The sequence below is a fragment of the Shewanella sp. M-Br genome, assembly GCF_036245925.1.
Classification (GTDB): domain Bacteria; phylum Pseudomonadota; class Gammaproteobacteria; order Enterobacterales; family Shewanellaceae; genus Shewanella; species Shewanella oncorhynchi.
In genome coordinates, this window is the sequence record NZ_BJBV01000033.1 from 1 (window position 1) to 43,528 (window position 43,528).

Annotated in this window: 39 protein-coding genes; 26 read left to right on the forward strand and 13 right to left on the reverse strand. The window is 45.5% G+C overall.

Annotation, left to right across the window (positions count from 1 at the left end; all coding sequences use genetic code 11):
* Together AAA952_RS20820 and AAA952_RS20825 are read left to right on the forward strand one after the other, a co-directional pair.
* Positions 1-366: MutH/Sau3AI family endonuclease (locus AAA952_RS20820; protein ID WP_338259337.1), on the forward strand; the 366-nt coding region annotated here is incomplete at its 5' end.
* 122 nt (positions 367-488) lie between these two features.
* Entirely contained in the window at positions 489-1,556 is a 1,068-nt protein-coding gene (locus AAA952_RS20825) for an adenylate/guanylate cyclase domain-containing protein (RefSeq protein ID WP_105249866.1), read from the forward strand.
* A 55-nt stretch (positions 1,557-1,611) separates the two neighbouring features.
* Here the strand turns inward: AAA952_RS20825 and oxyR are convergent, their stop codons facing one another.
* The 3 genes from oxyR to AAA952_RS20840 all read right to left on the reverse strand — a co-directional run bounded on the left by oxyR (position 1,612) and on the right by AAA952_RS20840 (position 4,304).
* A complete protein-coding gene (oxyR, locus tag AAA952_RS20830) occupies positions 1,612-2,523 on the reverse strand; it encodes a hydrogen peroxide-inducible genes transcriptional activator OxyR (protein WP_028760839.1) in 912 nt (303 codons plus the stop codon).
* A gap of 281 nt (positions 2,524-2,804) precedes the next feature.
* Entirely contained in the window at positions 2,805-3,170 is a 366-nt protein-coding gene (locus AAA952_RS20835) for an Hpt domain-containing protein (protein WP_028760840.1), read from the reverse strand.
* Positions 3,171-3,374: 204 nt separating this feature from the next.
* Entirely contained in the window at positions 3,375-4,304 is a 930-nt protein-coding gene (locus AAA952_RS20840) for a TIGR01212 family radical SAM protein (RefSeq protein WP_219252997.1), read from the reverse strand.
* A gap of 588 nt (positions 4,305-4,892) precedes the next feature.
* Here AAA952_RS20840 and gltB point away from each other — a divergent pair.
* The 8 genes from gltB (at position 4,893) to AAA952_RS20880 (ending at position 14,929) form a co-directional block, all read left to right on the forward strand.
* Positions 4,893-9,341 carry a glutamate synthase large subunit gene (gltB, locus tag AAA952_RS20845; RefSeq protein WP_338259342.1) on the forward strand — a complete coding sequence of 1,483 codons (4,449 nt, stop codon included), beginning with the start codon at positions 4,893-4,895 and terminating at the stop codon, positions 9,339-9,341.
* A 6-nt stretch (positions 9,342-9,347) separates the two neighbouring features.
* Positions 9,348-10,754, forward strand: coding sequence for an FAD-dependent oxidoreductase (locus AAA952_RS20850; protein ID WP_338259343.1), 1,407 nt, complete (start codon positions 9,348-9,350; stop codon positions 10,752-10,754).
* A gap of 347 nt (positions 10,755-11,101) precedes the next feature.
* Positions 11,102-11,812 (forward strand): 5'-methylthioadenosine/adenosylhomocysteine nucleosidase, encoded by a 711-nt coding sequence (locus tag AAA952_RS20855; RefSeq protein ID WP_173246143.1) that lies wholly within the window; start codon positions 11,102-11,104, stop codon positions 11,810-11,812.
* 22 nt (positions 11,813-11,834) lie between these two features.
* Positions 11,835-12,824, forward strand: a complete 990-nt coding sequence (locus AAA952_RS20860) for a cobalamin biosynthesis protein CobD/CbiB (protein ID WP_338259344.1) — start codon at positions 11,835-11,837, stop codon at positions 12,822-12,824.
* 56 nt (positions 12,825-12,880) lie between these two features.
* Entirely contained in the window at positions 12,881-13,258 is a 378-nt protein-coding gene (locus tag AAA952_RS20865; RefSeq protein WP_012088590.1) for a DUF2721 domain-containing protein, read from the forward strand.
* The gene (locus tag AAA952_RS20870) at positions 13,255-13,881 is read left to right on the forward strand and encodes a trimeric intracellular cation channel family protein (protein WP_338259347.1); all 627 of its coding nucleotides are present in this window, start codon (positions 13,255-13,257) and stop codon (positions 13,879-13,881) included. The genes AAA952_RS20865 and AAA952_RS20870 overlap by 4 nt, the downstream gene beginning before the upstream one ends.
* A 1-nt stretch (position 13,882) precedes the next feature.
* Positions 13,883-14,374 carry a nuclear transport factor 2 family protein gene (locus AAA952_RS20875; protein ID WP_028760847.1) on the forward strand — a complete coding sequence of 164 codons (492 nt, stop codon included), beginning with the start codon at positions 13,883-13,885 and terminating at the stop codon, positions 14,372-14,374.
* 126 nt (positions 14,375-14,500) lie between these two features.
* Positions 14,501-14,929, forward strand: a complete 429-nt coding sequence (locus AAA952_RS20880) for a hypothetical protein (RefSeq protein WP_113940677.1) — start codon at positions 14,501-14,503, stop codon at positions 14,927-14,929.
* Positions 14,930-15,028: 99 nt separating this feature from the next.
* Here the strand turns inward: AAA952_RS20880 and tyrS are convergent, their stop codons facing one another.
* Entirely contained in the window at positions 15,029-16,222 is a 1,194-nt protein-coding gene (tyrS, locus tag AAA952_RS20885) for a tyrosine--tRNA ligase (protein WP_219250080.1), read from the reverse strand.
* A 126-nt stretch (positions 16,223-16,348) separates the two neighbouring features.
* On the opposite strand from tyrS, the gene AAA952_RS20890 reads away from it, so the two are divergent.
* The 5 genes from AAA952_RS20890 (at position 16,349) to AAA952_RS20910 (ending at position 21,036) form a co-directional block, all read left to right on the forward strand.
* Positions 16,349-17,755, forward strand: a complete 1,407-nt coding sequence (locus AAA952_RS20890; RefSeq protein ID WP_338259352.1) for a peptidoglycan DD-metalloendopeptidase family protein — start codon at positions 16,349-16,351, stop codon at positions 17,753-17,755.
* A gap of 20 nt (positions 17,756-17,775) precedes the next feature.
* A complete protein-coding gene (locus AAA952_RS20895; RefSeq protein WP_263236505.1) occupies positions 17,776-18,885 on the forward strand; it encodes an anhydro-N-acetylmuramic acid kinase in 1,110 nt (369 codons plus the stop codon).
* 435 nt (positions 18,886-19,320) lie between these two features.
* Positions 19,321-20,016: an aquaporin Z gene (aqpZ, locus tag AAA952_RS20900; protein WP_338259356.1), complete on the forward strand. Its 696-nt coding sequence runs from the start codon at positions 19,321-19,323 to the stop codon at positions 20,014-20,016.
* 164 nt (positions 20,017-20,180) lie between these two features.
* A complete protein-coding gene (locus AAA952_RS20905; protein ID WP_028760853.1) occupies positions 20,181-20,561 on the forward strand; it encodes a DUF2750 domain-containing protein in 381 nt (126 codons plus the stop codon).
* 25 nt (positions 20,562-20,586) lie between these two features.
* Positions 20,587-21,036 carry a hypothetical protein gene (locus tag AAA952_RS20910; protein ID WP_168823456.1) on the forward strand — a complete coding sequence of 150 codons (450 nt, stop codon included), beginning with the start codon at positions 20,587-20,589 and terminating at the stop codon, positions 21,034-21,036.
* 115 nt (positions 21,037-21,151) lie between these two features.
* On the opposite strand, the gene erpA is transcribed toward AAA952_RS20910, so the two are convergent.
* Both erpA and AAA952_RS20920 read right to left on the reverse strand, forming a co-directional pair.
* On the reverse strand, positions 21,152-21,502 hold the full coding sequence (gene erpA, locus AAA952_RS20915; RefSeq protein WP_006080742.1) for an iron-sulfur cluster insertion protein ErpA: 351 nt from the start codon (positions 21,500-21,502) through the stop codon (positions 21,152-21,154).
* Complete coding sequence (locus tag AAA952_RS20920) at positions 21,495-22,298, reverse strand: DUF6776 family protein (RefSeq protein ID WP_105249880.1); 804 nt, start codon at positions 22,296-22,298, stop codon at positions 21,495-21,497. The genes erpA and AAA952_RS20920 overlap by 8 nt, the downstream gene beginning before the upstream one ends.
* 74 nt (positions 22,299-22,372) lie before the next feature.
* Here AAA952_RS20920 and AAA952_RS20925 point away from each other — a divergent pair, with 74 nt between their 5' ends.
* From AAA952_RS20925 to nhaD, 4 genes are all read left to right on the forward strand, one after another.
* Positions 22,373-24,097 carry a chloride channel protein gene (locus AAA952_RS20925; protein ID WP_338259361.1) on the forward strand — a complete coding sequence of 575 codons (1,725 nt, stop codon included), beginning with the start codon at positions 22,373-22,375 and terminating at the stop codon, positions 24,095-24,097.
* Positions 24,098-24,328: 231 nt separating this feature from the next.
* Entirely contained in the window at positions 24,329-25,348 is a 1,020-nt protein-coding gene (locus AAA952_RS20930; RefSeq protein ID WP_113940696.1) for an aspartate carbamoyltransferase, read from the forward strand.
* Between the two features lie 26 nt (positions 25,349-25,374).
* Positions 25,375-26,667, forward strand: coding sequence for a glutamate-1-semialdehyde 2,1-aminomutase (gene hemL / locus AAA952_RS20935; protein WP_338259364.1), 1,293 nt, complete (start codon positions 25,375-25,377; stop codon positions 26,665-26,667).
* A 798-nt stretch (positions 26,668-27,465) separates the two neighbouring features.
* Complete coding sequence (nhaD, locus tag AAA952_RS20940; RefSeq protein ID WP_028760859.1) at positions 27,466-28,713, forward strand: sodium:proton antiporter NhaD; 1,248 nt, start codon at positions 27,466-27,468, stop codon at positions 28,711-28,713.
* A 107-nt stretch (positions 28,714-28,820) separates the two neighbouring features.
* Here the strand turns inward: nhaD and AAA952_RS20945 are convergent, their stop codons facing one another.
* Together AAA952_RS20945 and AAA952_RS20950 are read right to left on the reverse strand one after the other, a co-directional pair.
* Positions 28,821-29,906: a general secretion pathway protein GspB gene (locus AAA952_RS20945; RefSeq protein ID WP_338259365.1), complete on the reverse strand. Its 1,086-nt coding sequence runs from the start codon at positions 29,904-29,906 to the stop codon at positions 28,821-28,823.
* Complete coding sequence (locus AAA952_RS20950; RefSeq protein WP_338259367.1) at positions 29,906-31,579, reverse strand: ExeA family protein; 1,674 nt, start codon at positions 31,577-31,579, stop codon at positions 29,906-29,908. The genes AAA952_RS20945 and AAA952_RS20950 overlap by 1 nt, the downstream gene beginning before the upstream one ends.
* Positions 31,580-31,757: 178 nt before the next feature.
* On the opposite strand from AAA952_RS20950, the gene AAA952_RS20955 reads away from it, so the two are divergent.
* On the forward strand, positions 31,758-33,008 hold the full coding sequence (locus AAA952_RS20955) for a multifunctional CCA addition/repair protein (RefSeq protein WP_338259369.1): 1,251 nt from the start codon (positions 31,758-31,760) through the stop codon (positions 33,006-33,008).
* A 233-nt stretch (positions 33,009-33,241) separates the two neighbouring features.
* On the forward strand, positions 33,242-33,508 hold the full coding sequence (locus AAA952_RS20960) for an Lpp/OprI family alanine-zipper lipoprotein (protein WP_006080732.1): 267 nt from the start codon (positions 33,242-33,244) through the stop codon (positions 33,506-33,508).
* A gap of 623 nt (positions 33,509-34,131) precedes the next feature.
* Here AAA952_RS20960 and AAA952_RS20965 read toward each other — a convergent pair.
* The 4 genes from AAA952_RS20965 to folB form a co-directional block, all read right to left on the reverse strand.
* The gene (locus tag AAA952_RS20965) at positions 34,132-34,974 is read right to left on the reverse strand and encodes a putative RNA methyltransferase (protein ID WP_338259372.1); all 843 of its coding nucleotides are present in this window, start codon (positions 34,972-34,974) and stop codon (positions 34,132-34,134) included.
* 118 nt (positions 34,975-35,092) lie between these two features.
* On the reverse strand, positions 35,093-35,893 hold the full coding sequence (locus AAA952_RS20970) for an undecaprenyl-diphosphate phosphatase (RefSeq protein WP_113940688.1): 801 nt from the start codon (positions 35,891-35,893) through the stop codon (positions 35,093-35,095).
* An 18-nt stretch (positions 35,894-35,911) separates the two neighbouring features.
* Positions 35,912-36,415, reverse strand: coding sequence for a 2-amino-4-hydroxy-6-hydroxymethyldihydropteridine diphosphokinase (gene folK, locus AAA952_RS20975; protein WP_113940689.1), 504 nt, complete (start codon positions 36,413-36,415; stop codon positions 35,912-35,914).
* Between the two features lie 68 nt (positions 36,416-36,483).
* The gene (folB, locus tag AAA952_RS20980) at positions 36,484-36,834 is read right to left on the reverse strand and encodes a dihydroneopterin aldolase (protein ID WP_131523061.1); all 351 of its coding nucleotides are present in this window, start codon (positions 36,832-36,834) and stop codon (positions 36,484-36,486) included.
* 268 nt (positions 36,835-37,102) lie between these two features.
* On the opposite strand from folB, the gene plsY reads away from it, so the two are divergent.
* Complete coding sequence (plsY, locus tag AAA952_RS20985) at positions 37,103-37,714, forward strand: glycerol-3-phosphate 1-O-acyltransferase PlsY (RefSeq protein WP_338259375.1); 612 nt, start codon at positions 37,103-37,105, stop codon at positions 37,712-37,714.
* 83 nt (positions 37,715-37,797) lie between these two features.
* Here the strand turns inward: plsY and tsaD are convergent, their stop codons facing one another.
* Positions 37,798-38,814, reverse strand: coding sequence for a tRNA (adenosine(37)-N6)-threonylcarbamoyltransferase complex transferase subunit TsaD (gene tsaD, locus AAA952_RS20990; protein ID WP_131523062.1), 1,017 nt, complete (start codon positions 38,812-38,814; stop codon positions 37,798-37,800).
* 215 nt (positions 38,815-39,029) lie between these two features.
* On the opposite strand from tsaD, the gene rpsU reads away from it, so the two are divergent.
* The 4 genes from rpsU (at position 39,030) to rpoD (ending at position 43,477) form a co-directional block, all read left to right on the forward strand.
* Complete coding sequence (rpsU, locus tag AAA952_RS20995) at positions 39,030-39,245, forward strand: 30S ribosomal protein S21 (RefSeq protein WP_006080725.1); 216 nt, start codon at positions 39,030-39,032, stop codon at positions 39,243-39,245.
* A 6-nt stretch (positions 39,246-39,251) separates the two neighbouring features.
* On the forward strand, positions 39,252-39,695 hold the full coding sequence (locus tag AAA952_RS21000) for a GatB/YqeY domain-containing protein (RefSeq protein WP_028760869.1): 444 nt from the start codon (positions 39,252-39,254) through the stop codon (positions 39,693-39,695).
* 83 nt (positions 39,696-39,778) lie between these two features.
* Entirely contained in the window at positions 39,779-41,503 is a 1,725-nt protein-coding gene (gene dnaG / locus AAA952_RS21005) for a DNA primase (protein ID WP_338259380.1), read from the forward strand.
* A gap of 135 nt (positions 41,504-41,638) precedes the next feature.
* Positions 41,639-43,477, forward strand: coding sequence for an RNA polymerase sigma factor RpoD (gene rpoD, locus AAA952_RS21010; RefSeq protein WP_131523063.1), 1,839 nt, complete (start codon positions 41,639-41,641; stop codon positions 43,475-43,477).
* The last annotated feature ends 51 nt before the right edge of the window (positions 43,478-43,528 follow it).

Below are 43,528 nucleotides of genomic sequence, written 5' to 3' on the forward strand. Positions count from 1 at the left end.
AGTCTCAAAATTAAGTGTCCGATGGGATTAGACCAGAACATACTTTGGGTACCCGTTGAAGGAGAGAGGCATATTCCTGTGGGTGAGCGCCGTATAGGTACATCAATATTGTGGGAACCAGATCCGCACGAGTTGCAATTACTGCAACAGGATTGGGAAGAGATCATGGAGCTTATCGCTCTCGGAAAAGTAGAGAGGCTTACAGCGCGCCACGGCGAAGTGCTGCAATTGCGACCTAAGGCCGCGAATAGTAAGGCGTTAACACAAAGCATTGCCGAAGATGGTAGCCTCAAAATGACCAACCCTAGGGGCTTTTATTTAAAGACCAGTTTCACCGCTATGATACTTAATAAGGTATTTGGTTAATTTTTAGTAACGATATGGACTTGGATTGATCCAGATCACAAATTTCACTGGCACTAAGGTGACTCTTTTCTATAAACTACGGCATCCTGAAATCACAGCCGTATTCGGATACCAATCAAGCAGTGAGAGCACGTAGACAAGCGAAAAAACTCCTTTTTGCGATTTTAGCTTGGGCGATTGCCATGGCTGCATTCGTGTTTTTTCGATATGCCCAATCACCAGAGCTGCCCCAATGGGCGGTAAGTTCGGCTGATCTCGCAACACTTGCTATCTACATGGGGATAATTTTTGGCAGCTTACATTGGATGTCGAACGTCATTGCCGATTTCAGTGCAATCAATCGCCTCCCCTATGTGTTTTCAGTCATCTTTAAAGGCTTGTTTTTATTACTGGGTGCTACGACGTTAGCTTACATGACTCAGTTTTTAAATATGTGGGCCATCGAAAATCACATGTCAACCCTCAGACAAATGCTGACGGCGCACATTCTCTATAGTCCTTCATTCCAAGCATTGATCGTATATTTGGTCGTTGTACGAGTCAGCTTAGCTTTTGTCGAGCAAATGGCATTATTAGTCGGGCCGCGTATTTTACTCAACATAGGCCTTGGTAAATACCACAAGCCAAGATATGAGCAGCGCTTATTCCTCTATTTAGATATGGTCGCCTCAACCACACATGCCGAATCACTTGGCGATTACCGCTTTAGTCGATTGATCCAAGACAGCTTTAGTTTACTTTCAGATACTGTGTCCAATAACGAAGCTGAAATCTACCGCTATATGGGAGATGCAGTGCTGCTTCACTGGCCATTAGAAGAAGGGATAGTTCACGACCGCTGCATGAATATTTATTTTGAATTTAGCCAACAACTGAACTGGCAACGCCGCTACTTTGAAGAGCATTATGGCTTTGTGCCGAAATTTAAAGCGGCGGCCCATTGTGGACAAGTCGTCGCTGCAGTTGTTGGTGTACAGAAACAAGAAATTAGTTTCTTTAGTGACGTGCTCAATACCTTAGCAAGACTGCAAGATCAATGTAATCCACTAGGACAGCGCATGTTGATTTCGGGCGCACTCGCGGGACGTTTAGATAACCCCAACACTCAGTATCACCTATCAAATCTAGGCCCAGTCAAACTCAAAGGGAAACAACACTCAATTGAAGTGTTTGGCGTTTCCCCGCTTTGATTTGTAATCGACTTTAAGCTTTAGCTTGAATTAATGCTTTGCAGTTACAGTCAGTTTATTCCTCGTCCTTAGCTAATAATTTTTGGATCATTAACCCTAAAGTGCGAAAAGTTAAGATCCGACTGGTGGTTTGACGCCAGACCAGGCCGATATCACGGTAAGGTGCCTCACCCGGTGGCGTCATCACCACTAAATCTGTGTCATTCAAAATACCCGCGTCAATGGCCATTTGCGGAAGAAACGTGGTGCCCAGTTTACTGTTCACCATCTGCACTAAAGTATGCAAACTGGTGGCGGCAAACGGATTGACTTTCGCACTATCACCTAGCTGACATGCAGTAATAGCATGGCCTGTGATGCAATGCTCACTTTGCAGAAGAAAAATACTCTCGTCCGGCAGAGTTTGATAATCAATAGGTTGATGTATGCCACCCGCTAAATCTTTGTGGGCCACCATTTTGAAAGGATCTATGCCCACTTTCATGCTGTGGTAACCGCTTGTATCAACGGGTAGCGCTAGGATCAATAAGTCCAGCTCTCCTTTACCCAAAGCATCTAGCAAACGCTCAGTGGTATCTTCCTTCAATAATAAACTCATCGCCGGATAAGATTGCTGACACTGGCGGATCACACGACTCAATAGAAAAGGCGCTATGGTTGGAATACAGCCTAAGCGAATATCCCCCGTCATCGGCTCACCTTGATTTTTCACTAATTCCACCAAATCATCCACATCAGTGAGAATTTTACGGGCGCGCTGCACCACTTCTTCACCAATGGCGGTAAACATAAATGACTTATGGTCTCGCTCAATCAACTGATGCCCTAACTGCTCTTCTAGGTTTTGGATCCCACTTGAGAGCGTTGATTGACTGACGAAACACACCTTAGCGGCGCGGTTAAAATTCTGCTCTTGATGGAGATTCACCAAATAGAATAAGTTTTTTAAGCTAGGTAAACTTTTCATTTTCTCGATTGCCATGAAGGTTATGAATTAAGAAATTAAATCTACTTTAGCATAAGTGATGAGCAATAACGCGGCATAAGATATCAGGATTGTGACCCGAATCGATATTCAATCGGTTCGCCGTAAAACTTAAGTGGGAGTAACAAAATAAGATGGGAAAGCGCTAACAAGAAAATGTCGAAAACAATAAACTTAATCGTAAAACCAATGCAAGATTCACTCAATTGAGCGCAACAATAGACATTATTGCTGCGCCTTATCTTACCTTAGCAAGTAATATTTTAAGCTTTGGCTTGGAGGAATAACTTTAACTGTTGTAAATCTGCACTCGCGTGTTCAACGATGTCAGCAACCCAAGAGCCATGTTCAGCATCCCATCTTGCTTCTTCGCCATGCTGTAATAACTGGGCGATCTGCTGAATACGTTTTAACCCCACAGAACCTGCAGCACCTTTAAATTTATGTGCTTCTGAACATAAGGTATCTTTGTCTGCTGCGTCGTTAGCCTTCACTAGATTTCCAACATATTCAGGCATTAACTGCTCAAATAACACTACACTCTTGAGTAAGGTACCGGCACCAATGGCGCTGCAGTACTGTTCGAGAGTATTGAGATCTAGGATTGCTTCTAATTCAACTGTGGCCATAAGGCCTCCCTTAAGTGGTTCAATGCTTAAAACGAATTTATCACATGATACCCACTAAAATTGTCAGTGCAACTTATAGCGATATTCATGGTCTAATTCAGATTAAAATTAACAAAAAACAAACTAATAGTCGTAAATAAACGCTTACGACATAATAGCGACGACATAACATTTAGGGAGTAAATTTATCCCACTAACTTGCCTCTATCGTTGCGCTAATGCGTGCCCTTGTCCACCATAAAGCTGCAAATTATCCACAATCGCCACCAATCCATCCCAACGATAAGCACACCAATCGGGTGCTAATAGCATAGGTTTTTTCGCATAAGCGGTGACACGGTGAAAAATCACTTCCGCGGGAGTATGGCGGATCATCTCACCGACACTGTGGGCATAATCCTCAATACTCAATAAAGGTAAGCGCCCACTTCGCCACGACTTAGCCATAGTGCTACCTTCGACGATATGCAAAGGATGTAACTTCAAACCGTCAACACCCTGCTGCAATACAGCAGCTAAAGTCGCCATATAATCGCTATGGGTTTCATCGGGTAAGCCAAGAATAAGATGAGTGCACACCTTAAGACCGCGAGCTCTCGCCCTAGACACAGTGTCACAATAACAGGCGAAATCATGGCCACGGTTAATTCTACGCAGTGTTTCATCTTTGGCTGTTTGCAACCCGAGTTCTAACCACACATCGACACCATTTGCCTGATAACGCGCCAGTAAATCCAGTACATTATTCGGCACACAATCGGGGCGAGTTCCAACACATAAACCGACTATCTCGCCATCTTTAACCGCTTCATCGTACTTAGCCATTAACACTTGATATTCATCGTAAGTGCTAGTGTAGGCTTGAAAATAAGCAATAAATTTATCGGCTTGTGCCTGAGGCTTCGCCTCACGATAGCGGCTCTTACCCTGTTCAAGTTGCTCAGTAATACTCAATACATCGGCGGTTTGATGGCTAAATGACGCCACATTACAGAAAGTACAACCTCCACGCCCCAAAGTGCCGTCACGGTTAGGGCAAGTAAACTTGGCATCTATAGTGAGTTTTCGCAGTCGGGTGCCATATCGCGCCTTGCAAACAGCACCAAAGGTGTTCACATATGCATCAAGCCCCATCAGAGCACCCACCAAATTTCATATCGCTTCATTGAGAATAACCAAGATAAAATCATAAATAGAAAAGAAAATACGTGAACAAATAGAAGAAAAAGCTTAGTGTAAACAAGGTAGCGAGAGGTTTCTTGGCGCTACATCAAATTCCCGCCTGACTCATACCGTTATTATCATAAATGTGCGCATCCTCAAATTAGCCAGCTTACCGCTGAGATCTTGCTCACATCAGAAATGAATAACAATTCAACAATTTTAATTTTTTATCTATTTACTGTGTTTGCAATAAAAATCACTATTTCTAAATCAAAAACAATCCCACCAGCATGTTACACCTTGGTAAATTTTGAGTTTGATAGTTTTTAAAATTCTTTTTATTCATAATGTTATACAACACATTTTACTGTTGACGTTAACGTAAGGTAATTGTGATTTGTGTATGAAACATGAATTAATACCCATGTTTTATGCAAATTTTTGGTTTGACCTTTATTGAATCTCAGGCTAATTTGGGTGGTTCGGGTGCATATCTATAGAAAGTCTTTACATTTTCTCCCCGAGTAGTAATCAGTTGAGGTCTAGGGAGGTTTTTGTATGAGCTTATATCATCCCAGTTTTGAGCGGGACAATTGTGGTTTTGGGTTGATAGCACAGATGGATGGCGAAGCCAGCCACCGTATAGTGCGCACGGCAATCCATGGTCTAGATCGCATGAAGCACCGCGGGGGCATTGCCTCCGACGGTCGCACTGGCGACGGCTGTGGTTTATTAATGCAATTACCCGTGCAATTTTTTGAAGCGATTGCCGCGGAAAATGATTGGCATTTGAGCCGTAAATTTGCCGTAGGTATGCTGTTTTTAAGTCAAGATGATGAACTGGCTGACCAAGCCAAGTTTATTCTTGAGCGCGAACTCGAGCGTGAAACCTTAAGTATTGCAGGCTGGCGCAAGGTGCCTGTCAATCCCGATGTGTTAGGTGAAATTGGCAAGGCTAGCCTGCCACAAATCTATCAAGTGCTGATCAACGCCCCCATTGGCTGGCGTGAAAAAGACTTGGAACGTCGCCTTTATATGGCGCGTCGCCGCCTAGAGCAGCAGATCACCGACGACAAAGACTTCTATGTCGCAAGTTTGTCAGGCCAAGTTATCGTCTATAAAGGTCTGATGATGCCTGTGGACTTGCCCGCGTTTTATCCCGATCTCGCGGACATTCGCTTAAAAAGCTCTATATGCCTATTCCATCAACGTTTCTCAACAAATACTTCTCCTAAATGGCCATTAGCTCAGCCGTTTAGATATTTAGCCCATAACGGCGAAATCAATACGATTACGGGTAACCGTCAATGGGCTCGTGCCCGTGCCTATAAGTTTAATTCGCCGCTACTGCCAGATTTGCAGCAGGCCGCTCCCTTTGTGAATGAAACAGGCTCAGACTCTTCATCTTTAGATAACATGCTGGAAATGCTGTTATCTGGTGGCATGGACTTATACCGTGCCATGCGTCTATTGATCCCGCCTGCTTGGCAAAGTAATCCGGAAATGGATGACGAATTAAAAGCCTTCTACGACTTTAACTCTATGCACATGGAACCTTGGGATGGTCCGGCAGGTATTGTGATGACCAACGGTCGCCATGCCGCCTGCGCGGTTGACCGTAATGGTCTGCGTCCATCGCGTTATGTGATCACAAAAGATCGTATTTTGACCTTAGCTTCCGAAGTCGGAATTTGGGATTACGCCGCCGATGAAGTGATTGAAAAAGGCCGTGTTGGGCCTGGTGAATTGCTGGTATTAGATACCTTAAACGGTCGCCTGTACCAATCTTTTGAAATTGATAACGATCTTAAGCGCCGCCACCCCTATAAAGAGTGGATGGCGAAAAACAGCCGTACTTTAACGCCAGCGGAAGATTTAGCCTCTGAGCAGCACGGTGCCAGCGAGTTAAGTCCTGAACTATTGCTGCAATACCAAAAACAATTTGGCTATACCCGTGAGGAATTAGAACAAGTTATTTGGGTATTGGCGAAGCAAGGTGAAGAAGCCACAGGTTCTATGGGCGACGACACACCTATGGCAGTATTGTCGAAAAAGTCACGTTCACTGTATGACTATTTTAGGCAGAAATTTGCTCAAGTAACGAATCCACCTATTGACCCCTTACGTGAAAAGCACGTCATGTCATTGACCACTTGTATTGGTCGTGAACAGAACCTCTTCAATGAAACCACTGGGCATGCTTACCGGGTGATGTTCAATTCACCTATTTTATTATTCAGTGATTTTAACCAGTTACTGGGATTAGATAGCACTTACTATCGCGCCAATATTGTCGATTTAAATTACGAACCACAGGAAGGCTTAGAAAGCGCCATTCGCCGCATCACCGCCGAAGCCGAGCGTTTAGCCCGCAGCGGCACGACTTTGTTGATCCTTTCGGATAGAGCCATAGGTAAAACAGCGCAAGTGATCCCCGCAGCCATGGCGGTCGGTTCTGTGCAACAAATGCTGGTGAATAAGAGCCTGCGCTGCGACACCAACATTATTGTTGAAACCGCATCGGCGCGAGATCCGCATCACTTTGCTGTATTGCTTGGCTTTGGTGCCACGGCGATTTATCCGTATTTAGTGTATGAGTCAATTTCCGAACTGGCAAAACGCCATGACTTAACCGATACCACGGCATTGATGTTGAACTTCCGCTACGGCATCGAAAAAGGCTTGCGTAAGATCATGTCCAAAATGGGCATCAGCACTGTCGGCTCTTATCGTTGCAGCCAACAATTTGAAGCCATAGGCATTGCCAGCGAAGTGATCGAACTGTGTTTTAAAGGCGTAATTAGCCGCATCGAGGGTGCAGGCTTTGCAGACATCGCCCAAGACCAAGCTATTCTGCACAAAGCGGCCTACCGTGCCCATGTGCCATTACCGCAAGGTGGCCTGCTGAAATACGTTGAGGGTGGTGAGTATCACTGCTTCAACCCTGATGTGGTCAACACCTTGCAAGCGTCATTGATTGACAAAGATTTTGCGAGCTATAAAAAATTCGCCGAACTCGTCGACAATCGTCCCGTGGCCACACTGCGTGACTTAATCGGTATTAAGGGCGCGCAAACATCGATTAATGTCGCCGATGTAGAAGCGGCATCAAATCTATATTCACGTTTTGACAGCGCCGCCATGAGCATCGGCGCCTTGAGCCCTGAAGCCCATGAAGCGCTGGCTATCGCGATGAACCGCTTAGGTGGCCGCTCGAACTCAGGTGAAGGTGGTGAGGATGCACGCCGCTTTAATACTGAACGCAACTCTGCTATTAAACAGATTGCCTCGGCACGCTTTGGCGTCACGGCGCATTATTTAGTTAATGCCGATGTGTTGCAGATTAAAGTCGCCCAAGGGGCAAAACCCGGTGAAGGTGGTCAGTTACCCGGCCATAAAGTCAGCGTTGAAATCGCCGGACTGCGTCATGCACGTCCTGGTGTGACCTTGATTTCACCGCCACCGCACCACGATATTTACTCTATCGAAGATTTAGCCCAGCTGATTTTCGACTTGAAGCAAATCAACACTAAAGCACTGATTTCAGTGAAACTCGTGTCAGAACCCGGTGTAGGGACCATCGCCACTGGTGTGGCCAAAGCCTATGCGGACATGATCACGATTTCAGGGTATGACGGCGGCACAGGTGCTAGCCCAATTACCTCAGTGAAATATGCGGGCAGTCCATGGGAGCTAGGGTTAGCCGAGGTGCATCAATCGCTAGTAGAAAATGGTCTACGCCATAAAATTCGCCTGCAAGTCGATGGCGGCTTAAAAACCGGTACCGATGTGATTAAAGCCGCGTTATTGGGCGCCGAAAGCTTTGGTTTTGGTACTGTGCCTATGATCGCCCTAGGTTGTAAATACCTGCGTATTTGCCACTTGAACAACTGTGCGACTGGCGTAGCAACGCAAGATAAAAACCTGCGCGACAACCATTACCATGGTCTGCCAGAGCGAGTGATGACTTACTTTGAGTTTGTTGCACAGGAAGTTCGTGAATGGATGGCGACCTTAGGGGTGAGCAAGTTTGAAGACCTCGTCGGTCGCAGCGAATGGTTATATGCCCTCGAAGGCCAAACCGCGAAGCAACAAGGCTTAGATCTGTCACCGATTTTGTATCAACCCAAAGTGCCAGCAACCTCGTCACGCACTTGGCAAGAAACCAATCCACCGGCGGATTTAGGGCTGCTTAACCAGCATTTATTAAACGAATGCCAAAGCGCCGTCGATAAGGGCGAGAGTTTCGATGCTGCTTACAGCATCAACAACACCGACCGTTCCGTTGGCGCGACGTTGTCAGGCTATATCGCGAGCACACTCGGCGTCAAAGGCACCAAAGCGCCGGTCAAACTGAGCTTTAACGGCAGTGCCGGCCAAAGCTTTGGCGTGTGGAACAGCCCAGGCCTTGAGTTAAAACTCTGCGGCGATGCCAACGACTATGTGGGTAAAGGCATGTCTGGCGGCCAGATTGTCATATACCCGCCTATTGGCAGCCCGTTCCAAAGTGAGCGCAGCGCCATTGTCGGTAACACGTGTCTTTACGGCGCGACGGGCGGCAAGTTCTTCGCCGCAGGTCAAGCGGGCGAGCGTTTTGCAGTCCGTAACTCTGGGGCGATTGCTGTGGTTGAAGGGCTTGGCGATAACGGCTGCGAATACATGACCAGCGGCATTGTGGTTGTCCTTGGTAAAACAGGGGTGAACTTCGGCGCTGGGATGACAGGCGGTTTTGCCTATGTATTCGATCAATTCGGCCGCTTCAATCGCCGTGTGAACACTGAGCTTGTCGATACTCAAAAACTCGAATCACCTATTCATCAACAACATTTGAAAGGTCTGATTGAAGCCCACGTGGCCGAAACGGGCAGCGAACATGCCAAGATGATCTTAAGTGATTTTGGTAACTGGTTAGATTGCTTCGTATTAGTAAAACCTAAAAATATTGCCGTGGCCGATCTACTCAAGTTAGAGAAATCGAGCCCAGAATTAGTTGTAAAAGCGGGGTAATGGCGCATGAGTAACGATTTTCAATTTATTGAAGTGGGTCGTAAAGACCCCACCAAACACCCTGCGGCTAAACGTGCGACTCAGTTTATTGAGATTTATCAGCCTTTTGCTCAACCAGAAGTGGCACAGCAAGCGGATCGCTGTTTAGATTGCGGCAATCCTTATTGTGAGTGGAAATGTCCGCTACACAATTATATTCCTAACTGGCTCAAGCTAGCGGAGCAAGGTCGCATCATGGAAGCGGCGGATTTAGTGCATGAGACCAACACTCTGCCCGAAATCTGCGGCCGTGTTTGTCCACAGGACAGACTCTGCGAAGGCGCTTGTACCCTTAACGACGACTTTGGTGCTGTCACTATCGGTAACGTTGAAAAATACATTACCGACACAGCCATCGCCCAAGGCTGGCGCCCCGATATGAGCAAGGTCACGCCGCGCGCTGAACGAGTGGCGATTGTCGGTGCGGGTCCTGCGGGGTTGGGCTGCGCGGATATTCTGTCTCGCAACGGTGTTAAAGCCGTGGTCTTTGATAAATATCCACAAATTGGTGGTCTACTCACCTACGGTATTCCGTCTTTTAAACTCGACAAAGCCGTTATGGCGACCCGTCGCAGTGTATTAGAAGGCATGGGCATTGAGTTCAAACTCGGTGTCACTGTCGGTAAGGACATCCCATTTACTAAACTGCTCGAAGAATACGATGCAGTCTTCCTCGGCATGGGCACCTATACCGCGATGAAAGCAGGCCTTGAGGGTGAAGATGCCCAAGGCGTATACCAAGCCCTGCCCTATTTGATTGGTAACACCCATCATTTAATGGGCACTCAGAATGCTGAAACGCCCTACCTGAACCTTGAAGGTAAACGTGTGGTGGTATTAGGCGGTGGTGATACTGCGATGGATTGTGTGCGCACAGCCGTCAGACAAGGTGCCAGCAGCGTAGTCTGTGCTTACCGCCGGGACGAGGCCAACATGCCAGGCTCACGTCGTGAAGTGCAAAATGCGCGGGAGGAAGGAGTTAACTTCTTGTTTAACCGTCAACCTGTGGCGATTAAAACCCAAGATGGCAAAGTGATCGGCATTGAATGCGTTGAAACCGCCATGGGCAAGGCCGATGCAAGCGGTCGTCAACGCGCCGAAGCGATTGCGGGGAGCGAACAGTTGCTCGAAGCTGATGCGATTATTATTGCCTTTGGTTTCCAACCTAGCCCAGCACCTTGGTTTGCCGAGCATGGTATCGAGCTCGATCAATGGGGCCGAGTTAAAGCGAGTAAGTTAGACGAAAATCCATTCCAAACCACCAACCCGAAAGTGTTTGCCGGTGGTGATATGGTGCGCGGTTCTGACTTAGTCGTGACAGCCATTGCCGAAGGTCGCGATGCCGCCCAAGGTATTCTTAATTACTTAGACTAAGTGCTATAGATTAAGCGCCAATGTGTTTGTTTTATCGCTAAAAAACTGTTTTACCGCTGTCATTTAACAAGCACTGCAATGGCTGGACTTAGGCAAACAAGTCCAGCCTTTTTTTTGTGATTTGTCGCCATCGGTTGATGGAAAAATAGATAAGTAAAATAGACAGATGAAATAGATAGATAAAAGTGCACCTCTTAGGGGTGCACTTTTCCGTTAACCCTCCCGCGTTTTACCCCGCGATTATCAAGCAATCCCAATCTCGCCATAACGACTGCATAAAACTGTGTGGTATATTAGCCAGCATTCCCATGTCCCACTCTTTAAGTGTTGAATCAAAAAGGTCTCCCATGAAAATTGGAATTATTGGCGCAATGGAGCCAGAAGTCGCTCACCTGATCGCCGCCATGACAAATGCGACATCGCAAACCATTGCTGGTATTGAATTTATTGCTGGTACACTCGCAGGTAAAGACGTAGTCGTGACTCGCTCAGGCATAGGTAAAGTCGCCGCAAGTATTGCGACCACACTACTCATCGAAAAATATGCGCCGGATGCGGTGATCAATACTGGTTCTGCCGGTGGTTTTGTGGATTCACTGGCCATTGGCGATATCGTGATTTCTTCTGAAGTGCGTCACCATGATGTGGATGTCACGGCCTTTGGGTATGAAATTGGCCAAATGGCGCAGCAACCAGCTGCGTTTATTCCTGCCGCACATTTAGTTGAAGCCGCCAACAAAGCGATTGCTCAACTGGGTGAAGTCAAAGCGATTGAAGGTTTGATTTGTACTGGCGATAGCTTTATTTGCGATCCTGTTCGCACCCAAGCCATGCTCAAAAACTTTCCTACTATGGCTGCCTGTGAGATGGAAGGCGCGGCAATCGCTCAAGTTTGTCATCAGTTTGGAGTGCCATTTGTGGTGATCCGCTCTTTATCGGATAACGCCAACAATGACTCGCCAGTGGATTTCGACTCTTATATTGTCAAAGCGGGTTATCACTCGGCTCTGATGGTGATGTTGCTGCTTGAGCAACTGAATCCTAGCGCAATAAAATAATCACTTAAGTGGAAAGTACCGAATGCACACCTCTTTTTATCAACAACTTGTCGAGATAGATGGCGCTTTGTTTGAAGGCTTTTTGGTACTTTTTTTTGCTTTGTTATTGGCGCGGTTAGCGCCATTACCACGGGAAATGCAGCCGCTTATTTGGTTTGGCCATTTAGCTAAGCAACTCGCCGCCAAGGTAAATCGCCCAGAACGCTCTCCAAGCCAACAAGCCACAGCAGGCTTTTTAGCTATGATGCTGTTACTGTTTCCGTTTTGGGCCATTATCACCTTTTTGCTCGAACTGGCCGCCTTTCCATGGTTTTTCGAATTTTTGGTGCTTTATCTGTGTTTAACCGATGCAGGGTTTAGCCAAGTTGCCGATGAAATCGCTAAGGCCTTAAAACGTGGAGATAATGCCAGCGCAAAAAAGCTTTTACAGCCTTGGGTGGTGCGCGATACCGATAGTTTGTCGGAAATCGGCCTAGCCAAAGCCACCATAGAAAAACTCGCCACTGCACCTATTTACGGCACAGCATCGACCATTTTCTTTTTCGCTATTGCTGGAGCACCGCTAGTGCTAGCTGTGCGAATGCTCAAACAACTCGAATTGAGCTGGCCGCCCATTCAACCAAAGTATCAACATTTCTGCAGTACTGTGAATGGTGTATCCATTATCTTGCTGGCGATTCCGGCTTGGTTGTGGAGCCTGTCGCTCGCCATTCAAGGCGGGCCTAAGGCGTTTGCAAAACTTTTTAGAGCCCCTAAAAATCATCACGCTATTCGAGGTTATGTTCTCAGTGTGAATCTCGTGGCCAGTATTTTGAGAATCGAGCTCGGTGGACCACAGAAGTTTGCTGGCGTGCGTATCAATGTGGATAAATTATGCTACGGTCCGCAGCCAATCAGTGATGACATCACGCCTGCAATTAAGCTGACCTCACGTGCCTGTGCTATCTGGTTTAGCTTTATCATTATACTGCCCTTGTTATGGGCAAGTTTACGTTGGTTACAAAGCCTGTGATATGATGCCGCATTATCTCAACGTGAAGTTAAAGGCTGACCATCTTGCTCGAAAACATGCATGTTTCATTAACAACGCCTGCGTTGTTATTTCCTGCTATCTCATTGTTACTATTAGCTTATACCAATCGTTTTTTTGCCTTAGCCGCATTAATCCGAAATTTAAGTAATGGTGAAAAACCCGTACATAAAGATCAAATTAAGAACCTGAGCCAGCGTATTACCATCATTCGTCGAATGCAGGAAGCAGGCGTGTCAAGCTTTGCCCTATGCGTACTGTGTATGATTTTTATCTATATCGGCTTTAATAAAACCGGCTCAGTGATTTTTGGCGCTAGCCTACTGCTCTTGCTCTATTCACTGATTTTATCTGTGATTGAAATCCGCATCTCTGTTGACGCATTAAATATCCATATCAAAGAGATGAGTAAATGAGCCAGTGGATCTACTTTTTTGATTTATGGGGTACCGCTGTATTTGCATTATCCGGCGCACTTGCCGCTGGACGCCATAGAATGGACCCCTTTGGCGTTATCGTGCTCGCCTCGGTTACCGCTGTCGGTGGTGGCAGTATTCGTGATGCCTTAATTGGTGCAACGCCAGTGTTCTGGATCCGCGACCCGAATTACATCATAGTGATCCTCGCGACCGTGTTCGTCTGTTTGCTATTAGTCCGTCGCCCTCGTAAGGTACCCGAGTATATTTTACCCGTCGCAGATGCCTTTGGATTGGCCCTCTTTACCGTGATAGGTGCTGAAAAGGCCCTCAATATGGGCTTGAGTGGGATGATTGCCGTCGTAATGGGCTTGATCACAGGCGTGGGAGGAGGCATTATTCGAGACTTACTGTGTAGACAAGTTCCTATGGTCTTACGCACAGAAGTCTATGCCACAGCTTCGATCATAGGTGGTATAGGCTATACCGTGAGCTTAGCCTACGGTATGGGCGAAAAAATGGCGCTGTTTCTGGCGATGGCCAGTGCCCTGTTAATCCGCTTAAGTGCCATCAAGTGGCATCTTTCATTACCGGCCTTTGATCTCAAGACCAAGAGGGAATAGTTTGCGAATATTGTGTTTTATTTTGTGCCTCATTTTTGTTCCAGCCCTCAATCCTGCAGCGGCGCAAGCCAACTCAGGTGAAATGCCACAAGAACAGCAGTTAGCCGTAAAATATATGAATGCGCTGACTGAACACGACTATAAGACACTGCGAAAATTCTATAACCGCGAAAGCGTCTTCTTCGACAAAACCGCCAACCGCAAATACACCGGCGGCCGCTTCATCATCGACTTCCTTGAGCGCGCCCACGAGGGCGTGCTCGAGTACAACTTCAACATAGAACATATGTATAACGCAGGCTCTTTAGTGGTGATGATAGGTAACTACCATTTCAAGGGTCCAGGTGAACAATTTGGCAAACCGGGGAAAATCATCGATGTTGCGATACCTGGTGTAACAAGCCTTAAGATCGACATGCTCAATCGCAGAGTAACGGAACATGTCGACCTAATCGATTACCAGACCATGTCAGACCAATTAGCGATGCAGTAGTCACAAAATTTATCCGTCTTTGAAACTTGATCCCTAAAAACGAGTCGAAACTAACAATGAGTCAATACCACTGCGTATTTCACCTTTGAAAAATTGACTGAGCCGTTTCGTTTCAATGAGGTTTGTATGAAGTTTTTTGGATTGATAGCCCTACTCGCCCTTAATGGCTTAATACTGGCCCCCAAAGCACAGGCCTTACAGCCCATTATCGTTTCCTACGCCGTTCAGCCAGTAAGCCATTTTAATCAACAACTACGTACCGCTCAGGCGCAACATCAGCCTTGGTCGGAAGATCCCAATAAAATCAGCAGCCAATATGCAGGCAACAAATTTACCTTAGTGCGAACTCAAACCAATAAAGACGGCATTTTAACCTATCAAGTGAGCGAGCTTTCCAAGCAGCATCCACAGATGCTGTTGATTATCTCACTGAAACAAAACGCTAAACTTTGGCAGGTAAGTTCGGCCCAATTGGCATGGAAATGCAGTGGTGGGCAACACTTTGGCACCGACAGATGTAATATCGCCGAGCATGAGGCCAGCACAGCGCCTTAACCTTGTATTATCAAAAGATTCAAAAACAAAGAGCGCCCTAAGGCGCTCTTTTTGTTCGTTTAAACTTACTGTAGCGTAAACCTAACTAAACCAACGTCACTATACCAAAGTCACTTTGGCAAACTTACGTTTACCGACTTGGAATACAGCAACAGTACCCGCTAACAAAGTCACACGGCTATCTTCTAGTTTTTCGCCGTCCATCTTTACCGCGCCTTGCTTGATCATCCGCATCGCTTCTGAAGTCGATGACACTAAGTCCGCGTCTTTCAACAGATTGGCAATCGCAATACCTTCACCCGCAGCTAACTCAATTTCTTCGATATCATCGGGGATCATGCCCTTAGAACGATCGACAAAGGCTTGATGCGCACTTTCGGCAGACGCTGCATCGTGGAAACGTGTGATAATTTCCTTAGCTAAGGCGATTTTAATGTCACGTGGGTTAGACCCATTCGCCACATCTTGCTTAAACTGTTCAATTTCAGCCAGTGGGCGGAATGACAGCAGTTCAAAGTAGCGCCACATCAAGTCATCCGAAATTGACATCAGCTTGCCAAACATTTCGTTGGCAGGTTCGCTCACGCCAATATAGTTATGCGCCGATTTAGACATTTTCTTCACGCCGTCTAAACCTTCAAGCAGCGGCATCATGATCACAGCTTGTGGCTTTTGGCCTTCGGCTTTTTGCAGTTCACGGCCCATTAACAGGTTGAACTTTTGATCTGTACCACCCAGCTCAACATCGGCCTGTAGCGCAACTGAGTCATAGCCCTGAAGTAAAGGATACATAAACTCATGAATCGCAATCGACTGACCCGAGGCATAACGCTTCTTAAAGTCATCGCGCTCCATCATACGAGCCACAGTTTGCTTAGACGCGAGACGGATCATACCTGCGGCGCCCAATGGCTCTAACCAGCTTGAGTTGAATTCGATACGAGTCTTAGCAGGATCGAGGATCTTATAAACCTGTTCTTTATAGGTTTCTGCGTTTGCTAAAACTTGTTCACGGGTGAGCGGCGGACGTGTGCTATTTTTACCACTTGGGTCCCCCACCATACCAGTAAAGTCACCAATCAAAAAAATGACTTCATGACCTAACTCTTGGAATAATCTTAATTTATTTAAGATTACTGTATGTCCAAGATGGATATCCGGAGCGGTAGGGTCAGCGCCTAACTTAATACGGAGTGGACGTCCTTCTTTGAGTTTTTCCAGCAGATCCGCTTCGAGTAAAATCTCATCGGTACCACGTCTAATTTCTGCTAATACTTGGTCTAAATCAGCCATCTCGGCAGGGACTCCTAAGGCCATGATCATAAAATGAAGAGACTTATGTTACTTGTTAGCCACCACAATTGAAAGTGTGTACACTAACGGGATTATTTAAGTCTCTGGTTATTGGTATCGGCGTCAATGGGAAAGGTTATAACGTTATTTAAATTGTTGCCTAAAAAGCATCAAATTCTCCTTAGCATTCTTTCAGTTATCACAATGATAACCATGCTTCTACCTTCTGAAGAAGCGCAAGCTTCAAGACAAACCACTAGCATTGATGACCAAGCTCAAATCAACACCCGTTATGATGTGCCCTTAGCTTTTCGCTCGCCTGAACGCCCTGAGTTGCCAGAAGGTCAAACAGATAATGCTCCGACAACAGCTGAACCATTATCTTCACCCGATGCGCTTGCTGCTGATGGAGCTAATAATCAAGCCGCAGGATCCCACGAAAGCGCTCTCCACAGAGATGTCGAACATTTTAACGTCAAAAATGGTGATACTTTAGCCGCGGTATTTGATCGCGCAGGCTTAACCAGCAAAGACGTTTATGAAATAACCCAGTTGCCTTTAGCCAAGCAAAACTTACTTAAGATAATGCCGGGCGAAGAAATTGTGATTTCAAAGGATGCAAACAGTAATTTGACTGAAGTACGTTATCGGGTCGATGCTATTTCCACGCTAGTCATCACTAAAAGCCAAGAGCAATACAACGAAAAAATCTCCGAAAAGGATGTGGAAATCCGCAACCATTTCACCAGTGCCAAAATTAAGAGCAATTTCTGGAATGCCGCCGTGGATGCGGGCATGTCTGCCAACCAGATATTACAATTATCGACCGTATTCGGCTGGGATATCGACTTTGCCTTAGACTTACGCGAAGGCGACAGCTTCGCCATTATTTACGAGCAAGAATATGCCGATGGTGAATTTTTGCGTAATGGCAATATCTTAGCTGCAGAATTTGTTAACCAAGATGAACGCTATACTGCCATTCGCTATACCGACGGTAACTACTATTCCGAAAATGGAACTAGTATGCGTAAAGCCTTCCTGCGCTCACCGGTCGATTTTAAGTATGTCAGCTCCAACTTTAACCCAAGACGTTTGCACCCAGTGACAGGCCAAGTCAAAGCCCATCGGGGTGTAGACTATGTCGCAGCCATTGGCACGCCCATTAAAGCTGCGGGTAGTGGACGCGTTATTGAGTCTGGTTATAATCAATTCAACGGTAACTATGTGTTTATTAAACATAACGATACCTATACCACCAAATATCTACACCTCACAAAACGTAATGTCAGCAAAGGCGCCAACGTTAAGCAAGGACAAATTATTGGTACTTTAGGTAAAACAGGCCGTGTCACAGGGGCTCATTTACATTACGAATTTATCGTCAATGGCGTACACCGCAACCCGAGAACGATTACGCTACCGAAATCCGAATCAATTGCGAGAAAAGAAAAAAATCAATTCGATGCACTTAGCAAGCAATTGATGACTACACTTTCGCAAAACAAGCAAACGCAATTGGCAATGCAATAACGACGGATGGATTCCTCCCAATGAAAAACGCTTATTATATTGGACTTATGTCAGGCACCAGCATGGACGGTGTCGATGCAGTATTGGTCGACTTTTCTGGCGCGCAGCCGCAGCTTATCGCCAGTCATACCGAAGCTATTCCGAGCCATTTACTCAAAGGTCTACAGCGCCTGTGCTTACCCAGCTCAGATGAAATTAACCGCCTCGGCCGTTTAGATCGAAATGTGGGTCAGCTGTTTGCCTTAGCAGTCAATAATCTGATGGCTAAATGTGCTATTGCGAAAGAAGATATCATCGCCATTGGTAGCCATGGTCAAACTGTGCGCCATATGCCAAACCTCGAAGTGGGTTTTACCTTACAAATTGGCGATCCTAATACTATTGCGACCGAAACAGGCATAGATGTCATTGCCGATTTTCGTCGCAAAGATATTGCCCTTGGTGGACAAGGTGCGCCCTTAGTACCCGCATTCCACCAGCAAACCTTTGCCCAAGTCGGTAAAAAACGTGTCATCCTCAATATTGGTGGTATTGCCAATATCACCTATCTGCCGGGCAATAGTGAAGAAGTCTTAGGCTTTGATACAGGGCCAGGCAACACCTTAATTGATGCCTGGATGCAACAGGTTAAAAGTGAACCCTTCGATAAAAATGGCGAATGGGCTGCATCCGGGAAAACTGATCAAAGCTTATTAACTCAGTTGCTTTCGCATCCGTATTTTTCCCTTGCTTACCCTAAAAGCACTGGTCGCGAACTGTTTAACCAAGCTTGGTTAGAGCAGCAATTATCGCCCTTTAATCATTTAGATGAAGAAGATATTCAATCAACTTTATTGGATTTAACCTGCCACAGCATAGCCCAAGACATTATAAAACTATCCAATGAAGGAGAATTATTCGTCTGTGGCGGCGGTGCATTTAATGGTCAACTGATGCAGCGTCTTGCAGCCTTATTACCAGGTTATAAGCTGGATACTACCTCGGCCCTTGGCGTCGATCCTAAGTGGGCAGAAGGCATCGCCTTTGCCTGGCTCGCCATGCGCAATCACTTAGGTTTACCCGCTAATCTCCCTGCAGTAACAGGCGCCTCCCGCGAAGCCGTACTCGGCGGACGATTTAGCGCTAAGTAATTGGCCTTCGCAAAATACTCAAGCGATAACCTAAACAAGAGCTTCTACATGAAGCTCTTGTTGTCTTTAAAAGAAAAACTAATCTTTCCCCCCTCTTCCTGCCTAAATTTATCAAGAAAATCAGCAGCTATTTTAAAGCCATCTATTCTTAATTACTGAAGCATTTAGTGACAGAAGCATTTGTAAAAAAGTTTCGTCACTGAAGCTTAATCAAGTCTCACTATAGTAAAAACGGATACAGCATATTGCTCTAAACAGCTCAAACACTTAGGAATAGCCTCATAGGCGTCCAATAAGAAACTGGTTTTAAGGGAACTCATGTCTACAGCGCGATTTTGCTCACTCAGACAAGATCCGTTAAATAGGCAGGTAAATTAGGAATAAAGACGCACTGATTAACAAGCAAGCGTCTTTAAAAGAATAGGAAATCAAACAATGAACATGTCACAAAAAATGGCGGCAGAATTTCTCGGCACCTTGTGGTTAGTCCTTGGAGGCTGTGGTAGTGCAGTACTTGCCGCCGCATTTCCAGAAGTGGGCATAGGCTTACTCGGCGTCGCTTTAGCTTTTGGATTAACCGTATTAACCATGGCCTTTGCGATTGGCCATATTTCAGGTTGTCATCTCAACCCTGCAGTGTCATTCGGCCTTTGGGCTGGGGGACGTTTTCCGGCAGCTGAATTATTGCCCTATATCATAGCCCAAGTCGCGGGTGGAATTGTTGGCGCAGGCATCTTGTATCTCATCGCTTCAGGACAAGAGGGATTTTCACTCGCTGGCGGATTTGCCTCTAACGGTTTTGGTGAGCACTCACCAGGTGGCTATAGCATGCTGTCGGTGATGATTTGTGAAATCGTTATGACACTGTTCTTCTTGATTATTATTTTAGGCGCCACCGATGAGCGAGCGCCTAAGGGATTTGCCCCAATTGCCATAGGGTTAGGTTTAACCTTAATTCACCTTATTAGTATTCCTGTGTCCAATACTTCGGTGAACCCAGCGCGTAGCACAGGCCCTGCACTGTTTGTCGGTGACTGGGCGGTATCACAACTCTGGTTGTTCTGGGTAGCACCGATTGTCGGCGCCATTTTGGCGGGCTTTATCTATCGCTACTTCCGTGCGGAAGAATAAAAGCCGAAGATCTAACACAACAGCGCTCTCTTGGCGCTGTTGTTCTTTTTCTAATCCCGCTCTAATGTTACCATTTAGCCAACTGGCGAATTTTGCTGTGCCCTAGGTTTTTACATTAGAGACACAACAGGCTTCGCCCTATCCAAGCAAAAGAGATATTTTTCATGAGCAAGACTGTTAAAAACCTCGCTGAGACAGCAGCAATGACGCCAGAAGCCCGTTACGATTACCTCGTTGAACAAGTTAAAGAACACAAAATACTTTGGACATTACAAGACCAAGACGGTTGCGTGATGTTAACCACTGAAGAAGAAGATTGCATCCCAATGTGGCCAACCGAAGAAGCCGCTGATTCTTGGGCTGTGGATGAATGGAGTGATTGCCAAACGTTAGCGATTCCACTCGACGAATTTCACGAAAGATGGGTGCCAGGCATGGAAGATGACGACCTCTTTGTCGCCGTATTCCCTGTATTAGATGATTTAGGTGTGGTAATCCCGCCTTATGAGTTAGATCAAAGATTAGCGCCTAAGCAAAGCCACTAATCACTATCGCTAAACGAGAATGCCTATGAGCGAGCAAAAATCGGCGATACCGACACCAGAGGCAAGTACAGCCCTGAGTCAGCACTTTCCGAAACGACTCATTGCCCTATTGCTAGTGTATGTTGTTGCGTCAGTGAGTGGCTTAATCGCTAAACAAGGGGTGTTATTTTGTCTGCTAACCCTCCTGATGGTGATTGCCATTATCGGTCGGCAAAAAGCAGGGCTTATCATGCTGCGCGGCTACACAGTCGTGCAGCTTGGATTGATTAGCATGCTGCCAGTGATCATGTACGATCCGGGCAACTTAGTGGTAGGTCCAACGACAGTGTACTTAGGTGAATGGCAGGGAAAACTGCCTGACTATGTGATTTTTATCGCTTTGATCGTCTTGTCATTACTGCAAGTTTGGATAGCCTTTGATAAAAAGGTAAAGGCATGGTTTAAACCTAAGCTTAACCTGAACATCATGAGCTAAGCTCTTGTAGAAAATAAATTTAGCCCAACAAAAAGCCGTCATTGCGACGGCTTTTTTGATCTCACTCCACGCCTAAAAAGATGCAAAGTTAGTCATCATTAAACAGAAAAAATTTTTACACAGAGAAACTGGCACCACAGCCACAAGTTGTGGTTGCGTTAGGGTTTTTCACGAAGAAGCGAGAACCTTCCAGCCCTGAAGTGTAATCCACTTCACCACCGACTAAATATTGTAGGCTCATAGGATCAACAACCAAGAGAACGCCTTGTTTTTCTATCGTAAAATCGCCGTCATTGACCTTTTCATCAAAGGTAAAGCCGTACTGAAATCCAGAACAACCACCACCAGTCACATAGACTCGTAGCTTAAGTGCAGGATTTTGCTCTTCTTCCAGCAAACCTTTCACCTTGGCGGCTGCCGCATCGGTAAATTGGATTGGCATTGCTGTATCAGCTTGATCAGTCATTACTACCTCTTACATCAGTTTTCTGGGGCAAATTATCCTTTACCTGACTGTTTTGTTCAAGTATTACCCGTGGTTCTTTTTCACCCTGTAATAACTCAGGGGCACTATAGACATGTTCGGTCTGCGAATTCTTAGTCCAGCGGCTCGAAGGCACCAGCACTTTGACTTTCACTTGTTGTAAATTAAAGCCAGCAGGAACAGTGACCTTGGTATCTATGACTTGAAAATAGCGAAAATCAAATTCCAACTTAGAACCCGTGAGTTTGTTCACACTCAAGCTAACAGATTTGCCATCTTGCACACCAATGAGCGTCAATTCTGTTCGGCCTTGAATAGCTTGCTTACGCTTTTGCAACTGAGTCAACACCAACTTGAGATGATATTCATCGGCCAAAGCGCCCGGCGTCATTTCAAGTCCGTGAATAGCGACACCTTCAGCATTATCATCTGGTGTCATAATACTGCGGTAAAACGCCAGCTCATGTTCCAATTCTTTTTGCTTTTTCATTTGCTGGCCAAACATTTCTTGCATTTGGGTATTAGCCTCTCGCTCAACGGACAGCTCTAAATTTCGGGTCGCAAGTAGTTGGGTCTGTGCCTCTAACTCAGCGGTCAAGCGTTGAGTCTTGCTGCTGATATGCTTAACAACAGGCTCATCGCTGCTTAATAGCAGAAAACTTATCCAAGCCCCAAAAAGAATAGAAACTAACACTAAAAGCGATAAATACACTGAAGATGGACGATACTTGAGATCCATCACTTGCAGCCGATCTAGCCAACGATGATAATTTGGCATTAGGTAACAGCCCCTTATATAAAATACAATCAACTCAAGAACGAGTTCGATACAATACAACTCAGGCCAATGTAGTGCAATTAACGATAAATAAAGTCGCTATCCAACATGCCATAGTCACAGCCAAAAAGTATTTAACCAATGAGCTACGTGACCATTTATCTCAAGCCCGCATCAGTGCACAGCTGTGCATACTGGCACTGTTATTTGCTATTTTTGCATCCTGTGTGATCTTACTGTTTCGACTCTTGCTCGTTTGGGCTAATCATTACACCCAAATACAGGCGCTGGATTTTACGGGGAACGTCGCCGACTGGCGAGCCCTGTTACCCCTTTTAGGCGCAATATTAATTTGGATAGTGGCGAAGCTGGGCTCCAAACGCTACAAACGTATGGGAATAGCCTATGTGTTACATAGAGTTAAACTGCATTATGGTAAAATCCCCCTACAATCCGCCGCTGGGCAATTTTTTCAAGCACTCTTTGCCCTTGGCACAAATTTCTCAGTCGGCCGTGAAGGTCCAGCCATTCATCTGGGTGCTGTCAGCGCCAGTTTTCTTGCTGAAAAATTCAATCTTCCCGATAATAGCGTACGCATCATGTGTGCCAGTGGCATTGCAGCAGGGATTGCCGCCACTTTTAACGCGCCCTTGGCGGCGGTGATTTTTGTACTCGAAGTGATAGTACATGAATACAAAATCCATTACTTTTTCCCGATTATGCTATCAGCAATTTGTGGCGCAGTTTCAAGCCAACTGGTGTTTGGTAATGTGCACGAATTTGACCGTATTCAAGTGATCCATATTCCCTTAGACCATTACCCTATTCTCGCCATCGGCGGCGTGGTATTAGGCTGCGCCGCGGCGCTGTTTAATTACTCACTCTTAAAAGTCACCGCGACGGGGCAAAACTGGCCACTGATTTACCGACTATTATTGGCGGGTAGTGTCACCACCCTAATCGGTCTCGTGTTGCCGCAAGCCCTTGGCACGGGCGATCTCGCCATTAGTGAAGCTATTAGCCAACATCCAAGCCTGTTGCTGTTAATCGCCCTGTTATTTGCCAAAACCATCGCCACTATTGCGGCGATTGGCTTAGGTATTCCCGGCGGTTTAATTGGTCCACTTTATGGTATCGGCGCGCTGCTCGGGGCGATTTTGGCGCTGATCAGCGCTATCTTATTCCCGTCCATCGCCCCTTATGTAGGGCTTTACACTGTGATCGGCATGACAGCCATGATGGGCGTGTGTTTAAGCGCGCCGCTGGCCGCCTTAGTCGCCCTGTTAGAAATGACTAATGACGCCAGCATTATTTTACCGGCAATGTTTGTAACAATTCCGGCTTTTTTAATTGCTTATCAGGGTTTTAAGACTGACTCCATTTTCTTTAAGCAATTAGAAATTATGGGACTAGGTTATAAGGTCGCCCCCGTGAATTTAGCACTGCAGAAAAAAGGCGTACGAGCCTTAATGGATAAACGCTTTGTTATCGTCAATAACAACGATGAATTGTTACTCGAAGTGCTAAAACGCGCCGAAGGTCGCCCTGTGCTAGTCCGCAATGCCGATGGCATTATCGAAATGCTTAGTCTTGAAATGCAATCCTATGATAACAGTACCACGCTATCACGCCATCCCATGCAAGGGCTAAGCGACAGCACCACCCTCAATGAAGTCTATTCACTATTGTCGCCCAAACGCTGCGGTGAGGTGTTTATCTATCAAGATACACCAGACAATGTGGTTGGGGTGATCAGTTGGTCGAACCTACAACAGGAGATTCGTTCAGGCCAAGCCTAATATCGCTTCAAAATCTAGCCGCTATTCAATACCTAATTTTGATTCAAACGTGAGGCGGCAGATTAAAAGCTTTGGGCTTCATCGCAAAAATCTAACACAGTGGCAATGTGGCTATTTCGTTGCCCCAGTGCTTCTGCTACAATCGCGCCTCAGCCACCCTACATAACATCAGGGCAGATAAGCGCGATACCGCTGCTTAAAATGCCCCCTAGCAAATTGGAAAACAGGCTGATGAATCAGTTCGAAGGATCTCATATCCTCTCCGTAAACCAGTTAGATCTTGACTCAATCCAAACTATTTTTAATGTCGCTAGCCGCATGATGCCCTATGCACTTCGAGAGAAGCGCAATAATGTGCTCGATGGCGCCATTTTAGGTAACCTGTTTTTCGAACCTAGTACCCGTACCCGCGTGAGTTTTGGTTGTGCCTTTAACTTGCTCGGCGGCCATGTACGTGAAACCACAGGCATGGCTTCATCGTCTTTATCTAAAGGTGAATCCCTGTACGATACGGCGCGGGTGTTATCCACCTATTCTGATGTCATTGCCATGCGCCATCCAGACTCTTACTCGGTCAAAGAGTTTGCTGAAGGCAGCCGCGTCCCAGTGATCAACGGCGGCGATGGTTCGAACGAACATCCGACCCAAGCTCTACTCGATTTATACACTATCCAAAAAGAACTCAAGTGTGCTGGCCGCGGTATCGATGGCATGCACATCGCTATGGTCGGCGACTTAAAATTTGGCCGTACTGTGCATTCACTGTCGCGCTTACTCTGCATGTATAAGAACATCAGTTTCACACTGATTTCACCTGCTGAATTAGCGATGCCTGATTATGTGATCTCCGACATTGAAAATGCTGGCCATAGCATCAAAATAACCGACCAGCTTGAAGGCCATTTAGATAAAGCAGATATTCTGTATCTCACCCGCATTCAAGAAGAACGCTTCCCTTCACAGGAAGAAGCAAATAAGTATCGCGGCAAGTTCCGCTTAAATCGCAGTATTTACACTCAGCATTGCAAATCTAACACTGTCATTATGCATCCGCTTCCAAGGGATTCACGTGCACAAGCCAATGAGTTAGATAATGATTTAAATAGCCATCCCAATCTCGCTATCTTCAGACAGGCAGATAATGGGCTGTTAATTCGCATGGCTTTGTTTGCATTGACACTCGGCGTTGATAATCAACTCGAAAAATATGAGTGTCCGGTTAATTGGTATTCACGTAAAGCCGATCGCTAATTGGCTACAGACTTTAAGGACTAAACATGACCCGTTCCGAAGCGCTATTTGAACAGGCTAAAAAAACCATCCCCGGCGGCGTTAACTCTCCGGTTCGTGCATTTAATGGTGTAGGCGGTTCGCCCCTGTTTATTGAAAAAGCTAACGGCGCTTATATTTACGATGCCGATGGCAAAGCTTATATCGACTATGTCGGTTCTTGGGGCCCGATGATCCTCGGCCACAACCATCCTAAAATCCGTGCAGCTGTATTAGCAGCGGTAGAAAATGGCTTATCTTTTGGTGCGCCAACTGAGCTTGAAGTGCAAATGGCCGAAAAAGTCATCTCTATGGTGCCTTCTATCGAGCAAGTACGCATGGTGAGTTCAGGTACAGAAGCCACTATGAGTGCTATCCGTTTAGCACGCGGTTTTACCAATCGTGACAAGATCTTAAAATTTGAAGGCTGCTACCACGGCCACGCAGATTGCCTGTTAGTGAAAGCCGGTTCTGGCGCGTTAACGTTAGGTCAACCTAGCTCACCCGGTATTCCTGAAGATTTTGCCAAGCACACCTTAACCGCTGTGTATAACGATTTAGATTCTGTAAGAACCCTGTTCGAGCAGTATCCAACTGACATTTCTTGCATCATCATCGAGCCCGTTGCTGGCAACATGAACTGCATTCCACCTGTCCCAGGTTTCCTTCAAGGCCTGCGTGATATGTGTGATGAGTTTGGCGCGCTGTTGATCATCGATGAAGTGATGACAGGTTTTCGCGTATCACTAAGTGGCGCTCAAGGTTACTACGGCGTCACACCAGACTTAACCACACTTGGTAAAGTGATTGGTGGCGGCATGCCAGTGGGGGCTTTCGGTGGCCGTAAAGATGTGATGCAATTTATCGCCCCTACGGGTCCGGTTTACCAAGCGGGTACGTTATCGGGTAACCCCATTGCAATGTCAGCGGGTCTGGCACAAATGGAGGCCCTGTGTGAAGAAGGTCTGTACGAAGCGCTGAGCGCGAAAACCAAACGTATTGCAGAAGGCTTTAAAGCGGCTGCGGATAAGCACGGTATTCCAATGGCGATCAACTATGTTGGTGGTATGTTCGGTTTCTTCTTCACGGAACAACCCGAGATCACTCGTTTCGACCAAGTGACCCAATGCAATATCGAACAGTTCCGTATTTTCTACCACGGCATGCTAGATGAAGGTGTTTACTTGGCGCCAAGTGCCTATGAAGCTGGCTTCCTGTCAATGGCTCATGGCGAAGAAGAGATGCGCTTAACCTTAGAAGCGGCAGATCGCGTATTGGCAAGCATGAAAGCGGCAAGCTAAGCCTAAGCTTTAGTATTTAAGCCGTTTAAACATAACAAAGGGACGCCAATGCGTCCCTTTGCTTTTATTCGATTTAGTTAGCTTTGTGTCGCTTTAATAACGATCAGACTTTTTAGAACCTAAAGCCGATTTAAATATTATCCCAGCCGCCATGAATTGTAAGGTCAAGTGGATATGCTCAATAACGTGCTAAGGCCAACCCATCACGCCCAGCGCAATAAGTCGCTTACCACAATACGTTAACCAAACGAGTGAGCCTAAAAGCAAAAGACTCCAGATAACAAATGTCATTTTCCTCTACTCCAAAAACACAATATCCAGTATTGATACCCAAACAAGCTCAAAACGCAGAATTCTGCGGGACTGAGTGCTAAGAGCACTCTACTTCCGAGTGGCACTCATTCAAAAGGCAAGCATTAAAAATGCCTGCCTACATAGGCATGACAATTCAGGAATATCGACCTGAATAAAAATTAATTGAAGAATATGCAAACTAACTGCTTAGACTTTAATCGTAGATCTCACTTTTAACGCGGTAATCAAATCAAACAATACAGTTAATAACGCTACAATAATCACAATAACCAATATATAAAACTAATTAGCAACCAAAAAGCATGAGATGGACATCACAAAGAAGCATTAAATTGAGTTACAGCTAACAGTTGCGTTCTCTAGCCCATTATGTTCTGATCCGCACGCGCTAACACGGCTAGCTTAATTTAGCCTTGATATGCCCAATCTTTAGGTTGACTCAAGTCGCCCTACGACATCAAAACAGCAGTTGGAATTGCAGTTATGTTAAATACCTTTCTCATCTTACTGGCCGTGCTCGCATTGCTCAGTATTATTTTCGAAGAAGTGACCCACCTTAATAAAGCAAAAACCACCTTATTCTTTGGTTGTATCTCTTGGGTAGCGCTGTTTATGGCTGCAGGGGAACCGGCTAATGAGAAAATCGTTGCCCATCAGCTCAATGAAAATTTGCTCGAGATTGCCACACTTTGGCTCTTTCTGATGTCGACCATGACCTTCGTAGCATATTTGAATGCTAAGGGTATGATCCAAATCATGGTGCAAAAGCTGTTTCCGCAGAAAGTATCAGTGCGTATGTTAATGATCCAAGTTGCCCTGTTTGCACTCGTGCTCTCAGCATTTTGTGATAACGTCACCGCGACTTTAGTGTCTTTAGGTTTATTAACCACCTTTAAACTCGACAAGCAAATGCGCCGTAGAATGGCAGTGTTGATTATCTTCGCGGTGAACTCAGGCGGTGTAGCCCTGATCACTGGTGATGTAACGACACTGATGATCTTCTTAGCTGGACATGTGCATATGTCTGAACTATTGATGTTGTTTATCCCTTCAGCCGTCAGCGTGATTTTACTGGCAACCCTGTTCTCACTCAAAGCCGAAGGTGTTGTGAGCACGACGCCAATCAAACATACTTATCAAACCGTTGATGTATTGATTGCCCTCGTCTTCTTCTGCACCATTTTAATGACCATGCTACTCAACATATTGTTTGGTATCCCGCCAGTGTTAACCTTCTTAACGGGTCTATCAATTATGTTCCTGATTGGCCATACCACGCGCAGTGATAAAGAAGAAATCAAGATCCTAGAGTATATTCGCCAAGTTGAATACGACACCCTGTTGTTCTTCTTAGGTATTTTACTGCTCGTTGGTATGCTTAAAGAAATTGGCACCTTAGACATGTTGACTGAAGCTTATACTCAGTTTAATCCAAACATCTCTAACTTCGTCACGGGTATGGGCTCAGCCTTAATTGATAACGTACCGCTAACGGCGGCATTGTTAAAAGCCAATCCAGTACTGAGTACTCCTGAATGGCTTGGCTTGACTTACAGCGTCGGAGTCGGTGGTTCACTGCTGATTATCGGTTCAGCATCAGGTATTGTAGCCATGAGTAAAGTAAAAGAACTGACTTTTGTGAGTTACTTGAAATATGTTCCTGCACTTTTCCTCTGCTACAGCGTCGGTTACGCACTGACCCTATTCTTAGCCAACAGACTGTTTGATTAAGTTGAGATTGGCTAAGATCAAAAAAGGCGCCTAGTGCGCCTTTTTTATCAACTACTTATTCATTGTTACCACAAATAACCGCTAGCATGACTTATCGTAATACCTGATTAGATTGCGGGCACCTTAAACTGGGTTCCTTGAATATCTAACACTATGTCCCTTGGACGGATAGAGATGATTTTCAGCTTACCAGCAATCATATCCCCTTCTTGTAACTCGGCACCGTCTACATTCAGCCATCTCTGGGCAGGGTCGCTGGAATAAACATGAGCAACGATATTAAATTCAGGCACTTGCAATTGCAGACCTGCAGGTAATTGGCCATATTTCGGAATTTCATCCATAGCAGTTTTAGGGATAGGATCTAATTTAGCTTCAGTGACATTCGTCTCTGCAGCATTAACATATTCCACATCCTTTAATGCATTTTGAAAGGAAGCCACTAACTTATCTTCATCGCGACTTTTATTGGTCTCTAAACCGACATCTTCCGCCGCGGCACTGACTTGTTGACGCAGGGCTTCAAGACTCGCTAGACCCGACTCATTGGCATTAGCACCTAACATCATAGGCTGCTGTGCTTGCGTCTCTGCTGGCACAACCGCTTCCTGACTTGCCGCATCGACTTGGGCTGACGTCGACATATAATCTGCGTAGCTTGAATCACTAAAACCCGAATTGCTATCACTTTGAGCCGGCATGCCAACAGAATTGGTCGTTATATTCGCGCTAGCATTCATTTGAGGCGCATTTGATACTACAGTCTCAGCCTGAAATTGCGGCGATACCGTTAGCTCGGGTAAAGTCTGCGTCCGAGGAAGCGCTACTTTCCCAGCAAGCCGAACACCTGAAGCAGCACTGGGCTCAACTTGGAGCTCAGAGGCAGATCCAACCGAGTTAGACTGAAGCTCATTTTTAATCCCAGTCGAAGCTGGCAATGATGACGTTGATGGCAGTACGTTAGCCACTGCCACAGTATCACTTTGAGGAAGTCGAGTTTTATCCCAAACGCTTAATCCCCAAGCCACACCGATTCCTGCGGCAACTGCAACGACTAATATAGACAGTTTTCCTATCGGCACACCCGATTTACGAGGCTGTGGATAATTCGCCCTTGGCGTCATCACAGCATCAGGTAACGGTGATTGTTGCTGTTGTTTATTGCGGGTTACGGCATCGAGTAAAATGGACATCAGCTGCGCGCCCCATCATCAGTTAACCTTGGGCCTTGCTGACTTAAATACAAATTTAATCTCACTAATGTTTGATTCCCTGCAATACCATCGGCTTTTAATCCATGCTGACTTTGGAAGGTTTTAAGATCATTTTCCAATTGCACATCAAATTGATTAACCCGACGGGGGCTACGACCATTCACATGGGCTAACGCATTCTCTAACCACTGTAATTGACCAGGACTCGATTTTTGACTGATATCCATCATAGGCAAATTAGGTGCTTGCCATAATATTTCGAAGGTGCCACTGAAATGTTGATTAAACCAAGCTCTATCAACCCAAAGTTGTTGCTCACCCAGTTGCATCAGTAATTGTTCCCCCTCTACCGCAAGCACTGCACCATAAAAATCTTGTTGCTTGTCATCAACCAAATACACGACAGCCGGATAATTAAGCCGAGTCAGTGACATCCAGTTACCCTGCTGTTGATAGCAAGCTAATCCTTGCTCAACCGCCGATTGGCAAGCTGTCAAGCCTTTATAGGGCACTTTGCCCCACACGCTAAACAAACCTGCAAAAGCAGTATCGATATTGCGACTCTGATTAATCGCCTCGTTTAACAGACGTTGATTAGGATCGGGAATGGAAGTCTGACCGCTTGGTTGATTAGTCGGTTTTACTGACTTATCAGCGATGTCTTCCCCGCCCAAGGTTTGAGCATTTAATGACGCCACATTTGTTGGCACAGACTCAGTAACCAAATTGGACGCTGGCGCCGTATTGACTGAGTTATCAGTAAATAACCAATAAGACACACCAAACGCAACACATAACGCCGCAGCGGTTGCTGTCGGCCACAGATATCTATTTTGAGTCGGTTCTTCTTCACCTAATACTTCAGCCGCGGCTTGCCGCACCATATGATGATCTATGGGCACCCGCGATTGTGCATAGCCTGCCATCAGTGAACGTTCACATAAAAGGTTAATTAATCGAGGGATGCCGCCACTGTATTTCTGCAAAACGTTAACGGCTTTACGGGTGAATAAAGGCTCAAACCGCCCTGCCACTTGCAAACGATGCAGCACATAGAGGGCGATTTCATCTTCATTGAGCGGCAATAAATGATAACGAGCCGTGATCCGCTGAGCTAACTGACGCAATTCTTGGCGCTTCAATAACAGCTGTAATTCCGGCTGACCGATTAAAATCACCTGCAGTAACTTCTTAGTGTCCGTCTCCAAATTAGTCAGAAGACGCAATTGCTCCAGCACTTCAGGGCGTAAATGCTGCGCTTCATCAATGATGAGCACGGTATTACGACCTTTGCTGTGATTGTCCAATAAAAAACGACTCAAGTGGTCGGTCAACTGCTTGAGTGTGGGATTGTCGCCGTAGGAAATCTTAAGTTCATCGCAAAGCGTGGCGAGTAACTCGAGCTCTGTTAGCGACGGATTAAGGATAAATGCGGTGTCGGTATTATCGGGCAATTGCCCAAGTAAACATCGAGATACTGTCGTTTTACCCGTGCCAACTTCCCCTGTTAGCAACACAAAGCCGCCCGTTTCCCCTAACCCGTAGGTTAAATGGGCCAACGCCTCTCTGTGCCTATCACTCAAAAACAAATAATGGGGATTGGGTGCAATCGAAAAAGGGTTATCGCTGAGTCCGTAAAAGGCCTTGTACATACCACCAATCATCCTAATTTAAAAATAACGCCCCACGTTAAAGCGTCCCAATGTTATTGTCAAAATATCCGCAACATCAATGTGACACATAAGTGCGCAAATATCTCGCGACGACTTTATCTATCACCTTAATGGGCATGATAAGCTATGTTTATGACACATTAGCCGAATCTTGCCTGTGAAAATATATCTCGTCGGCGGTGCTGTACGTGACAGCCTGCTCAATCTTCCCATTAAAGATAAAGATTACCTCGTCGTTGGAGCAACACCAGAACAAATGCTGCAACAGGGTTACCGCCAAGTGGGTAAAGATTTCCCCGTATTTCTACACCCCAAAAATCAACAAGAATATGCTTTAGCCCGAACCGAACGAAAAATTGGTCTGGGTTATGGTGGTTTTAGTTGCCACGCCAGCCCTGATGTGACTTTAGAGCAAGATTTGTTGCGCCGAGATCTAACCATCAATGCCATCGCCCAAGATGAAAAGGGCAACTTATATGATCCTTTTAATGGTATTGAGGATATTAACGCGCGCCTGTTACGCCATGTGTCGGATGCTTTCGTTGAAGATCCACTGCGAGTGTTACGCGTCGCCCGCTTTGCCGCAAGGTTTCATGCCTTAGGATTTCAAATTGCCGCAGAAACCCTGGCTCTGATGCGTCAAATTAGCGCAAGCGATGAGCTTAGCGCTTTAACGGCGGAGCGAGTTTGGCAAGAAGTTGATAAAAGTTTAGGCGGACCTCACCCAGAGGTCTTTTTTGAGGTACTGCACCAATGTGCCGCACTCGAAGTCCTATTCCCTGAAATTCACGCCTTATTTGGCATACCTCAACCTGAAAAATGGCATCCTGAAATAGATACTGGCGTGCATACCTTAATGGTGCTAGCTCAAGCCGCACTGCTGACTGAGGATAAAAGCGTTCGGTTTGCCGCCCTAGTACATGATTTGGGCAAAGCACTGAGTCCAAAAGAGCATTTACCAAAGCATCACGGCCATGGCCAGAAAGGCTTGCCACTCATAAAAGCCCTCTGTACACGTTTACGAGTACCGAATGAGGCACGCGATCTGGCGTTACTCGTCAGCGACCAACATCAGAACGTCCATCAGGCATTCGAGCTCAGAGCCGAAACTATCGTTAAAATATTCGATAAAGCTGACTTTTGGCGTAAACCAGAGCGCTTAACGCAACTTATATTAGCTTGCACCGCAGATATGCGCGGCCGCACAGGATTTGAAAACATCCCATATCCTCAGGGAGAGTATTTAACTCAGTGCTTCACTGTCGCCAATAATGTCGATATTGCCGCCATCATTGCCACTGGTTTCCAAGGCGCAGAGATAAAACAAGCCTTAAATTTACATCGAGTTGAAGCCGTCAGTCAGTTTAAACAAAAAATGCAAACAAAACTGCCGATGGACAACCAGTAATTTGTAAAGGATTTGTAAGTCGTGCATCACTGCATGGTGAATAATGCCCCTTTTTACGATTAGAAATGTCGATATCACATAGAAAAAAAGCTTTTAAAAAAAATTTATATGCCTATAGTGGTTAAACACATTAATATTCGTAGCAAATTAAAATAGCTATGTCATAATTAGGCAGTTTCGCTTACAAAGTAACGAAACATTCAAATCCAACCTATTTTAAGGGATTTTTTACAATGAACAAAAAAGTACTGATGATTGCTGGTTTAGCAATGACTGCCCTACTAGGTGGTTGCGCGAACACTACTGCTCTGGAAGAAAGCGTTGCAACTCTGGGCAACAAAGTTGATCAATTGTCAGCTGATGTTGGTTCTCTGAAATCAGAGCAAAGCAAACTGTCTGCAGACGTTAAAGATGCAAAAGCAGCATCTATGGACGCACAAGCAGAAGCTAAACGCGCAAACGACCGTTTAGACAACGTTGCTTCTCGTTACAAGAAGTAATGAAAGGTAATTTAGCTTACTATTTAGTAAGTTAAGACAAAAGGCTTAAGAAAGATGAAAGCGATAAGCACATCAATCTAAGCCTTTTTTTATACCTGCAATTCAAGATTGCCATGCAAAGAATAGCGAATGCGGCAATACAAAATCGCTAAATTGATTTTAAACTTCCAAAGGCATGTTAAAGGCGATTCGCCTACCTCCCCCCTAAAAGTTAGCCTTGGCATACTTCTGTATAAACGAGTGCTATCCCTCTTTTAAATAAAGTCGCGTTATTAATCTAAACTTCTCGTTTACGTTTTTAAGCATCCCTAACAATCAGCCTCATTTATCATAAAAAATGTATTTATGGGAAATGAAAGCTATTAATTTAAAGCACAGCTATAGATAAAAAAATCGAGGCTATATGGGGAAACAAAGGCAATAAGAAGGTTGTATTTGTCACTGAACAAATAGGCCTAAAGTTAAAAACAATAACACCTTCAGCCTATCCAACATAAAAATAACATAAAAACGTCAAACAGAATCATAGACTTGAGTAATATAGCCTTTTAAAACATCAAAAAACCATCTAACTAAGCCTATGAATTGTCTTAAAATTAACCGCATCGACTGCAAGTTTTAACCTATAGCGATTCATTCACGCGTTTATGTGCTAAGACTAATACATAATCAATTTCTAGCGACTCAAAATGATTAGCTTGAATATCGTGTTTCATCTTGTCAGTTGCACGCCACGCATAGGGTGCCATATCCAATAACGTTAATGCCTGCTCACCGGTAACAGATAAGGTGAAGCGCAGTGACTGAGTTTCTTTTACCAATAATGCTGAAGGTAAATTCACTTGGAAAGGTTTTTCAGCCAAGTCGGAATAAATATATTCTCTGAGTTGCCATAGATGTCGTGGCCCAGGCATAACCAGTAACATGGTCCCATCGTCTTTCAATACCCTGACAGACTCTTTTCCCTTTAACGGCCTATCAATAACAGTAATAAAATCCACACAATTATCGGCGAAGGGTAATTTTTTAGAAGAGCTTAAACACAAGATCCCAGGAGTCTGCGCTTTTGCTGCAGCAAAAATAGCATTTTCTGCGTCCGCTACACCCACGTACTGGACGTTTCGCGGATTTTCGACCTCTGCCAACTTGGAAGCTAAAGCACGCAAATAGAAGCCCTCAGCGCATTCATAATCCAATAAACAAGCGTCAGGCTTGATAGAGCCGGTGATTATCTCAGCCAATTTATCGATTAAAGGCGAAAAGATGCCTGATTCGAGAAGAAAACGCTTAGCCCTAACTTGCTCGCGCGAATCCCCTGTCGGCTTTTGGCGTTGTGGTTTAGTAAAAACCCAATACCCTTGCTCATTTCGATCAAAGTGATGCTTATTCGCACAATAAAAACCTTGGGAGGCTTTATGTTGTTTTAACGTAAGTCCGCAGGTTGGACACTGATATTCGAGACCCATATAAAGCTCCAAAAATAAGTTAAGCTTCAGAAAAAAGAGGAAGCTCCAAAAACAAAAATCGGGTACTTGACCCGATTCTATTATTCATAATTTCACTATGATGACTAAACTGGAATGACTACAAAAAAATAAATCCACACAACACAGCACCCAGTGCCAAACGGTAAATAACAAACGGGGTCATTCCCATGCGGCTGATGATTTTCAAGAAATAATGAATACATGCATAAGCTGCAACAAAGGAAATAAAAGTGCCTAAGATCAATGCTTGATAATCAATTGGCAGCGCGCTTTCCGCCAAATCTTTACCCACTAAAATTGCCGCGCCTAAGCTCACAGGCACTGACATTAAGAATGAAAAACGAGCCGCAGCATCTCGACTCAAACCTAGCATTAGCGCCGCTGTCATAGTGGCACCAGAACGTGAAGTTCCAGGGATTAAAGCAAGCGCCTGCGCGAAACCAATTAACAAAGCTTTGCGCCATCCAGTCTGATAGATTGTTAAATCGCGGCGCGACATCTTATCAGCCCACCACAGCAATAAACCAAAAACGACTGTCGTGACCGCGATAACCTCTGTATTACGCAGGTGAGTTGCAATAAAATCCTTAGCCATAAAACCAAAAAATACAGCAGGTAACGTCGCCAGAATAATCCACCATGCCAGCTTGCTGTCTTCGGATTGCTGACCTTTAAAAATGCTTGCAACCCAAGCATTAAACATAGTCCATAACTCGTGTCTAAAATAAATCACCACAGCAAATAACGACCCTGTATTCACCGCCACGTCGAATGACAAACCTTGATCTTCCCAGCCTAAAAGCTGAGCAGGCAGAATTAAGTGGGCAGAACTAGAAATAGGCAAAAACTCAGTTAGCCCTTGAATAAGCGCTAAAATAATGACCTGAAACGTATCCATGACAATCCTATCAATAAATTAAAACGTCAGCCCTTGGGGCCATTCAAACATCACAGGCCAAAGTCGCTGTGACTCTTTATCATACTCTTGCCACAAACTGGCATAGCTTTTATCAACCACGGGATGAATCAATTCCGGCGCTAACTCGGCTAATGGCCATAACACAAAGGCATTATTAACTATCTCTGCACGGGGGAGCGTAACGGGCGTTTCACATACCACATGGTCATAAAGCAGCAGGTCTAAATCTAAAGTTCTTGGGCTAAATTTCTTCGCCCCGACAAGCCGGCCGTGATTCTGCTCGATTTGCTTAAACTGCGCAACTACCGCAGCAATATTAAGATCAGTTTCAGCACTAGCAACCATATTCAAAAAGTTAGTGCCACTAAAACCTACCGCTTCACTTTCATACATAGAAGAGAGGCGCAGCGGCCCAAAACACGCTCGCAGCGATATTAATCCCGCTTGCAGATGTTGTTCAGGCTCGATATTACTACCTAGACTGATATAAATACGTGCCATGCAATGTCCAATTTATCTGAAGATAAACATGATTTCTTAATCAACAGTCGAGTTGATCAAACTCTTATCTAACGTGAGCGCTCTATCTCAACGCCAACAAACGCGGCAGTGGCTACTGCCCCCGGCTTCATCACGACAACTTTCACCCAAGTCACGTTAAATTCTTGAAGTAAGCAATCCGCCACGCGCTCGGCAACCGTTTCGATTAACTCGATTGGATGCTCAGTAATAAGTTCTGTTAATCGATTGGAAACTGTCTCATAGCAAAGCGCATATTGATAATCGTCTGTCGCGGCGGCAGGTTTGTTATCCCACGCCATATCTAAATCTAGCAACAGGCTCTGATGGATTGTCTTTTCCCACTCATAGACACCAATCACAGTATCAACGCGTAATTGCCGTATAAGTACTTTATCCATGCTTTCTCCAACTAACTTACTACTATGAGGTCTGATAAGCTAAAAGCGATCCTAGCTGTATAATCCGCAATCTTCTGACAGATAACTAATTTGCTTTCTACTCGAGCCAATCCACAGTAGGATAACGCCCTAAAAGGATTTGCTCATTCAGAAAATATCTCAACCTCAAATGGGCGAGTTATTCCGCAAACCTATAGCAGGATTGACAACTGAGTCAGCTTTTTAAATTGTTGCGCGATAATACCTTAAGACGCGTAAGGAAACCAATGTGAGTCCATTAACACTGACACTTTTGATGATTTTGGCCGCCTATTTGGCAGGTTCAATCTCGAGTGCTGTGCTGGTTTGTAGAATGAGGGGTTTACCCGATCCAAGATTACAGGGTTCAGGTAATCCGGGAGCTACCAATGTACTGCGAATTGGCGGCGCGAGTTCGGCTGCCATGGTGTTGTTTTTTGACATGCTCAAAGGCGCCATGCCATCTTATTTAGCCTATCTGATGGGCATAGATGCAGTCTCACTCGGACTTATCGCTATCGCCGCCTGCCTTGGGCATATTTATCCCGTATTTTTTGGATTTAAGGGGGGGAAAGGTGTCGCAACAGCTTTTGGTGCTATGGCTCCCATTGGCGATGATTTAGCCATTTGCTTAATGGCATCTTGGATTGTTCTACTCTTAATTAGCCGCTACTCGTCCCTTGCAGCCATTCTGACGGCCTTACTTGCACCACTTTATACTTGGTTGTTAGACGACAGATTTACCATTCCCGTTGCCATGCTATCGACGCTTATCATTATTCGTCATAAAGACAATATCCAACGGTTACTTAAAGGTGAAGAGTCCAAAGTTTCACGTAAAAAAACGCCTAAAAAATCTTAATGTGACAACATTATCCCAATAAAAAACTGCGCTATAAGCGCAGTTTTTTTGTCTCAACATAACCTATCAACATCAAAGGCGTTTTATGCCACAGGTGGCAAGGTATCTAACGGCCATCTTGGCTGACCTTTTACCGCCAAATCTTCGTGCTGCCCCGCCTTTAAACGCTGCAATCCTGCAAAGGCAATCATGGCGCCGTTATCGGTACAAAACTCACCACGGGGATAAAATACTTGTCCACCAAGCGAGCTCATCATTTCAGCCAAGGTTTCTCTTAAGCGCGTATTCGCACTCACGCCACCGGCGATCACTAAGCGGTTATAGCCTGTTTGCTTCAGTGCACGGCGACATTTAATCGCTAGCGTATCAACCACAGCTTCTTCAAAAGCACGCGCAATATTGGCTCGAGTCTGTTCATCGTCAGGTTCGGCAGCAATGGTATTTGCGGTAAAGGTTTTTAGACCCGAAAAGCTAAAATCGAGTCCAGGTCTATCGGTCATAGGCCGCGGAAACTTATACCCTGCAGGTAAACCTTTAGCAGCAAGCTTTGCTAAACGCGGACCGCCGGGATAATCCAGCCCCATTAACTTAGCTGTTTTATCAAACGCTTCACCCGCAGCATCATCAACAGACTCGCCTAATACTTCATAGCGGCCAATTCCATCGACTTTAACCAACATAGAATGGCCACCAGAGACCAATAAGGCCACAAATGGGAACTCGGGCGCGTCATCTTCAAGCATAGGCGCCAGCAGGTGCCCTTCCATATGGTGAACACCGATTGCAGGCTTGTCCCAAGCAAACGCCAGTGACCGCCCCACGCAGGCGCCAACAAGCAAAGCACCAATCAAACCTGGGCCCTTGGTATAGGCAATCCCATCGAGATCAGCAATTTCAGTATTTGCATCTTTCAGCGCTTGACGAATAAGCGGCACAATTTTGCGTACATGGTCACGCGACGCCAACTCAGGCACCACACCACCATAGTCAGCATGCAGCTTAACCTGACTGTATAAAGTGTGCGATAATAAGCCCAGTTCATCGTCATAGACGGCGATACCTGTCTCGTCACAGGATGTTTCAATACCTAAAACCCGCATGGTGTCTCATCAATTGCTAACTAAAGGGCGCCAATTCTACCTGCAAGCGCTCGATTACTCCAGTCGCGCAGGCCATATTGAGTCCACTATAGGACTGAGCTCAGTTTTAGGGCTTTACAAGCCTAGGTGTCTCGGTATAAAATTCCGCACCATTTTAAATAGACTTGGTTCGAGCAATTGAACCAGAACAACCTACACCTAAGGGGTGATGGCGTATGCCAATTATTAAAGTACGTGAAAACGAACCATTCGACGTAGCTCTGCGTCGTTTCAAGCGCTCTTGTGAAAAAGCTGGTATTTTAGCCGACGTGCGTGCTCGTGAATTCTACGAGAAGCCAACTACTGCACGTAAGCGCGCAAAAGCAGCTGCAGTTAAACGTTTAGCTAAGAAGCTTTCTCGCGAAAACGCACGTCGCGTACGTTTATATTAATCTCATATGAGCCTAATTGATCAGCTAAAAGACCATATGAAACAGGCCATGATCGCCAAAGAGAAGGCGCGCTTGAGCACTATTCGTATGGCATTAGCCGCCATCAAACAGATTGAAGTGGATACCCGCGAATCTCTGACTGATGAACAGGTTATAGCGGTCTTAACCAAAATGGTGAAACAACGTCGTGACTCGATTGCTCAATTTGAAGCAGCGGGTCGTAACGAGTTGGCCGACGTGGAAGCAGCAGAGATTCAAGTTATTGAAGCTTTCCTGCCTACCCCTCTTACAGAGGCGGAAATCGCGGCGCTCATCGATGCAACTATTGTAGAAGTAGGTGCATCCGCCATGGCGGATATGGGCAAAGTAATGGGAGCATTGAAATCTAAAGTGCAAGGACGTGCAGACATGGGCGCTATCGGCGCTATGATCCGTGCTAAATTGCAATAATTAGCGTTTCACTGTATGAACAAGCCGTGCCTATGCGCGGCTTGTTTGTTTAAATTCGCGCAAGGCGGGATTTTAAGCACTCAATGGCAATACCTCGTGATTTTATCAATGAGCTAATCGCTCGCACTGACATAGTCGAACTTATCGATCGTAAGGTGCCCTTGAAAAAGGCGGGTAAGAACTACTCGGCCTGTTGTCCTTTTCATAGCGAAAAATCACCTTCGTTTACCGTCAGCCGTGATAAACAGTTCTATCATTGCTTTGGCTGCGGTGCTCACGGCAACGCCATCGATTTTGTGATGGAGTATGACCGACTCGATTTTATTGATGCCATTGAAGATTTGGCGGGCCAGCTTGGATTAGAGGTTCCCAGAGAACAAGGCACAGGCAAGCGACATGATGACGGTTTAAGCCGTGACTTATATCAACTCATGGAAGAAGCGAGCCTTTACTTTCAAAACCAACTTAGACAACACCAAGATAAACAAAAAGTTATCGATTATCTTGCCTATCGCGGTTTATCCGATGATGTAGTAGAACATTTTGGTATTGGCTTTGCGCCAGACGGTTGGGATAGCTTATTGGGCCGCTATCGTCAGAATCAAGATGCGCAGGATAAGTTACTGACTGCGGGGATGTTAATTAGCAACGACAGTGGGAAACGTTACGACAGATTTCGTGACCGCCTCATGTTTCCTATCCGCGACAGGCGCGGACGAGTCATTGGTTTTGGTGGCAGAGTTTTAGGTGATGGCACACCCAAATACTTGAATTCTCCAGAAACGCCCATATTTCATAAGGGCAATGAGCTTTATGGTCTCTATGAACTAAAGCAGCGCTATCGCGATCCAGACAAAGTACTGATCGTTGAAGGCTATATGGATGTGGTGGCATTGGCGCAATTTGGCGTCGATTATGCTGTCGCATCATTAGGCACCTCGACCACAGCAGAGCAATTTCAGCTTTTGCTGCGCAGCGCTAAAGAAGTGATTTGCTGTTACGACGGTGACAGAGCGGGTACTGAAGCGGCATGGCGCGCCTTAGAAACAGCATTGCCATTATTAAAGCCTGGCGATCAAGTGCGATTTATGTTCCTGCCTCAGGCCGAAGATCCTGATTCTATGGTACGTAAAATTGGTAAAGATGCATTTGAAACCTTAATGGACTCTGCCATTGCACTACCCGAGTTTCTATTTGACACGTTAGCGACAAAATACGGTACAGATAAAGGCAACTTAGCGAAACAAGCTTTTATCTTAATTGAAAAAATTCAAGACACTGTGCTGCAAAATTTACTGCTTGAGAACTTAGCTCACAAGTTAGGAATGAACAGCTCAGAAGATATGAAAAAGAAGCTAGGCTTTAGCGTGAAACAAGCTAAACCAATGGCAAGTAAAGGATTAAAAGGACGCGGTACACCATTGCGACTCGCCATCGCACTGCTAGTACAACATCCTAAACTGGGTATGGGTTTACCCCCACAACCCGCACTCGCCCACTTGCAGATGCCAGGCATAGAATTGCTGCCACTGTTATTGGAGATGACTCGAGAGCAAACGTTAAACAGCGCACAACTACTTGAACAATTCCGAGAGCACCCTTACAGCGGCACTCTCCATAAATTGGCCCAATGGGACCATCAAGTGGCGGATGAAAACTTGCTCGAAAAGTTTAAACAAACCCTGGTTTGGTTGAACAATCAATATATTGAACAACGATATCAGGAATTGAGTCTAAAACAGACTCATACAAAAGAAGAGAAGATGCAGCTCTCGAAGCTGATCTCAGTCATGAAAGGGTTAAACTGAGGCAAAAATGTCCTCATTCGCTACCCCAGTGACTAGCACAGATATGTGCACACGGCTATAATTGACGATTTGCGCGGCACTTGGCTTATGCTAAGTGTCCGTCGTTGTAACAGTTTCCCAACTTGGATGATATCTATGGATCATACTCCGCAGTCGCAACTTAAGCTGTTGCTTGCCAAAGGTAAAGAGCAAGGTTACTTAACCTATGCAGAAGTGAACGATCACTTACCTGCAGACATGGTCGATTCTGACCAGATCGAAGATATTATCCAGATGATAAATGACATGGGTATCCGGGTGTTCGAAGAAGCCCCCGATGCCGATGACATGATGATGTCGGAAGACAACACAGACGAAGATGCAGCAGAAGAAGCCGCCGCAGCACTGGCAACAGTAGAAAGCGAACTTGGCCGCACAACCGATCCCGTACGCATGTACATGCGTGAAATGGGTACCGTTGAGCTTCTGACCCGAGAAGGCGAAATTGTTATCGCCAAACGCATCGAAGAAGGCATCAACACAGTTCAAAGTTCAGTCGCCGAATACCCACAAGCGATCGCTATGATCCTTGAGCAATTCGACCAATTTGAAGCCGACGAACTGCGCTTATCTGATATTATCTCTGGATTTGTAAACCCGGACGAAGATGACGTCGCCCCGACCGCCACTCACATCGGCTCAGAATTATCTGAAGAAGAGCTGGACGATGAAGATGACGAAGAGGATGACGATGACAGCGAAGATGAAGAAGAAGGCAACAAAGGGCCTGATCCTGAAGAAGCTCGAGAAAGATTCGGTCAACTCAGAGCCGCTTACGAAAGCGCACTGAAAATTATCGAAGCTAAGGGCCGTGAACACCCTGAATCGGTAAAAGCCCTCTTCGAAATCGGCGAAATTTTCAAAGAATTCCGCTTAGTGCCTAAGCAGTTTGACCGTTTAGTCAAAAGCATGCGCACTATGATGGACCGCGTACGTGTTCAAGAACGTTTAGTATTAAAACTGTGCGTTGAACAAGCCAAAATGCCGAAGAAAAACTTCGTCAAATTCTTCACTGGCAACGAAACCAACCTCGATTGGTTCAACACTGAGAAAGCCTCAACGAAACCTTATGCCGAAGGCCTAAGAATGGTTGAAGATGACGTCATTCGTTGTCGCAGCAAACTTGCTGCAGTAGAAGAAGAAACTGGCTTAGCGATTTCTGCCATAAAAGACATCAACCGTCGTATGTCAATCGGTGAAGCCAAAGCACGCCGTGCGAAGAAAGAAATGGTTGAAGCGAACTTACGTCTGGTAATTTCTATCGCGAAGAAATACACCAACCGTGGTCTGCAATTCTTGGACTTAATCCAAGAAGGTAACATTGGCTTAATGAAAGCCGTGGATAAATTCGAATACCGTCGTGGTTACAAATTTTCGACCTATGCTACTTGGTGGATCCGTCAGGCGATTACTCGCTCTATTGCCGACCAAGCGCGCACGATTCGTATTCCAGTACATATGATCGAAACGATCAACAAGCTGAACCGTATCTCTCGCCAAATGCTACAGGAAATGGGCCGCGAGCCTTCACCTGAAGAACTGGCTGAGCGTATGATGATGCCGGAAGATAAGATCCGTAAGGTACTGAAAATCGCTAAAGAACCTATCTCCATGGAAACCCCAATCGGTGACGATGAAGATTCGCATTTAGGTGATTTTATCGAGGATACTACCCTCGAATTACCACTGGATTCAGCGACCAGCGAAAGCTTGAAAAACGCCACCCACGAAGTGTTAGCAGGTTTAACCGCCCGTGAAGCGAAAGTGCTGCGTATGCGTTTTGGTATCGATATGAACACTGACCATACACTTGAAGAAGTTGGTAAGCAGTTCGACGTGACCCGTGAACGTATTCGTCAGATTGAAGCTAAGGCACTGCGCAAACTGCGTCACCCTTCACGCTCAGAAATCTTAAAATCATTCCTAGATGAATAGGCCGTTATAAACCTAAAGTCATCTAAGTAAGATCTGAAGCCCTGCCCATGC

Bases quoted from the DNA above. Each gene is read 5' to 3' on its own strand.
- oxyR (WP_028760839.1), bottom strand. From the start codon at position 2,523: ATGAAAAGTTTACCTAGCTTAAAAAACTTATTCTATTTGGTGAATCTC.
- AAA952_RS20835 (WP_028760840.1), bottom strand. From the start codon at position 3,170: ATGGCCACAGTTGAATTAGAAGCAATCCTAGATCTCAATACTCTCGAA.
- AAA952_RS20840 (WP_219252997.1), bottom strand. From the start codon at position 4,304: ATGGGGCTTGATGCATATGTGAACACCTTTGGTGCTGTTTGCAAGGCG.
- gltB (WP_338259342.1), top strand. From the start codon at position 4,893: ATGAGCTTATATCATCCCAGTTTTGAGCGGGACAATTGTGGTTTTGGG.
- AAA952_RS20850 (WP_338259343.1), top strand. From the start codon at position 9,348: ATGAGTAACGATTTTCAATTTATTGAAGTGGGTCGTAAAGACCCCACC.
- AAA952_RS20855 (WP_173246143.1), top strand. From the start codon at position 11,102: ATGAAAATTGGAATTATTGGCGCAATGGAGCCAGAAGTCGCTCACCTG.
- AAA952_RS20860 (WP_338259344.1), top strand. From the start codon at position 11,835: ATGCACACCTCTTTTTATCAACAACTTGTCGAGATAGATGGCGCTTTG.
- AAA952_RS20865 (WP_012088590.1), top strand. From the start codon at position 12,881: ATGCATGTTTCATTAACAACGCCTGCGTTGTTATTTCCTGCTATCTCA.
- AAA952_RS20870 (WP_338259347.1), top strand. From the start codon at position 13,255: ATGAGCCAGTGGATCTACTTTTTTGATTTATGGGGTACCGCTGTATTT.
- AAA952_RS20880 (WP_113940677.1), top strand. From the start codon at position 14,501: ATGAAGTTTTTTGGATTGATAGCCCTACTCGCCCTTAATGGCTTAATA.
- tyrS (WP_219250080.1), bottom strand. From the start codon at position 16,222: ATGGCTGATTTAGACCAAGTATTAGCAGAAATTAGACGTGGTACCGAT.
- AAA952_RS20890 (WP_338259352.1), top strand. From the start codon at position 16,349: ATGGGAAAGGTTATAACGTTATTTAAATTGTTGCCTAAAAAGCATCAA.
- AAA952_RS20895 (WP_263236505.1), top strand. From the start codon at position 17,776: ATGAAAAACGCTTATTATATTGGACTTATGTCAGGCACCAGCATGGAC.
- aqpZ (WP_338259356.1), top strand. From the start codon at position 19,321: ATGAACATGTCACAAAAAATGGCGGCAGAATTTCTCGGCACCTTGTGG.
- AAA952_RS20905 (WP_028760853.1), top strand. From the start codon at position 20,181: ATGAGCAAGACTGTTAAAAACCTCGCTGAGACAGCAGCAATGACGCCA.
- AAA952_RS20910 (WP_168823456.1), top strand. From the start codon at position 20,587: ATGAGCGAGCAAAAATCGGCGATACCGACACCAGAGGCAAGTACAGCC.
- erpA (WP_006080742.1), bottom strand. From the start codon at position 21,502: ATGACTGATCAAGCTGATACAGCAATGCCAATCCAATTTACCGATGCG.
- AAA952_RS20920 (WP_105249880.1), bottom strand. From the start codon at position 22,298: ATGCCAAATTATCATCGTTGGCTAGATCGGCTGCAAGTGATGGATCTC.
- AAA952_RS20930 (WP_113940696.1), top strand. From the start codon at position 24,329: ATGAATCAGTTCGAAGGATCTCATATCCTCTCCGTAAACCAGTTAGAT.
- hemL (WP_338259364.1), top strand. From the start codon at position 25,375: ATGACCCGTTCCGAAGCGCTATTTGAACAGGCTAAAAAAACCATCCCC.
- nhaD (WP_028760859.1), top strand. From the start codon at position 27,466: ATGTTAAATACCTTTCTCATCTTACTGGCCGTGCTCGCATTGCTCAGT.
- AAA952_RS20945 (WP_338259365.1), bottom strand. From the start codon at position 29,906: ATGTCCATTTTACTCGATGCCGTAACCCGCAATAAACAACAGCAACAA.
- AAA952_RS20950 (WP_338259367.1), bottom strand. From the start codon at position 31,579: ATGTACAAGGCCTTTTACGGACTCAGCGATAACCCTTTTTCGATTGCA.
- AAA952_RS20960 (WP_006080732.1), top strand. From the start codon at position 33,242: ATGAACAAAAAAGTACTGATGATTGCTGGTTTAGCAATGACTGCCCTA.
- AAA952_RS20965 (WP_338259372.1), bottom strand. From the start codon at position 34,974: ATGGGTCTCGAATATCAGTGTCCAACCTGCGGACTTACGTTAAAACAA.
- AAA952_RS20970 (WP_113940688.1), bottom strand. From the start codon at position 35,893: ATGGATACGTTTCAGGTCATTATTTTAGCGCTTATTCAAGGGCTAACT.
- folK (WP_113940689.1), bottom strand. From the start codon at position 36,415: ATGGCACGTATTTATATCAGTCTAGGTAGTAATATCGAGCCTGAACAA.
- folB (WP_131523061.1), bottom strand. From the start codon at position 36,834: ATGGATAAAGTACTTATACGGCAATTACGCGTTGATACTGTGATTGGT.
- tsaD (WP_131523062.1), bottom strand. From the start codon at position 38,814: ATGCGGGTTTTAGGTATTGAAACATCCTGTGACGAGACAGGTATCGCC.
- rpsU (WP_006080725.1), top strand. From the start codon at position 39,030: ATGCCAATTATTAAAGTACGTGAAAACGAACCATTCGACGTAGCTCTG.
- AAA952_RS21000 (WP_028760869.1), top strand. From the start codon at position 39,252: ATGAGCCTAATTGATCAGCTAAAAGACCATATGAAACAGGCCATGATC.
- dnaG (WP_338259380.1), top strand. From the start codon at position 39,779: ATGGCAATACCTCGTGATTTTATCAATGAGCTAATCGCTCGCACTGAC.
- rpoD (WP_131523063.1), top strand. From the start codon at position 41,639: ATGGATCATACTCCGCAGTCGCAACTTAAGCTGTTGCTTGCCAAAGGT.